Origin of the sequence: Streptomyces sp. C10-9-1 (assembly GCF_024497955.1) — a bacterium.
Taxonomy (GTDB): Bacteria; Actinomycetota; Actinomycetes; order Streptomycetales; family Streptomycetaceae; genus Streptomyces; species Streptomyces sanyensis.
On sequence record NZ_JANHKP010000005.1, the window covers coordinates 227,023 to 282,820 of the forward strand.

Annotated in this window: 51 protein-coding genes (2 of these 51 running past the window's edge); 22 read left to right on the forward strand and 29 right to left on the reverse strand. The window is 76.9% G+C overall.

All coding sequences use genetic code 11. The annotated features are described in order from the left end of the window. The 7 genes from NPS70_RS09130 to NPS70_RS09160 all read right to left on the reverse strand — a co-directional run. On the reverse strand, positions 1 to 83 hold the 5' end (the start) of the coding sequence (locus NPS70_RS09130) for an SDR family NAD(P)-dependent oxidoreductase (RefSeq protein WP_256523579.1). 655 nt of this gene lie to the left of the window's left edge; only the first 83 of its 738 coding nucleotides appear in the window; its start codon is at positions 81 to 83; the stop codon falls past the left edge of the window. A 189-nt stretch (positions 84 to 272) separates the two neighbouring features. Continuing rightward, the gene (locus NPS70_RS09135; protein WP_256523580.1) at positions 273 to 1,232 is read right to left on the reverse strand and encodes a permease; all 960 of its coding nucleotides are present in this window, start codon (positions 1,230 to 1,232) and stop codon (positions 273 to 275) included. Beyond that, positions 1,225 to 1,596, reverse strand: a complete 372-nt coding sequence (locus NPS70_RS09140) for a helix-turn-helix transcriptional regulator (protein ID WP_256523581.1) — start codon at positions 1,594 to 1,596, stop codon at positions 1,225 to 1,227. Before NPS70_RS09140 ends, NPS70_RS09135 begins: the two co-directional genes overlap by 8 nt. A gap of 207 nt (positions 1,597 to 1,803) precedes the next feature. After that, complete coding sequence (locus NPS70_RS09145) at positions 1,804 to 4,083, reverse strand: MMPL family transporter (RefSeq protein ID WP_256523582.1); 2,280 nt, start codon at positions 4,081 to 4,083, stop codon at positions 1,804 to 1,806. 135 nt (positions 4,084 to 4,218) lie between these two features. Then, a complete protein-coding gene (locus tag NPS70_RS09150) occupies positions 4,219 to 4,401 on the reverse strand; it encodes a hypothetical protein (protein ID WP_256523583.1) in 183 nt (60 codons plus the stop codon). A gap of 179 nt (positions 4,402 to 4,580) precedes the next feature. After that, positions 4,581 to 5,216, reverse strand: a complete 636-nt coding sequence (locus tag NPS70_RS09155; protein ID WP_256523584.1) for a TetR/AcrR family transcriptional regulator — start codon at positions 5,214 to 5,216, stop codon at positions 4,581 to 4,583. Next, positions 5,213 to 5,599 (reverse strand): VOC family protein, encoded by a 387-nt coding sequence (locus NPS70_RS09160; protein WP_256523585.1) that lies wholly within the window; start codon positions 5,597 to 5,599, stop codon positions 5,213 to 5,215. The genes NPS70_RS09155 and NPS70_RS09160 overlap by 4 nt, the downstream gene beginning before the upstream one ends. Before the next feature lie 182 nt (positions 5,600 to 5,781). Between NPS70_RS09160 and NPS70_RS09165 the strand changes: the two genes are divergently transcribed. Then, positions 5,782 to 7,404: an FAD-dependent monooxygenase gene (locus NPS70_RS09165; RefSeq protein ID WP_256523586.1), complete on the forward strand. Its 1,623-nt coding sequence runs from the start codon at positions 5,782 to 5,784 to the stop codon at positions 7,402 to 7,404. A gap of 69 nt (positions 7,405 to 7,473) precedes the next feature. Here the strand turns inward: NPS70_RS09165 and NPS70_RS09170 are convergent, their stop codons facing one another. Then, on the reverse strand, positions 7,474 to 8,622 hold the full coding sequence (locus NPS70_RS09170; RefSeq protein ID WP_256523587.1) for a S1 family peptidase: 1,149 nt from the start codon (positions 8,620 to 8,622) through the stop codon (positions 7,474 to 7,476). Positions 8,623 to 8,877: 255 nt separating this feature from the next. Between NPS70_RS09170 and NPS70_RS09175 the strand changes: the two genes are divergently transcribed. Further along, positions 8,878 to 10,566 (forward strand): serine/threonine-protein kinase, encoded by a 1,689-nt coding sequence (locus NPS70_RS09175; protein ID WP_256523588.1) that lies wholly within the window; start codon positions 8,878 to 8,880, stop codon positions 10,564 to 10,566. Beyond that, on the forward strand, positions 10,563 to 11,759 hold the full coding sequence (locus NPS70_RS09180) for a hypothetical protein (RefSeq protein ID WP_256523589.1): 1,197 nt from the start codon (positions 10,563 to 10,565) through the stop codon (positions 11,757 to 11,759). The genes NPS70_RS09175 and NPS70_RS09180 overlap by 4 nt, the downstream gene beginning before the upstream one ends. Before the next feature lie 58 nt (positions 11,760 to 11,817). On the opposite strand, the gene NPS70_RS09185 is transcribed toward NPS70_RS09180, so the two are convergent. The 3 genes from NPS70_RS09185 to NPS70_RS09195 all read right to left on the reverse strand — a co-directional run bounded on the left by NPS70_RS09185 (position 11,818) and on the right by NPS70_RS09195 (position 14,880). Next, positions 11,818 to 12,810, reverse strand: a complete 993-nt coding sequence (locus NPS70_RS09185) for a lytic polysaccharide monooxygenase (protein ID WP_256523590.1) — start codon at positions 12,808 to 12,810, stop codon at positions 11,818 to 11,820. A gap of 107 nt (positions 12,811 to 12,917) precedes the next feature. After that, complete coding sequence (locus NPS70_RS09190) at positions 12,918 to 13,874, reverse strand: endonuclease/exonuclease/phosphatase family protein (protein WP_256523591.1); 957 nt, start codon at positions 13,872 to 13,874, stop codon at positions 12,918 to 12,920. A gap of 274 nt (positions 13,875 to 14,148) precedes the next feature. Further along, the gene (locus NPS70_RS09195) at positions 14,149 to 14,880 is read right to left on the reverse strand and encodes a class I SAM-dependent methyltransferase (RefSeq protein ID WP_256523592.1); all 732 of its coding nucleotides are present in this window, start codon (positions 14,878 to 14,880) and stop codon (positions 14,149 to 14,151) included. 453 nt (positions 14,881 to 15,333) lie between these two features. Here NPS70_RS09195 and NPS70_RS09200 point away from each other — a divergent pair, with 453 nt between their 5' ends. The 4 genes from NPS70_RS09200 to NPS70_RS09215 all read left to right on the forward strand — a co-directional run bounded on the left by NPS70_RS09200 (position 15,334) and on the right by NPS70_RS09215 (position 19,797). After that, positions 15,334 to 15,981, forward strand: a complete 648-nt coding sequence (locus NPS70_RS09200; protein ID WP_256523593.1) for a DUF4360 domain-containing protein — start codon at positions 15,334 to 15,336, stop codon at positions 15,979 to 15,981. A 140-nt stretch (positions 15,982 to 16,121) separates the two neighbouring features. Further along, positions 16,122 to 16,550, forward strand: coding sequence for a hypothetical protein (locus tag NPS70_RS09205; RefSeq protein ID WP_256523594.1), 429 nt, complete (start codon positions 16,122 to 16,124; stop codon positions 16,548 to 16,550). A 129-nt stretch (positions 16,551 to 16,679) separates the two neighbouring features. Then, positions 16,680 to 18,992: a protein translocase subunit SecD gene (gene secD / locus NPS70_RS09210; RefSeq protein ID WP_256523595.1), complete on the forward strand. Its 2,313-nt coding sequence runs from the start codon at positions 16,680 to 16,682 to the stop codon at positions 18,990 to 18,992. A 259-nt stretch (positions 18,993 to 19,251) separates the two neighbouring features. Further along, positions 19,252 to 19,797, forward strand: a complete 546-nt coding sequence (locus NPS70_RS09215; protein WP_256523596.1) for an SRPBCC family protein — start codon at positions 19,252 to 19,254, stop codon at positions 19,795 to 19,797. 289 nt (positions 19,798 to 20,086) lie between these two features. On the opposite strand, the gene NPS70_RS09220 is transcribed toward NPS70_RS09215, so the two are convergent. From NPS70_RS09220 to NPS70_RS09260, 9 genes are all read right to left on the reverse strand, one after another. Continuing rightward, positions 20,087 to 21,001 (reverse strand): LysR family transcriptional regulator, encoded by a 915-nt coding sequence (locus NPS70_RS09220; protein ID WP_256523597.1) that lies wholly within the window; start codon positions 20,999 to 21,001, stop codon positions 20,087 to 20,089. Between the two features lie 12 nt (positions 21,002 to 21,013). Further along, on the reverse strand, positions 21,014 to 22,213 hold the full coding sequence (locus NPS70_RS09225) for a glycine C-acetyltransferase (protein WP_256523598.1): 1,200 nt from the start codon (positions 22,211 to 22,213) through the stop codon (positions 21,014 to 21,016). A gap of 55 nt (positions 22,214 to 22,268) precedes the next feature. Next, positions 22,269 to 23,297, reverse strand: a complete 1,029-nt coding sequence (gene tdh, locus NPS70_RS09230; RefSeq protein WP_256523599.1) for an L-threonine 3-dehydrogenase — start codon at positions 23,295 to 23,297, stop codon at positions 22,269 to 22,271. Positions 23,298 to 23,502: 205 nt separating this feature from the next. Beyond that, positions 23,503 to 23,916, reverse strand: a complete 414-nt coding sequence (locus tag NPS70_RS09235; protein WP_256523600.1) for a roadblock/LC7 domain-containing protein — start codon at positions 23,914 to 23,916, stop codon at positions 23,503 to 23,505. Between the two features lie 157 nt (positions 23,917 to 24,073). Then, entirely contained in the window at positions 24,074 to 24,676 is a 603-nt protein-coding gene (locus NPS70_RS09240) for an ATP/GTP-binding protein (RefSeq protein ID WP_256523601.1), read from the reverse strand. Between the two features lie 117 nt (positions 24,677 to 24,793). Further along, on the reverse strand, positions 24,794 to 25,195 hold the full coding sequence (locus NPS70_RS09245; RefSeq protein WP_256523602.1) for a DUF742 domain-containing protein: 402 nt from the start codon (positions 25,193 to 25,195) through the stop codon (positions 24,794 to 24,796). Beyond that, positions 25,192 to 25,614: a roadblock/LC7 domain-containing protein gene (locus tag NPS70_RS09250; RefSeq protein ID WP_256523603.1), complete on the reverse strand. Its 423-nt coding sequence runs from the start codon at positions 25,612 to 25,614 to the stop codon at positions 25,192 to 25,194. The genes NPS70_RS09245 and NPS70_RS09250 overlap by 4 nt, the downstream gene beginning before the upstream one ends. Further along, positions 25,611 to 28,451 carry a nitrate- and nitrite sensing domain-containing protein gene (locus NPS70_RS09255; protein WP_256523604.1) on the reverse strand — a complete coding sequence of 947 codons (2,841 nt, stop codon included), beginning with the start codon at positions 28,449 to 28,451 and terminating at the stop codon, positions 25,611 to 25,613. Before NPS70_RS09255 ends, NPS70_RS09250 begins: the two co-directional genes overlap by 4 nt. Before the next feature lie 61 nt (positions 28,452 to 28,512). Continuing rightward, complete coding sequence (locus tag NPS70_RS09260) at positions 28,513 to 29,352, reverse strand: MHYT domain-containing protein (RefSeq protein ID WP_256523605.1); 840 nt, start codon at positions 29,350 to 29,352, stop codon at positions 28,513 to 28,515. A 293-nt stretch (positions 29,353 to 29,645) separates the two neighbouring features. Between NPS70_RS09260 and NPS70_RS09265 the strand changes: the two genes are divergently transcribed. Further along, entirely contained in the window at positions 29,646 to 30,500 is an 855-nt protein-coding gene (locus NPS70_RS09265) for a hypothetical protein (protein ID WP_256523714.1), read from the forward strand. Positions 30,501 to 31,484: 984 nt separating this feature from the next. Here NPS70_RS09265 and NPS70_RS09270 read toward each other — a convergent pair. The 3 genes from NPS70_RS09270 to NPS70_RS09280 form a co-directional block, all read right to left on the reverse strand. Beyond that, positions 31,485 to 31,667: a hypothetical protein gene (locus NPS70_RS09270; protein ID WP_256523606.1), complete on the reverse strand. Its 183-nt coding sequence runs from the start codon at positions 31,665 to 31,667 to the stop codon at positions 31,485 to 31,487. Between the two features lie 234 nt (positions 31,668 to 31,901). After that, complete coding sequence (locus NPS70_RS09275) at positions 31,902 to 32,093, reverse strand: DUF6381 family protein (protein WP_256523607.1); 192 nt, start codon at positions 32,091 to 32,093, stop codon at positions 31,902 to 31,904. A 276-nt stretch (positions 32,094 to 32,369) separates the two neighbouring features. After that, positions 32,370 to 32,822 (reverse strand): hypothetical protein, encoded by a 453-nt coding sequence (locus NPS70_RS09280; RefSeq protein ID WP_256523608.1) that lies wholly within the window; start codon positions 32,820 to 32,822, stop codon positions 32,370 to 32,372. Between the two features lie 392 nt (positions 32,823 to 33,214). On the opposite strand from NPS70_RS09280, the gene NPS70_RS09285 reads away from it, so the two are divergent. From NPS70_RS09285 to NPS70_RS09295, 3 genes are all read left to right on the forward strand, one after another. Then, complete coding sequence (locus NPS70_RS09285; RefSeq protein ID WP_256523609.1) at positions 33,215 to 34,234, forward strand: hydroxyacid dehydrogenase; 1,020 nt, start codon at positions 33,215 to 33,217, stop codon at positions 34,232 to 34,234. Positions 34,235 to 34,361: 127 nt separating this feature from the next. Beyond that, positions 34,362 to 34,925 (forward strand): PadR family transcriptional regulator, encoded by a 564-nt coding sequence (locus NPS70_RS09290; protein ID WP_256523610.1) that lies wholly within the window; start codon positions 34,362 to 34,364, stop codon positions 34,923 to 34,925. Between the two features lie 70 nt (positions 34,926 to 34,995). Further along, complete coding sequence (locus NPS70_RS09295; protein ID WP_256523611.1) at positions 34,996 to 36,714, forward strand: acyl-CoA dehydrogenase family protein; 1,719 nt, start codon at positions 34,996 to 34,998, stop codon at positions 36,712 to 36,714. Between the two features lie 55 nt (positions 36,715 to 36,769). Here the strand turns inward: NPS70_RS09295 and NPS70_RS09300 are convergent, their stop codons facing one another. Together NPS70_RS09300 and NPS70_RS09305 are read right to left on the reverse strand one after the other, a co-directional pair. Then, entirely contained in the window at positions 36,770 to 38,329 is a 1,560-nt protein-coding gene (locus NPS70_RS09300) for a glycerol-3-phosphate dehydrogenase/oxidase (RefSeq protein WP_256523612.1), read from the reverse strand. Then, complete coding sequence (locus NPS70_RS09305) at positions 38,326 to 38,925, reverse strand: TetR/AcrR family transcriptional regulator (protein ID WP_256523613.1); 600 nt, start codon at positions 38,923 to 38,925, stop codon at positions 38,326 to 38,328. Before NPS70_RS09305 ends, NPS70_RS09300 begins: the two co-directional genes overlap by 4 nt. A 133-nt stretch (positions 38,926 to 39,058) precedes the next feature. Between NPS70_RS09305 and NPS70_RS09310 the strand changes: the two genes are divergently transcribed. Genes NPS70_RS09310 through NPS70_RS09320 form a run of 3 tightly spaced genes read left to right on the forward strand, consistent with a single transcriptional unit; the run spans position 39,059 to position 41,922 of the window. Beyond that, entirely contained in the window at positions 39,059 to 40,651 is a 1,593-nt protein-coding gene (locus NPS70_RS09310; protein ID WP_256523614.1) for an FAD-binding oxidoreductase, read from the forward strand. A gap of 27 nt (positions 40,652 to 40,678) precedes the next feature. Next, positions 40,679 to 41,560: a diacylglycerol kinase family protein gene (locus tag NPS70_RS09315; RefSeq protein ID WP_256523615.1), complete on the forward strand. Its 882-nt coding sequence runs from the start codon at positions 40,679 to 40,681 to the stop codon at positions 41,558 to 41,560. 53 nt (positions 41,561 to 41,613) lie between these two features. After that, positions 41,614 to 41,922: a hypothetical protein gene (locus NPS70_RS09320; protein WP_256523616.1), complete on the forward strand. Its 309-nt coding sequence runs from the start codon at positions 41,614 to 41,616 to the stop codon at positions 41,920 to 41,922. 103 nt (positions 41,923 to 42,025) lie between these two features. On the opposite strand, the gene NPS70_RS09325 is transcribed toward NPS70_RS09320, so the two are convergent. After that, positions 42,026 to 42,676, reverse strand: a complete 651-nt coding sequence (locus NPS70_RS09325) for a hypothetical protein (protein ID WP_256523617.1) — start codon at positions 42,674 to 42,676, stop codon at positions 42,026 to 42,028. A gap of 198 nt (positions 42,677 to 42,874) precedes the next feature. Here NPS70_RS09325 and NPS70_RS09330 point away from each other — a divergent pair, with 198 nt between their 5' ends. From NPS70_RS09330 to NPS70_RS09355, 6 genes are all read left to right on the forward strand, one after another. Then, a complete protein-coding gene (locus tag NPS70_RS09330) occupies positions 42,875 to 44,233 on the forward strand; it encodes a helix-turn-helix transcriptional regulator (RefSeq protein WP_256523618.1) in 1,359 nt (452 codons plus the stop codon). Between the two features lie 125 nt (positions 44,234 to 44,358). Further along, the gene (locus NPS70_RS09335; protein WP_256523619.1) at positions 44,359 to 45,420 is read left to right on the forward strand and encodes an NAD(P)/FAD-dependent oxidoreductase; all 1,062 of its coding nucleotides are present in this window, start codon (positions 44,359 to 44,361) and stop codon (positions 45,418 to 45,420) included. Between the two features lie 139 nt (positions 45,421 to 45,559). Beyond that, the gene (locus tag NPS70_RS09340; protein WP_256523620.1) at positions 45,560 to 46,210 is read left to right on the forward strand and encodes a bifunctional 2-polyprenyl-6-hydroxyphenol methylase/3-demethylubiquinol 3-O-methyltransferase UbiG; all 651 of its coding nucleotides are present in this window, start codon (positions 45,560 to 45,562) and stop codon (positions 46,208 to 46,210) included. A 261-nt stretch (positions 46,211 to 46,471) separates the two neighbouring features. Continuing rightward, positions 46,472 to 47,017 carry a DUF5709 domain-containing protein gene (locus NPS70_RS09345; protein WP_256523621.1) on the forward strand — a complete coding sequence of 182 codons (546 nt, stop codon included), beginning with the start codon at positions 46,472 to 46,474 and terminating at the stop codon, positions 47,015 to 47,017. Between the two features lie 179 nt (positions 47,018 to 47,196). Continuing rightward, positions 47,197 to 49,914 carry a SpoIIE family protein phosphatase/ATP-binding protein gene (locus NPS70_RS09350; RefSeq protein WP_256523622.1) on the forward strand — a complete coding sequence of 906 codons (2,718 nt, stop codon included), beginning with the start codon at positions 47,197 to 47,199 and terminating at the stop codon, positions 49,912 to 49,914. Positions 49,915 to 50,284: 370 nt separating this feature from the next. Next, positions 50,285 to 50,932, forward strand: coding sequence for a hypothetical protein (locus NPS70_RS09355; protein ID WP_256523623.1), 648 nt, complete (start codon positions 50,285 to 50,287; stop codon positions 50,930 to 50,932). Between the two features lie 97 nt (positions 50,933 to 51,029). Here NPS70_RS09355 and NPS70_RS09360 read toward each other — a convergent pair whose 3' ends face one another. From NPS70_RS09360 to NPS70_RS09370, 3 genes are all read right to left on the reverse strand, one after another. Beyond that, positions 51,030 to 52,121: a methyltransferase domain-containing protein gene (locus NPS70_RS09360; protein WP_256523624.1), complete on the reverse strand. Its 1,092-nt coding sequence runs from the start codon at positions 52,119 to 52,121 to the stop codon at positions 51,030 to 51,032. A 93-nt stretch (positions 52,122 to 52,214) separates the two neighbouring features. Beyond that, on the reverse strand, positions 52,215 to 52,748 hold the full coding sequence (locus NPS70_RS09365; RefSeq protein ID WP_256523625.1) for a GNAT family N-acetyltransferase: 534 nt from the start codon (positions 52,746 to 52,748) through the stop codon (positions 52,215 to 52,217). 56 nt (positions 52,749 to 52,804) lie between these two features. Then, positions 52,805 to 53,530, reverse strand: coding sequence for a siderophore-interacting protein (locus tag NPS70_RS09370; RefSeq protein ID WP_256523626.1), 726 nt, complete (start codon positions 53,528 to 53,530; stop codon positions 52,805 to 52,807). A gap of 104 nt (positions 53,531 to 53,634) precedes the next feature. Here NPS70_RS09370 and NPS70_RS09375 point away from each other — a divergent pair, with 104 nt between their 5' ends. Further along, the gene (locus NPS70_RS09375; protein WP_256523627.1) at positions 53,635 to 55,710 is read left to right on the forward strand and encodes a penicillin acylase family protein; all 2,076 of its coding nucleotides are present in this window, start codon (positions 53,635 to 53,637) and stop codon (positions 55,708 to 55,710) included. After that, positions 55,703 to 55,798, forward strand: partial view of a GNAT family N-acetyltransferase gene (locus tag NPS70_RS09380; protein ID WP_256523628.1) — the 5' portion only. It continues 498 nt past the right edge of the window; 96 of the gene's 594 nt are visible here — the first part of the coding sequence; the start codon lies at positions 55,703 to 55,705; the stop codon falls past the right edge of the window. The genes NPS70_RS09375 and NPS70_RS09380 overlap by 8 nt, the downstream gene beginning before the upstream one ends.

Below are 55,798 nucleotides of genomic sequence, written 5' to 3' on the forward strand. Positions count from 1 at the left end.
GCCGCCAGACGCGCGCAGACCGCGGCTCCGATCCCCCGGCTGCCCCCGGTCACCACGGTCAGCCGCCGCTCACGTCCCGCCATCGCGTCCTCCTCGTTCGCACTCCGTGCTCCGGTGCCGTGCGCTCCGGACGGCCGGTCCCGGGGCGTGGTGGCCGCCCGCGGCCGGGGAGCGCAGGACACGCGGCGGGTGTCCGTCTGCCGGACCCGCCGCGCCGTGAGGGATCGTACGGCCCGCTCCCCCGCGGTGCGGCCCGGCTGCGGGGCCGGCCGTCACCGCACCGCGAGGGGCACGAGGTAGCCGACGGCCATGGCGACGCCGACGACGGCGAGGGTGTACGCGGCCAGCAGCCGGGGTGGCAGCAGTCTGCCGAGCAGGCCCAGTTCGGGCACGTTGACTCCCGCCGCGGAGATCACCAGGGCGAACACGGCTCCCAGGGCCATGCCGCCCGAGTGGAGGGCGGAGGCGATCGGGAGGAACGCCTCCGTGGAGACGTAGAAGGGGACGCCCAGCAGAGCGGCGACCGGCACCGCGAGGGGGTTGCCCGAGCCCGACCAGCGGGCGACGAGGTCCTGCGGCACGAAACCGACGATCGCGGCGGCGATGATCACGGCGAGCACCATCGGCACCGCAAGCCCCCGTGCCAGGTCCAGCGCGTAGCGCAGAGCCGACCGGGCTTCGGCGCGCCGGCCCCGCCAGGGGGACTCGTCGCCGAAGGGATCCGGCGCGCCGCAGTCAGGGGCGCCGCCGGGCCCCCGGATGCCGGCCGGCGGTGCCACGTGCCCGGCCGGTGCCCGGGCAGGCGTCAGGTGGCGCTCCAGGTGGGCGGCGTCCGCGGCGAGGGCGGCCGACAGCACGGCGGCGAAGGCGACCACCGCGTAGGCGAGCGTGGCCTGCCATCCGAACAGCGCGAGCAGCACCCCCACGACGATCGGGTCGAGCAGGGGGGAGGCCAGCAGGAAGCCGGCGATCGTGGCCGTCCGGATGCGGGCGTCGATCATCCCGGCCACCACGGGGATCGCCGAGTACGAGCAGAACGGCGTGAGGAAGCCGAGCAGGATGCCCTTCAGCGCGCCGCGCAGCCGGCCGCCCCCGAGCCAGTCGCGCAGCCGGGCGACCCCGATCCGCCGGGCGGCGAAGGCCAGCAGTACCGCGACGGCCACCACGAGGACCGCCAGTTCGGCCAGCAGCACCGCGCACTGCAGGGCCGCCTCGGCCATCCGCTCACCCACCGCCGGTCCCCGCCTGCCACGGCGCCAGCGTGTGGCTCCTGCTGTCGACCCTCACCGGGGCCTGCCCCATGACCACCTCGGCGGCGGAGGGGAACCCGGCCAGGCAGTCGGGGTTCACCCGCACACGACTGGAGGTCCCCACACGCTCGACGAACACGAACTCCAGCTCGGCGAGCCGCCGGACGTGCCCGGAGACGGTCGGCTGGCCCACCCCGACCCCGGCGGCGAGGGCGCCGACGGTCATGGGCTGCCGGGCGGTGGCCAGCAGGTGGAGCAGTTGCAGACGGGTCGGGTCGGCCAGGCACCCGAACCAGCTTGCGTACGCCTCGGCGTCGGCGCGGTCCAGCATCACGGCCCCTTTCATCGCTCATCGGCGATGATACATGAAAGGGGTACGCGCGGACCTCCGCCGGGCGCGAGGGACGCGCGGGACCGTGTGCGGCCGCCCGGCGGGACCCGGCGGCCCGGCCGCGCGGGAGGACGGTCCGTTCGCGCTCCGCCGCGGCGGCGCCGGCGGCAGGTCCGCGGCCCCGGGAGCCCGCCCGGCCGGCGCGGCGGCACCCGGGTCCGGTCAGGGGCGCGACCCGGGACGCGCGGCCCCGGCGGCCTCGCCCTCGGGATCGACGTGGGGCAGGATCCGGTCCAGCCAGCGCGGCGTCCACCATGCGGACTTGCCGAGCAGGGTCATGGCGGCCGGCACCAGCAGCAGCCGGACCACGGTGGCGTCGATGAGCACACTCGCCGCCAGCCCGAGACCCAGCATCTTGACCACGATGTTGTCGCTGATGAGGAAGGCCGCGAAGACGCTGACCATGATCAGAGCCGCACAGGTGATCACCCGGGCCGTGATCTCCAGCGCGTGGGCCACGCTGGCCTTCGCCTCGCCCGTGCGCAGCCAGGCCTCGTGGACCCGGGAGAGCAGGAAGATCTCGTAGTCCATGCTGAGCCCGAAGACGATGGCGAACATCATCATCGGCACGTAGCTCTCGATGGGCACCTTGCCCGACACCCCCAGCGCGGGGCCGCCCCAGCCCCATTGGAAGACGGCCACCAGGACGCCGTAGGAGGCGGCGATGGAGAGCACGTTCAGCACGGCGGCCTTCACGGCGACCAGCACTCCGCGGAAGACGGTCAGGATGACGAGGAAGGCCAGCCCGACGACGACGGCGATGATCAGGGGCAGCCGGCTGGAGACGATGTCGAGGAAGTCGACCTGCGCGGCCGTGGTGCCGGTGACGTAGGTGCTGGCCGCCGTGCCCTCGACGGCGCCCGGCAGGACGTCGTCGGAGAGGTGGTTGGTCAGCTGCGTGGTGCGCTCGTCCTGGGGCGCGGCGACGGAGTAGGCGGTCGCGATCAGCACGTCCTGGTCGGAGGTGGGCCGGGGCGTGGTGATGGTGAGGGCGTTCGGCACGTCCTTCAGGGCGTCCTGGAGCTTGGTGGCCAGCTCCGAGCGGTCCGAGGCGGGCACGTCGGTCTGGTCGACGACGAGGGTCAGCGGGCCGTTGGAGCCGGGCCCGAAGGCGGCGGACATGAGGTCGTAGGCCCGCCGGTCGGTGAAGGACTTGGGGTCGGCGCCGTCGCCGATGTGGCCGAGCTGGATGGAGAACAGCGGGATCGCCAGCACCGCGAGCACGGCGATCCCGCCCCCGAGGTACCACCAGGGGCGGCGCTCCACGCGCTGGGCGTAGCGGTGCCAGGTGCCGGTCGCCTGCTCGCCGGGGCCCGCGTCGGTCTCCGCGACCGGCTTGCGCACGTGGTACCGGTCGAGGGCGCGGCCCATCAGTCCCAGCAGGGCGGGGACGAGGGTGAGCGCGCCGAGGACGGCGGTCACCACGGTCACGGCCGCGGCCAGGCCGAGTTTGCCGATGAAGGCGAGGCCGGAGACCCACAGGCCGGACAGGGCGATCACGACGGTGGTGCCGGAGACGAGGACGGCGCGCCCGCTGGTGGCCGCGGCCGTGCCGGCGGCGGCCACCGGGTCCATGCCGTGCATCAGGTTCTGGCGGTGCCGGGTGATCAGGAACAGGGCGTAGTCGATGCCGACGCCGAGCCCGATCATGGTGGCGAGGGTGGGCGACACGGTGGCGAAGGTGGTCGCCGCGGCGAGCAGGCCCAGCAGGCCCAGCCCGCACACCACCGCGACGAGCGCGGAGAGGAGCGGGAGGACGGCGGCGATCACGCTGCCGAAGCCGATGAGCAGCACCAGGATCGCCACGCCGAAGCCGATGGCCTCGCTGAGGCGGTCGTCGGGCTGGGGGCGGGCCAGTTCGCCGAGGGTGCCGCCGTACTCGACCGTCACTCCCGCCGAGCGCATCGGCTGGACGGCCTCGTCCACTCCGTCGAGGTAGGAGCTGCCGAGGGTGGAGGGCTGAGTGTCGAAGCGGATCGTGATGTAGGCGGTCCTGCCGTCCGTGGAGAGCGGGCCGACGTCGGGCGTGCCCGCGGGCTGCGAGGGCGGCTGGGAGCCGGGCGGGGGCAGCGGGTCCTGGACGGCCAGCACGTGGGGCAGCTTCTCCAGGTCGCCGACGGACTGGGTGATCGGGGAGGCGCTGTCGGTCAGCGGCTTGTCCGGGTCGTTGAGGACGATCTGGGCGCTGTAGCCGCCGGCGGCGGGCTCGTGGGCGCGCAGCACGTCGAGCCCTTCCTGCGACTGCGTGCCGGGCAGGGCGAAGTTGTCCGAGTAGCTGCCGCCGAACGCCCGGTCCAGGCCCTGGGCGGCGGCGAGGGCCGCGACCCACAGCACGAGGACGACGACCGCGCGGCGGGCGCACCACTCGCCGGTGCGGCGCAGCAGCCCCGTCGGGTGCGCGCGGTCCGGCGGGGCGGGAGGGGGTGGTGCCTGCGACGGCATACGGCTGCTCCCGTAGGGGTGGGGGCCGGTGGGACGGGACGGCGTCACGGCCGGGGACCGACCGGGCGGGCGGTGCTCCCGCCGACGGGGCGGGGGCGCGCCCTCGGCTGCGCCCCCGCCCTGGACGGGCCCGGATCAGCTCCGGCGGTCCCGGTCCTCGTCCAGCATCTCCTGGCGCGGCTCGCGCTCCGGGCGGCCGCGCTCCTGCCGGTCGGGCTCGCGGGACTCACGGCCGCGCTCCCTGCCCTCGCCCATGCGCTTCTGGGCCTCGGCCTTGAGCTGTTCGGCCTTGTCCTGGAACTGGTCCTTGATACCCATCGGTCTCTCCTTCGAGCTGGTCGATGTGGGCGGACTCAGCCTTGCACGGCAGGACACCGCACGCATATCAGAGCAATACGGACAGTCACTCGGGCCGCCGCGCTCCAACCCGGCCCGGCCCGCGGCCAGTCGGCGCCCCGCGGCACCCACCCCTCTGCGGCACGGCGGCCGGGACGGGCTCAGTGGAGGTGGCGCAGACCCGGGGGCGTCTCGCCGATGCGCACCAGCCGCTCGTAGTCCACGGCGGCGCCGCGCAGGACGAGGTCGACCAGCGCCTGCGCGGACCGCGACTCCTCCGGCCCGCCGCCCAGCAGGGCCCGCCGGTAGACGGTGGAGGCGAGCAGGTCGACCAGTGTGCGGGGGTCGGTGTCCGGCCGCAGGTCGCCCCGGTCGACCGCACGCCGCACCACCGCCTCCGCCGCCCGCCGGCCGGGGGCCACCACCGACTCGACCAGCCGTCGGTGCAGTTCGGCGTCGCGGGCGCAGTCGGCGAGCAGCGGGGCGAGGACGCCGGGCGGGAGGCGGTGGTGGAGGGACTCGGCGAGCTGCCGGACGCTCCGGGCGAGGTCGCACCGCGTGCACCCGGTGTCGGGCACCGGGGGGACGGCCGGGACGGAGGCCAGGGCCTCCACCACGAGGCTCCGGCGGTTCGGCCAGCGGCGGCGCACGGTCGGCCTGGTGGTCCCGGCCCGCGCGGCCACCGCCTCCAGGGTGAAGCCCGGGTAGCCGCGCTCCCGCAGCACGGCGAGGGTCGCGGACAGGACCGCCGCGTCGATCGCCGGATCGCGCGGGCGCCCGGCCGCCGCCGGGCTCATGCCGCCGCGTCCTGCGGGTAGTAGCGCAGTTCGACGGTGTTGCCGTCGGGGTCGCGCACGTAGACGGAACGGGCGTCCCCGCGGGCGCCGAAGCGGGTGACCGGCCCCTCCAGCACCGTGAACCGGCCCGAGTCCAGCACCTCCTGCCAGTCCAGGGGGTCGACCACGAGGCAGATGTGGTCGACGTTGGACCCGCCGCGGGGCCGCCGCACCAGGTCGATGATCGCCGTCGGGCTGATCCGGACCGAGGGGAACGGCGCGGAGCCCTCCCGCCACTCCTCCACCCGCTCCGGCTCCAGTCCGAGCGGACCGCAGTAGAAGGCCAGCGACCTCTCCACGTCCTCGACGTTCAGCACCAGATGGTCGAAGTCCCTGACCCTCACGGCGGCCTCCCCTGCCTCACAGCATTACATTCCGTACCGGTTCGTAATTTTATGCGAGGCCGCCGTACGCGGGCAACGGCGCCCGGGACCGCGCCGGACTCGCCCGCCCGCGGCGGCGGAGCGACCATGGGACGTACACGGGGGGCGCCGGGGCGGGAAGCGGAGGCCGAGACGGGAGGCTCATGGCGCACGTCGACGTCCTGGTGGCCGGCGCCGGCCCGGTCGGGCTGACCGCGGCCCTGGAGCTCAGGCGGCAGGGGGTCACCTGCCGGGTGGTCGACCGGCTCCCCGCCCGCCTCCCCTACGCCAGGGCCGTCGGCGTCCAGCCCCGGACGCTGGAGCTCTGGGACCGCGCCGGTGTGGCGCGGGACGCGCTGGACGCTGCGGTTCCGCTGCGCGGCCAGATCTCCTGTGTGGACGGCGCCGACCCCGTCCGCATGGAGCTGGCGCTGCCGCCCGAGGTCCCCTACGGGTTCGCCGCGCTGCCGCAGAACGAGACGGAGCGGATCCTGGACGAGCACCTGCGGCGCCTCGGCACCCGGGTCGAACGGGGCACGGAGCTGGTGTCGTTCAGCCAGGACGAGGGAGGGGTGTGGAGCAGGCTCGTCCTGCCCTCGGGCGACGGCGAGGAGGTCAGGTCCCGCTTCCTCGTCGGCTGCGACGGCGCCCACAGCGCGGTCCGCAAGGGCCTCGGGCTCACCTTCGAGGGCGGGGCGCTCCCCGAGGAGTACATGCTCGCCGACGTCGAGGTCGACTGGGACATGCCCCCGGGGTACGGCGTGCGGGTCCTCGCCCACGGTGCCGGCGGCGCCGAGGACGTGCTCGTCGGCATCCCGCTGCCCGGCCGCTCCCGGTACCGCCTGTCGATGGCGGCGGCACCCGAGCTGCGCACCCGGCCGGGCCGGGAGGCGGGTGCCGTCCTCCACGGCCTGGGCGGCGGCGCGGCACCCGGCCTGCACCATGTGCAGGCCGTGCTGGACCGGCTCGCGCCCGGTCCGGCGACCGCCACACGGCTGCGCTGGTCGTCGGTCTTCCGCATCAGCCACCGGATCGTGGACCGCTACGGCCGCGGCCGGGTCTTCGTGGCCGGGGACGCGGCCCACATCCATCCGCCCACCGGGGCGCAGGGGATGAACACCGGCATCCAGGACGCGGTGAACCTCGCCTGGAAGCTGGCCCTCGCGGTCTCGGGCACCGCGCACCCGGGGCTGCTGGACAGCTACGACGCCGAGCGCCGGCCGGTCGGCGCCGAAGTCGTGGGCCGCACCGTGCGGCATGCCGCGGGGGGCGGCGTGCAGAGCGACCCGGAGGACCCGGCGCGGTTGCTGCTGCGGGAGGCGCAGCTGCTGGTCGGCTACCGCGGCAGCCCCGTTGCGGGAGCACCGGGGGAGAGCGCCGGGCCCCGTTCCGGCGATCGTGCGCCCGACTGCGGGGGCCTGGCCGGTGCGATCGCCTCCTTCCCGGTGCGGCTGTTCGACCTGCTGCGCGACACGGCGGGCCATGTGCTCGTGCTGTACGCGCCGACCACGGCCGCCCTCGCGGACTTCGCCGATGCGGTCGCCGCGGTGCGGCGCGCGACCCGGGACGGGGCGGGAGTCCGCGCGGTCACCGACGGGCCTCTGCCCCCGGGCGGAACGGCCGCCTTCCCGGTGTGGGCGGACGCGGCCGGAGAGTTCCGGCGGGTCTACGCGGTCCGGGCGCCGACGGGCTTCCTGATCCGCCCGGACGGCTATCTGGGGCTGCGCTTCGGCCCTGACGGGACGGCGCGGTGCGAGGAGTACCTCGCCCGGATCCTGCGGCCCTGACGCGCCGCCGCTCCCGGGGGAGGCCCGCCCGGGGGCGGGCCTCCGTTCGGCGGCGCGGTCCGGCAGCGGTCAGGCGGTGTGGAGGCGCAGCCCGTAGCGGGCCAGGATCTCTCCCACCGGCTGGTGCCAGGTCTCCCCGCCGGTGCGGCAGTTGCCCCAGCCGCCGGAGGTCACGCCCTGCGCCTGGTCGCCGCTGATGAAGGAGCCGCCGGAGTCGCCCGGCTCGGCGCAGACGCTCGTCTTGGTCATCTGGTGCACGGCGCCCTGGCTGTAGTTGACGGTCTCGTTCTTGGCGAGGACGCGGCCGCAGTGCCAGCGGGTGGTGGAGCCGGAGCGGCAGACGGAGGCGCCGACGGGCGCCTCGGCGGACCCGCGGACCAGCTGGTCGGGGACCGTGCCCCAGCCCAGCACGACCGGGACCGTCCACCAGCCGCTGCCGACGCTCACCCGGGCGTAGTCGTTCCCGGGGAAGGACGAGCCCTGGAAGGTGCCGATGTGGGAGCCGTCCCAGCCGCGCACCGCCGCACCGGGGCTGCCGCAGTGGCCCGCGGTGACGAAGCCTCCGTGCACCGAGAAACCGATGGAGCAGCGGACGTTGCCGGTGTAGTAGGGATCGCCGCCCACGGTGCCGGCGGCGAAGGGCCGAGGCGCCGCGGCCACCTTCTCCACGTGCACCGGACCGGCCTCGCGCGCCCGTTCCAGGAAGGAGAGGACATCGTTGTCGGACTGCCGGGACGCGACCACGTTCACCACGATCCGGCCGGCCCGCGGATCGACGTGCCAGCTGCTCACGCCGCCCGGGGCCGGGAGGGCGTCGATCTCGGCCTTGGCCGCGTCGAGACTGCGGGCGGTGCGGGCGGTGATCCTCGCGTCCGCACCGGCGGCGCGGACGGCTTCGACGCGCGAGGCGTCCGTGACGGCCACCGTCAGGCGGCCGGTGCGCTCGTCGAACCACGAGCCGCCGTAGGAGGCGCCGGCGGCGCGGCGGGCGGCGGGCTCGGCGGCCGCGGCGGCCCGCTCCGCCGCCAGGCGGTCCCGCGCACCGCCCGGGGCGAGCCGGAGATCGCGCTCCATGGCGTCGAGGAGACCCGTGGAGAACGCGCCGGGGGCGGGGGACGGCTCCGGCGGGGAGGCGGAGGCGGGGCCGGCGACGGCGGCCCAGGAGGCGAGTACGAGCAGCGCGGACAGGCCCGCGCGCAGGGCTGTTGTGCGTCTCACGGTGTCGGCCTTTCGGTTGTTCCAGCAGGGTGGGGGCGGAACAGACACGTACTGAGAGCGCTCTCAGAAAGCACCCAGGGGCGGAGCGTAGCCGACCGTGCACAACAGGTCCATGCCAACCGATAGGATTCGGACGCACCGTCCCGGGCGTGGCGGGAACCGGCCGGACGGTGGTCGGTGTCCCTCTCGGGGAAGGTGCACCGACACGGTGCGAGGCCGCACGGTGCGGCGGGAGTCCTGTGCGGGGGTGACGCGATGAACGAGTGGGCAGTGCCGGGGTACACGCACTCCCGGGACCTGGGCGCCGGGGCGGGCGGGCGTGTGGTGCTCGCGGTCCACGAGGCGACCGGCGTCCCGGTCGCGGTGAAGTACCTCGGGGAGCGGTTGCGGCAGGACTCCGGGTTCGTCCGCGAGTTCCGGGCCGAGGCCCGGCTGCTGGGCGCACTGGACTCGCCCCATGTCGCCCGGCTCTACGAGTACGTGGAGGCGCCCGCGGGTGCCGCCATCGTGATGGAGCTCGTCGACGGCATCGCCCTGCGCGCCCTGCTGGCGCAGGAGGGGGCGACCGGCCCCGAGGCCGCGCTCGCCGTGCTCAAGGGGTCCCTGCTGGGGCTCGCCGCGGCCCACGGGCAGGGCGTGGTGCACCGCGACTACAAGCCGGAGAACGTCCTGGTCGCCGCCGACGGCACCTCCAAGCTCGTGGACTTCGGCATCGCCGCGCGCAGCGGCACCACGCCCGGTGTGGCCGGGACGCCCTCGTACATGGCACCCGAGCAGTGGCAGGGCGGCACGGCCTCCCCCGCGACCGACGTCTACGCGGCCACCGCGGTGTTCTTCGAGTGCCTGACCGGCCGCAAGCCCTACCGCGGAGAGAACTTCGCCGAGCTGGCGCTCCAGCACATCGAGGGCCCGGTCCCGCTCCAGGAGGTCCCGGAACCCGTCCGGCCGCTCCTCGGGCGCGGCCTGGCGAAGTCCCCGCAGGAGCGGCCCGCGCACGCCGCGGCCTTCGTCGCGGAGCTGGAGGAGGCGGCGACGGCGGCCTACGGGCCGGACTGGGAGGAGCGCGGCCAGCGGCGGCTCGCCGCGCTCACCGCGCTGCTGCCGCTGCTGCTCCCCTCGGCGGGCGGCCCGGCGGGCGTGGTCGACGCGGCGACCACGGCGCTCGCCCCGGCGAGCCCGGTGCCGGGCGCCGGCGGCTGGCTGACCCCCGGCCTGCGACGGGCGCTCGCAGGGGTGGCGGCGGCGGTCGCCGCGGCCGTGGTGGCGGCCCTCGCGGTCTCCCCCCAGGCGGCCGCGGACCGCCCCCGGGCCGTGGCCGAGGTCCTGGCGACCACCAGCGCGGCGCCCCCGGCGCCCGAGGCGGCGCCCTCCGCTCCCCCGGCGCCCGCGTCCTCCGCACCCGAGGTCACGCCGAGTCCCTCGCCGAGCGTGGGCGGCAGCGTCTCGCCGCTGCCCTCGCTGGTGGCCCCCTCGCCTTCCCCGGCATGGCCCACCCCGCCCCCGTCCCCGGCCCCGAGCGGCCCCGGGACGTGGACTCCGACGGCGTCGCCGACGACAGCCGCCCCGCCCGAGCCGTCGCCGGAGCCCCCGGCGTCCACCCGTCCGGCTCCCGACGACGTGCGGGTGGTGTCGGTGTCCGTGACCTCGCTGCGCCAGACGGGACCGAACACGGCTGCCGCGGTCGTGGAGGTGGTGACCGAGGGGACGGGCCCGGTGACGATCGGCGTGGCCTGGTCCACCTCCTTCGAGAAGGGCGCTCCGGGCGCGCCCGACGGGACGCAGTCCCTCACGCGCAGCGGGGCCTCGCGCTACACGCTGGAGGTGGCGCACACTTTCCTGGGCAAGGGGTGCTACTGGGGCGTCACGGCCTCGACGGACCCCGCGGCCGGGCAGGGCGGCGGTCTCCAGCAGATCATGACGCGGCGGGGGTGCCCGGTCGGATGAGCACGCCCCGGGCCCCGCGCGGCGGGGAGGACGACACCGTGCACCTCGGCGACGGCGGAAGGGCCGCCGACGGGCCCGGCCGCGGTCCTCGGGAGCACGACCGCGGCCGGGCCGACGGGCGGACGGGCGGCGCCGAGCGGACGGTGCGGCTCGGCAAGGGAGCCGGCGCCCCGCACGGCGGCGCTGCCCCCGGCCCCGAGGACGAGACCCTCCGGCAAGGCGATCCGGCGGCGGCCGAGGGGGCCGCGGCGCCGGAGGACGCGTGCGGCGGGACCGTGCGCGCGCCGGGCACCGGCGAGGACACCGTCCGGCTCGACGGCGCGGGCCCACCGCCGCCCGCCGGGTCCGGGACCGTGCGGCTCCGGCACCCGGCCGGGACGGCACCGGGCGAGGCGGGCACCGTACGCCTGGCCCGCGGGGCCGCTCCCCCGGCCGGCGCGGGGAGCACACCCCCCGGCGGTGCGGCCGGGGCGGACGCCCCGGCGCACGGCGCGCCCCCCGGGGCCGAACCCGAGGGCTACAGCGCCACCGCGCTCGGCAGCCACTGGTTCGAGGGGCCGTCGGCCGACGGGACCGACACCACCCGGCGCGATCCGCATCCGCCGGGCCCTCTGCCGGAGTCGGGCGCGACGGTCCCGCTGCCCGGCGCCCCCGCACCGGGTGGGGCCGAGCCCGACCGTGTGGACGGGGAGGTGCTGCGCTTCGGGCCGGGCGTGACCGCGGTGATGGACGGGCGGGGCCCCGCGGCGGCCGCCGCGGTCTGGCAGGGCAGCGCCCCCGGTCCGGCGCCCGCCCCGGGCCGGGGACGGGCTCTTCGGCGGTACGCCCTCGCCGGGGGCGTCCTCCTCGCGGTGCTCGCCTTCCTCGCCTGGCAGCGCCTGCCCACCGTCGCCGTCCGCTCGGTGTCCGTGCAGGCACCGGCGGCCGGGCCCGGTTGCGGGGGGACCGCGGACGTGGTGGCCGTGGTGCGCACCAACGGCCGCCCGGGGACCCTCACCTACCGCTGGGTCCGCAGCGACGGGTCGTCCTCCGGGCGGCTCGAGGAGCGGGTGGAGCGGGGCCGCGACGAGGTGCGGCTGCACCTGCTGTGGACGTTCCGGGGCCGGGGCACCCTGCCCGCCCGCGCCGAGCTGAGGATCGAGTCGCCGGGGCTGCACACCGCCGCGGCCGGGTTCGTCTACCGGTGCCCCTGAGCGCCGGCGCGCTCCGTGCGGCGCCCGGAGGGTCCGCGCGGCCCCGGTCGGCGGGCCCTCAGACGGCGCGGCGGCGCAGCAGGACGGCCCCGCAGAGCGAGGCGAGGGCGAGGACTCCGGCCACGCCTCCGGCGAGGATGCCGACGGCCTTGTCGTCGCGGAGTCGCTCCAGGGCCGTCGGCGCGGTGCGCGGCGGTGCGGGCAGCGCCCCGGCCTGCGGGGGCCCGGCCGGTGCCCCGGCGCCTGCTCCGGCGGAGGGCTCCGCGCCGCCGGGTTCGCCGGTGGCGCCGTCCGGGGCGGCGGGCGAGGGCGGCTCGTGGGCCGGGGGCTGCGCCTCGGGTGGGTCCTGTACGTCCTCGCCCTCGCCCCCGCCGGAGGGCACCGGGAGCGTGGAGGGCGCTCCGCTTCCCGGCGTGAGCACCACGTCCGAGCAGGAGTAGTAGGTGTCGGGGGTGTCCGTGTTGCGCCAGACGGTGTACAGGACATGGCGCCCCGTCAGGTTCTCGGGGAGCCGGAAGCGGATGCGGTAGCGGCCGTCGCGCAGGGGCGGGTCGGTGACCGTGGCGAGCGGGCGGGTCGAGAGCGCGCCCCAGGTGAGCGGGGCCGCGGGATCCCGTCCCTGGCGTGTGGCGTACACCGTGAAGGTCCCCCGGTGGGCGATGGTGGCGCGGTAGGTCATCGTGACCGCGGCCCCCTGCCGCAGGAGTGTGGCGGGCCAGTCGGCCCGCGCGAGGTCCAGCCCGCGGTAGCGTCCGAGGCCGGCGCTGCACAGGCGCCCGTCCGGGATCAGGCTCCGGTCGCGGCCCGCCACGCCCGCCACCCGCAGGTCGTCCCACGGCCCGAGGCTGCCCCCGGCGCTCGCGGCGGCGGCCGCACGGCACGCGTCGGTGGCGCGGAGCTCGGCGCTCCCGGCGCCGCAGGCCGCGGCCCTGCTGACCGGGTCGGTCGGGGCACCGTGGGCGGCGGCGGGAGCCGCGGCCGGGGCGAGCAGCAGGAAGGGCACGGCGAGCGCGGCGGACACGGCGAGCGCGGGTGCGCGGTGCTGGTTCACGGCGGCCTCCTGGGGCGGGGATCGCCGCTCAGTACGGACGGCGGCGCCCCGGTGTTCAGCCGGCACCGGCTCCGGGACCGCCCGTCCCGGGACGGGCGGACGCCCCGTCAGAGGCGGATCCGGGCGACGACGGGCAGATGGTCGCTGCCGGTGGCGGGCAGCGAGTCGATCCGCACGACGGCGGCGCCCCGGGCGAGGACGTGGTCGATACGTGCCACGGGCAGCGACGCGGGCCAGCTGAAGGCGAAGCCGGGCCCGTGCGCGCCCAGCCTGGAGGTGACCGGGGCCAGCCCCCGGTCGTCGACGGTGCCGTTGAGGTCGCCGAGGAGGAGAGCGCGCTCCGCACCGTCCCCGGCCAGCACCTCGCCCAGCAGGGCCGCGGCCTCGTCGCGGGGCTCCGACCCGAGCCCCTCGGGCACGCCGAGGCGCATCGACGGAAGGTGGGCCACATAGACGGCGAGGTCGCCGGAGGGGGTGCTCAGGGTCGCCCGCAGGCCGCGGTTCCACGCCGGGTCGAACCCCCGCGGCCTGATGTCCACACGGCGTGCGTCCCGAAGCGGATGGACCGACCACAGCCCGACGCTGCCCACCACCGCGTGGTGGGGGTAGCGGGGTGCCAGCACCTCGCGGTAGGCGGGCAGGGCCTCGGGGGTCAGCTCCTGCAGGGCGATGAGCTCGGGTGCGGCGCGCAGCAGGGCCCGGGCCGTCCCGGCGGGGTCGGCGTTCTCGTCGCTGACGTTGTGCTGGACCGCGGTCAGGTCGTGACCGCCCGGGTCGGCGGGCACGAGCATCGGGCCGAAGAGCACGAGCCAGGCCGCGAGGGGCAGCGCGGACGCGGCCAGTGCCGCCGGCGCGCGCCGCAGCAGGGCGGCGACCGCCAGCAGGAGGGCGGGCACGCCCAGCCAGGGAAGGAAGGTCTCCAGCAGGCTGCCGGCCCGGGGACCGGCGTTGGGGACCGCACCGGGAAGGACGAGGAGCACGGCGGTGAGCACGGCGCAGCAGGCGATCACCGCGCCGCGCCGCCCGCGGCGGGAGCCGGTCCGCTGGACCCGGGCCCGGAGCACGCGAAGGCCCCGTCGCGGGCCGGGGGCTGCCGGCTCCGGGGGGCCGGCGGCGGTCACGGGCGCACCGCCCGCCCGGGGCGCCCCGGCACCCCCCGCACCGGCGCTCCCGGCCGCCCCGTCGCGCATGCGCTCCGCCCCCCTCGTCCGCGCCCCTCACCCCGTCGGGGTCCTCTCCGGCGATCCTGCCAGACGCTCCGGGGCGCCCCGGCTCACGGGGTGGCCGCTGCGGACCGGGGACCCGGCGCCGGAGCCCGCAGCCGCGTGAGCGGACCGCTCAAGGGCGCCGGGCGAGGAGCAGACGGGCTCTCGGGGCGCCGCCCGGGAGGGTTCCCAGGGCGGTGAGCGGCACCGACTCGACCGAGAACCCGCACCGCCGGAGGTCCGCCAGGACGCCCGAGAACGGGAAGGTCCGGTAGTACATCACGAACGGCGGACGCCGGAGGGTGTTGCGGACGCGCATCGCCGCGTCGAAGCCGAGCAGGCTCCAGTAGCCCCGCGACCCGGGGCGCGGAGGGGCGGTGACGGGGAAGGCGAAGCAGCCCCCGGGCCGCAGTGCCGCGTGCACCGAGGAGAACAGCGCGGGACGCTCGGCGGGCAGGAAGTGGCCGAAGGCGCCGAAGCTCACCGCGAGGTCGTAGCCCCCGCGGAACGGCAGGGCCCGGGCGTCGGCCTGCACCCAGTCGACGGCGGGGCCGCCGCCCGGTGCGCGGGCGGCCGCCTGCCGCGCGCGGGCCAGCATTCCGGCGCTGAAGTCGACGCCGGTCACCCGCTCCCGGCACAGCGGCGACAGCACCGCGAGACCGGCCCCCGTACCGCAGCACACGTCGAGACCGGCGCGGAAGGGCCCCCGCGGGCCCAGCTCCGCGGTGACGGCGCCCAGGATCCTGTCGGGCGTGCGGAAGGGGGTGGCGTCGAAGGAGGGCGCGAGGAGGTCGTACCCGCGCCGGGTCGAGGAGAGGGCCTGCACGGCGAGTTCCCGCACCGTGGGTCCCTGGGGAGAGAACATCACCGCAAGCCTAGGGGCACGCGGTCCCCGGTGGACCGGTATGCGCCGAACCCGCGCGGGGGCCGCCCCCGCGGGCGGCAGCGTCCGGACGGGCCCGGGGCGTGCCGGGCCGGGCCGCGGGGCGGCGCACCCTCGCTTCCCGGCCATTCACCGGCCCCCGCGCGGGCCGCCAATGGCCGGGGCCGCGCTGGTCCGCGGGGCCCGCGGCTTCCTAGCATTCGACGCACTCCCGGTGCTCGCCGCCGGGAGCGCCCCGTGCACGGCGTCCGCCGAGTCCCACGAATGTCATGTGCATGACTATTCAACCATCGGCGGGCCGCCTCAACCACACCGCACGCTCGATCCGGCGCAAGCAGGACGGCCGCTCCCCCACGGGAGCGGCCGCACCCCCCGCCCGGTCCGGCACCCACGACGGCGCCGGACCGGGTCACCCCAGCAACGGATGGGAGACGCATGAGAGCCCCGATCCTGGTGGGCGGAGCGGTCGCCGCTCTGTTCGCCTCGGCGCTGCCCGCGGAGGCCGGTCCCACGATCCCCGACCCGCCGTCCGACAAGATCGTCATCGACATCGCCACCGTCAACGGCTCGGGCTGCCCGCTCGGCACGGCGGCCGTCGCGGTATCGGAGGACAACACGGCCTTCACCGTGACCTACAGCGACTACCTGGCCCAGGTCGGCGGCGGCGCCCCGCCCACAGCGGCCAGGAAGAACTGCCAGCTCAGCCTGCTCGTGCACGTACCGGGCGGATTCACCTACGCGATCGCGAGCGCCGACTACCGCGGCTACGCCTCGCTCCAGCCGGGCGCCCGCAGCACCGAGAAGGCCTCGTACTACTTCCAGGGCTCGCCGAACACCGAGTCGCGCTCGCACCTCTTCAACGGCCCGTACGAGGACAACTGGCAGGCCACGGACGAGACCGACTGGGCCCAGCTGGTCTGGGCCCCGTGCGGCGTACAGCGGAACTTCAACATCAACACCGAGATCCGCGTGAGCGCCGGCACGTCCGACCCGGCGACCACCAGCTACATGACCATGGACTCGACCGACGGCGACATCAGCACCGTCTACCACCTGGCCTGGAAGGAGTGCCCCGGCACCTGACGCCGCACGCGCCGCCCCGGCCGGGCTCCCCCTCCCGGCCGGGGCCTCTTCCCGCCCCCGGGCGGCACGGCCGCCGACGTGGCCTACGCTGTGGGCGGCAGGGGTGGTCCGGGCTCGCACCGGCACGCGGAGGGGGACCGATGGACAGGCGCAGACCGCCGACGGCTCCCGCCCTGCTCACCACCCTGCTCCTGGGACTCGCCTCCGCGGTCACGGCCGTCTGCGGGCCCGTCCACGCGGCCTGGGCCGCCGCCGCGCGCCCCGCCTCCGCCGCCTCCCCGGCACCGGCGCCGGCCGCGTGGCCCGCCCGCGGCAGCACCGCCCGGACCGAGGAAGTCCACGCCCCCGCGCACACCGCACCGGACGCGGCCGTCCGGCACGGCGCCGGCTCCGAGCAGCCCGTACGCCATCCGGCGGCGCCACCGGCCCTGGCCCCCGGCGGCGCGCTCTCCCTGCCGCCCGCGGACGGCACCGACCGGGCCCGGCCCGCACAGGACCGCGCGCCGCCGAGGGACGCCCTCGGCGCCCGCCACAGCCGGGCACCCCCCTCCACGCGGCACCACCGCTGACGTTCCCCGCGCCCGGCCGCACCCATCGTGCGGACTCCGGGCGCACCTTCCTCGCGTCCGCCCGTCCCGGGCCGCGGCGCCGTGCCCACGCGGCCGCGCACCGACCCGGGACCGCCCGTGGAGTCACCCATGACCTCTCGCCGTGCCACGTTCTGGCGAGCGCTGCTCGCGCTCGCCGTCGTCGGCCTCTCGCTCTACGCAGCCCTCACCACCCCGCCGCGCCTCGGCCTCGACCTGCGGGGCGGCACCCGCATCGTCCTCGAGGCCCGCGACGCACCCACCGTGCGCGCCGACGCCGAAGCCACCGACCGCGCCCTGGAGGTGCTGCGGCGCCGGGTCGACGGCCTCGGTGTCGCCGAACCCTCCCTGGCCCGCTCCGGCGAGCGGCGCATCGTCGTCGAACTGCCGGGCGTGCAAGACCCCCGCGAGGCCGCCGAGGTGATCGGCCGGACCGCCCAGCTGACCTTCCACCCCGTCATCTCGGCCGCCGAGGCGGCGGCCGGACCCGCGGAGGACGGCTCGCGCACCCTCGCCGACCCCGACGCGCCGGGCGCCTTCCTGCGCCTCGGACCGCCCGCGCTCACCGGCGACGGCGTCGAGGACGCCGAGGCGGTGCTCGACACCCAGACGGGCCGCGGCTGGACCGTCGACCTCGCCTTCCGCGACGCGGCCGGCAAGAGCTGGGCCGAACTGACCGGCGAGGCCGCGTGCGCCGCGCCCGGGGATCCCGCGCGGCGGGTGGCGATCGTGCTCGACGAGCAGATCGTGTCGGCCCCCGGCATGGAGGCCGGTGTGCCGTGCGGGGCCGGGATCGCCGGGGGCGCCACGCAGATCACGGGCGGCTTCTCCGCGGAGGAGGCACGCGACCTCGCCGCTCTGGTCAAGGGCGGCGCCCTGCCGGTCCCGGTGACGGTGATCGAGCAGAGCACCGTCGGCCCCACGCTCGGCGCCGAGGCGATCCGGGCCAGCGCCCTGGCCGCGCTGATCGGGCTCGCCTGCACGGGGCTGTTCATCATCGCCGTCTACCGGCTGCTCGGGCTGCTGGCGACCGTCGCCCTCGGGCTGTACGGCCTCATCTCCTACGCCGCCGTGGTCACGCTCGGCGCCACCCTGACGCTGCCCGGGCTCGCGGGCTTCGTGCTCGCCATCGGCATCGCCGTGGACGCCAACGTCCTGGTCTTCGAACGCGCCCGGGAGGAGTACACCGCGCCGGGCGCCCGCCGTGCCCCCCGCGACCTGCGGCGCCCGCTGCTCACCGGCTTCTCCCGGGCCTGGAGCGCCGTCGCCGACTCCAACGTGACCACGCTGCTGGCCGCCGCGCTGCTGTTCGTCTTCGCCACCGGACCGGTCAAGGGCTTCGGGGTGACGCTGGTGATCGGCGTGCTGGCCTCCATGCTGTCGGCCATGGTCATCACCCGGCTGCTCGCCGAGTGGGCCGTGCGCCGCAAGGCGGTGGCGCGGCGCCCCGCGCTGACCGGGATGGCGGGCACCGGGCGGCTCCGCGCACGGCTCACCGCGCGGCCGCCGCGGCTGATGCGGCACCGCAGGCGCTGGCTGGCGGTCTGCGGCGGGCTGCTGGTCCTGGCCGCGGCGGGCATCGGGATCCGGGGCCTGGACTTCGGCGTCGAGTTCACCGGCGGGCGCATCGTGCAGTACGCGGCCGAGCGGCCGATCGACGCGGACACCGCCCGCGCGGCCGTCGTCGACGCCGGCTACCCCCAGGCCGTGGTGCAGACCACGGACGACGACGAGGTCTCGGTCCGCACCAAGCAGACCGGCGACGAGGACCAGCAGCGCATCAAGGAGGCCCTCCAGGAATCCGGCGGCACGCTGACCGTGGAGCGGGACGACCTGATCGGACCCAGTCTCGGCAGCGAACTGCGCACCTACGCGCTGATCGCGCTGGGTATCGCGGTGGCCGCCCAGATGCTCTACCTGAGCATCCGGTTCCGGTGGACCTTCGCCGCGGCGGCGGTGGTCGCCATGGCCCAGGACGTGCTGCTGGTGGTGGGCCTGTTCGCGTGGCTGGGCAAGCCCGTCGACAGCGTCTTCCTGGCGGCCCTGCTGACCGTCGTCGGCTACTCCGTCAACGACACCGTGGTGGTACTGGACCGCCTGCGCGAGCTGCGGCGCACCGGGACACGGCTCGGGTGGCCGGAGCTCGCGGACCGGGCGGTCGCGCAGACCCTCCCCCGCACCGTGAACACGGGCATGGGCGCCCTGTTCGTGCTGCTCGCCCTCGCGTTCCTGGGCGGCGACTCGCTGGCCGACTTCTCGGTGGCGCTGATCGCGGGCGTGCTGGTCGGCATGGCGTCCACCGTGTTCACCGCGATGCCCGTGGTCGTGGGACTGCAGTCCCGCTTCCCCGGGGGCCGGGGCACGGCGTCCGCGGGCGGGACCGCCGCGGCCCGCCCGCGGCCGAACGACGGCGCGGTGGTCTGAGCCACGCCGACGGACGTTCCCCCCGGCGTCCCGCCCCGCCCGCTCCGACCCGGGCGGGAGCGGACGGGACGTCGGGCGGGCCGCCTCCCTGCGGGGTGCACGGCGACGGCCGCGCACCCCGCCGCGGCGTCGGACCGGCCTCCCCGCCGCGTGCGGTCCCGCGCGCCGGGCCTTCCCGGCTACCGGCGGGTACCCCGGGGTGACCTGACCCGGCGCCGGACGGGTAGCGTCGGCCCTCCCCGACGATCGGAGCCCGCCCATGCCCCGGATCCTCAGCGTCTCGGACAGCGTCGTGGTCGACGCCCCTCCGGCCGCGGTCTACGCCCAGGTCAGCGACCCCACGCTGATGGGGCGCTGGAGTCCCGAGAACCGCGGTGCCGTGCTGCGCGGCGCCGGACCGGTGGCGGTCGGCACCGTCTTCGAGGGCCGGAACCGGCGCGGCCCCCTGTCCTGGACCACCCGGTGCACGGTGACGGCCGCGGACCCCGGGCGGCGGTTCGCCTTCCGCGTGCACGCCATCGGGGCCAGGCGGCCGCGGCTGCCGGGCCGCATCGCGACCTGGGAGTACCGCTTCGAGCCGGTGGACGGCGGCGGGACCCGCGTGACGGAGACCTGGAGGGACGACCGGCGGGCCTGGCCGGACGCGCTGGCCCTGGTCTTCGACAGGGCGGTCACCCGGGGACGGACCTTCGCGGAGTTCCAGCGCCGCAACATCCGCATCACGCTCGACAACCTCAAGCGCGCGCTGGAGGCACCGGACGCGGCGTCCGGCGCGCCGGACGGCACCGGAGCCGGGCGGCCCTGACCACCGCCCGGAGCGCCGCGCACGCCGGGCCGCCCACCCGCCGCGCGGTGCGGGGACCGGCGGGCCCGGCCGGGGACGCAAGGCCAACGGGACCGCCCGGCGGACGGGACGTCCCCGGAAGGCCGCGCGCCGTCCGCCGGGTGCGGTGCGGGGCGCCGGGTGCGGGCCTCCGCACGGTCGGAGGGCAGTCCCGGCACCGGGCGTCCCCCGGGCCGGCCCGGTACGGCGTGCGCGGGTGCCCGTGAGGGGACCGCGGACCCGGCGCCAGGCCGGGCGCGCGCCGCGGGCGTCAGGACGTGGACAGCCCGCCGGCCGCCCCGGCGAGGGCGTCCAGCACGGGCCGGATCAGCGGGTGCTCCTCGGCGCCCCGGCGGGCCGCGGCGAACACCCGCCGGGTCGCGGCCGGTCCCGAGACCGGCCTGACCACCGTGTCCCGCAGGTCCATGCCCCGCAGCGCGGAGCGCGGGACGAGGGCGACCCCCGCGCCCGCCCCGGCGAGCGCCACCACCGCGCGGAAGTCGTCCGACAGGTGCACCAGCCGGGGCTGGAAGCCGGCCAGCTCGCAGGCGAGCAGCACCATGTCGTGGCAGGGGTTCCCGGGATAGGGGCCGATCCAGTCGGTGTCGGCGAAGGCGGCGAGGGCCACCTGCGGGCCCTCGGCGAGCGGGTGGCCGGCGGGCAGGACCGCGTCGAAGGTCTCCGCGTACAGCGGCACCCGGGCCAGGCGGGGATCGTCGGCCCCGGGCGCGCCCCGGTACTCGACCGCGACCGCGATGTCCGCCTCGCCGTCCAGCACGAGCGGGAGGCTCTCGTCGCCCTCCGCGTCCCGGACGCGGAGGGCGAGGCCGGGCCGCCCGCGGGCCAGTGCGGCGGCGGCCGGGGCCACCACCTCGGTGATGCCGGTGGCGAAGGCGGCCACGGTGACCGTCCCCTCGCTGCCCCGGGCGTACGCGGCCAGATCGGCCTCGGCCCGTTCCAGCTGGGCGAGGACGGCGTGGGCGTGGGCCAGCAGGATCTCCCCGGCGGCGGTCAGCGCCACCCCCTTGCCACCGCGGATCAGCAGGGTGTGACCGGTCTCCTGTTCCAGTGCGTTGAGCTGCTGGGAGACGGCCGAGGGGGTCAGATAGAGCGCTGCGGCCGCGGCGGTCACCGTCCGGTGGTCCGCCACGGCCCGCAGGATGCGCAGCCGGCGGGGGTCGATCACCCGGCCATTGTCTCAGCCCTCCAGCGCGGCCCGGGCGTCGGCGAACGCGGCCACCGCCCGCTCCACGTCCTCGGTGGAGTGCGCGGCGGACAGCTGCACGCGGATGCGGGCCTGCCCCATCGGGACCACCGGGTAGGAGAAGCCGATCACGTACACGCCGCGCTCCAGCAGGAGTTCGGCCATCCGGCCCGCCTTCGCCGCGTCGCCGATCATGACCGGGGCGATCGGGTGGTCGCCGGGCAGCAGCTCGAAGCCCTCCTCGGTCATCCGGGACCGGAACAGCGCGGTGTTGGCGGCGAGCTTCCCGCGCAGGTCCCCGGCGGACTCCAGGAGGTCGAGCACGGTCAGGGAGGCCGCGGCGATGACCGGGGCGAGGGAGTTGGAGAACAGGTAGGGGCGGGACCGCTGGCGCAGCAGCTCGACGATCTCCGCCCGGGCGGCGACATAGCCGCCGGAGGCGCCGCCGAGCGCCTTGCCGAGGGTGCCGGTGACGATGTCGACGCGGTCCGTCACACCGTGCAGCTCGGGGGTGCCGCGCCCGCCGTGGCCGACGAAGCCCACGGCATGGGAGTCGTCGACCATGACCATGGCGTCGTAGCGGTCGGCGAGGTCGCAGATCTCGCGCAGGGGCGCGACGTAGCCGTCCATCGAGAACACGCCGTCGGTGACGATCAGGCGGCGGCGGGAGCCGCCGGCGACGGAGTCCTTCAGCTGCTGCTCCAGGTCGGCCATGTCGCGGTTGGCGTAGCGGTGGCGGCGGGCCTTGGACAGCCGGATGCCGTCGATGATGGAGGCGTGGTTGAGGGCGTCGGAGATCACGGCGTCCTCGGGACCGAGCAGGGTCTCGAACACACCGCCGTTGGCGTCGAAGCAGGAGGAGTACAGGATCGTGTCCTCCTGCCCCAGGAACGCGGACAGCCGCTGCTCCAGCTCCTTGTGGATCTCCTGGGTACCGCAGATGAAGCGGACCGAGGCCATGCCGTAGCCCCAGCGGTCGAGGGCGTCCTTGGCCGCCGCGACCACCGCCGGGTGGTCGGCCAGGCCGAGGTAGTTGTTGGCGCAGAAGTTGAGCACGTCGCCGGGGGCACCGCCCTCGGTCACCCCGACCGAGGCGCTCTGCGGGGTGCCGATGACACGCTCCGGCTTGTAGAGCCCGGCGTCGCGGATCTCGTCGAGGGTGGCGCGGAGTTCGTCGCGGACGGACGCGTACATGAGGTTCTCCTAGAGGCGGTTTCTCGGGGGGAGAGCGGGGCGGTGCCGGTCGGGCTCAGGCGGTCCAGTCCAGGATGATCTTCCCGCTGCGGGCGTTGGCGGCCTCGTCGAAGGCGGCGTCGAAGTCGCGGTGGGAGTAGCTGCCCGTGATCACCGGGCCGAGGTCGAGGCCGCCCTCCAGGAGCACCGTCATGGCGTACCAGGTCTCGAACATCTCGCGGCCGTAGATGCCCTTGACGGTGATCATCGAGGTGACGATCTTCGACCAGTCGACGGCGAACTCCTCCGCGGGCAGGCCGAGCATGGCGATGCGGCCGCCGTGCGTCATGTTGTCGACCATGTCGCGGACCGCCTCGGGGCGGCCGGACATCTCCAGGCCGATGTCGAAGCCCTCCTTCAGCCCGAGCCGGCGCTGGGCCTCGGCGATGCCGGACTCGGCGACGTTCACGGCGAGGGTGGCGCCGACCTTGCGGGCCAGCGCCAGGCGGGGCTCGCTGACGTCCGTGATCACGACGTTGCGCGCGCCGGCGTGCCGGGCGACGGCCGCGGCCATGATGCCGATGGGGCCGGCGCCGGTGATCAGGACGTCCTCGCCGACGAGCGGGAAGGACAGCGCGGTGTGCACCGCGTTGCCGAAGGGGTCGAAGATCGCGGCGATGTCGAGGGGGACCTCGGTGCGGTGTACCCAGACGTTGGAGGCGGGGAGGGCGACGTACTCGGCGAAGGCGCCGTCGCGGCCGACCCCGAGGCCGACGGTGCTGCGGCACAGGTGGCGGCGGCCGGCCAGGCAGTTGCGGCACTTGCCGCACACCAGGTGGCCCTCGCCGCTGACGATGTCGCCGACCGCGATGCCGTCGACGTCCGCGCCGACGGCGGCCACCTCGCCGACGAACTCGTGGCCGAGGACCCGGGGGGTGTCGACGGCCTGGCGGGCCCAGCCGTCCCAGGAGCGGATGTGCAGGTCGGTGCCGCAGATACCGGTGCGCAGCACCCTGATCAGCACGTCGCCGGGGCCGGTCTCGGGCTCCGGCACATCCATGAGCCACAGCCCGGGTTCGGCGTGCTGCTTGACGAGTGCCTTCATGGATGCGGCTCCAGGCGTGCGACGGGACTGACCGGTATCCGAAAATACGGCTCCGGTCAGTGGACGGGCTCCAATCTGCCCAGCCCGGAGCGTCGCGTCCATCGAGGATTTCTTAAGCGCACCCGTAGATCGACTTCACGTCCCGGCCGGGGCGGCGGGCCCGCGTCCCGCGGGGCGGGGTGCCGGCCGGGAACCGGACGCGGGCTCAGCCCTCGGTGCCGGGCGCGGACTGGCGCGCCGCCACGCCCAGGTGCTCGCCGACCCGGTTGACCATCAGCGTCATCTCGTAGGCGATCTGGCCCACGTCGGCCTCGGCACTGCTCAGGACGCACAGGCAGCTGCCCTCACCGGCGGCCGTGACGAAGAGCATCGCCTCGTCGAACTCGACCATGGTCTGGCGCGGTCGCCCCGCACGGAAGTGGCGGCCCGAGCCGCGGGCGAGCGAGTGCAGTCCGGAGGAGACGGCCGCCAGGTGCTCGGCGTCCTCGCGGGGCAGCCCGGTGCTCGCACCCGTGACCAGGCCGTCGCTGGAGAGCACGAGCGCGTGGCTGATGTGGTCGACCCGCTGCGTGAGGTCGTCCAGCAGCCAGTCGAGTCCCTTTCCCCTGTCCGGCGCCATAGCCGTCCCTCCCCCTCGGTCCGTTCCCCGTGGCCCGTTCCCCGTGGCCCCGCGTTCGCCGGCCAGCCTTTCGCACGCGGCGCCCGGGGGCAAGGTCCGGCGGCCGGGCCGCGGCCGGGCCCGGCCATGATCCGCCGGGCGCCGCGTCCGGCGCCCGTCATCCGACGGAGTCCAGCATCCGCGCGGCGTGCATCCGGCCCGCGTACTCCACGAGCCGGACCAGCACCTCCTTGCCCGAGTCGCGGTCGCGCGCGTCGCACAGGACGACGGGCGTCCCGCGGTCGAGGTCGAGGGCGCGGGAGACCTCGTGCGCCCCGAAGGAGCGGGCCCCGGGGAAGCAGTTGACGGCGACGACGAAGGGGATGCGCCGGTGCTCGAAGTAGTCGACGGCCGCGAAGCAGTCCGCGAGCCGCCGGGTGTCGGCGAGGACGACGGCGCCGAGTGCACCGTGCGCGAGCTCGTCCCACAGGAACCAGAAGCGGTCCTGCCCGGGGGTGCCGAAGAGGTACAGCGAGAGCCCGGAGCGGATGGTGATGCGGCCGAAGTCCATGGCCACGGTGGTGGTCGTCTTGCGGGAGACGCCCCCGGTGTCGTCGATGCCGGCACCGGCCTCGGTCAGCTGCTCCTCCGTGCGCAGGGGCCGGATCTCGCTCACCGCCCCGACGAGCGTGGTCTTGCCGGCGCCGAACCCCCCGGCGACGAGGATCTTCAGCGCGAGGGCGCTGTCGGGGTCGGTGCGCGGTGTGCTGTCGACGGCCATGGCTCGCCTCTTCCAGGGATACGGGGACGAAAGGGGGTGCTGCGGGTGGGGAGGCGCGCTCCGGGCGGGGCGGGGAGGGCGCCGGGGAAGGCGGGGCTGCCGCGGGGAGCGGCCGTCTCACAGGGCACGCAGGCCGTCGATGACCTCACGCAGGATCCTCTCGTCCGGAAGGCGTGCCGGGGGCACCGGTCGGCTGACCTGCACATGGCCCGCTTGGAGCAGGTCGCCGACGAGGACGCGCACGACGCCGACGGGCAGGTCGGCGTCCGCGGCGAGTTCGGCGACGGACTGCACGCCCGCGGCGCACAGGGACAGCAGCGCCCGGTGCTCGGGGCCGAGCAGGGAGTCCTCACCGGGGCCGGGGCCGGTGTCGACCGCGGCGACCAGGGCGATGAGGTCGAGGGGGACGCCGGCCGCACCCGGCCGGGTGCGGCCGCCGGTCATGGCGTAGGGGCGCACCAGCGGGCCCGCCTCGGCGTCGTACCAGCGGGCGGCGGCGCGCTCGCGGGGTGCGCTCACGGGGAACTCACCCGGGCCGGAGCCCCCAGGTGCTCCCCCACGCGGTTGACGAGCCGGGCCATCTCGTAGGCGATCAGGCCGATGTCCGCGCCGACGGTGGTGAGCAGGGCGAGGCAGGAGCCCTCGCCCGCGGCGGCGACGAACAGGAAGCCGTCGTCCATCTCGACCATGGTCTGGCGCACCTGCCCGGTGTGGAAGTGCCGGCCGGTGCCCTTGGCCAGGCTCTGGAATCCGGAGGAGACCGCGGCGAGGTGCTCGGCGTCCTCGCGGCCCAGTCCCTCGGACGCGCCCACCGGCAGACCGTCGTCGGACAGCACGACCGCGTGACGCACCTCGCCCACGCGGGTGACGAGGTCGTCCAGCAACCAGTCCAGGTCGCCGAAGCGGTGGCGGGCGGCGGCCTGCGGGGCCTGGGTCATGAGCGGTCTCCTTCGCTGCCTGGTGCGGCTTCGCCGCCGGGGTCGCCGGGGCGCGGGGTGGCGCCCCCGGCCCCCTGGGGGTGCTGCCGCCGGTGCGGGAGCGGGGTCGCGGGCGGGCGGGGGCGCGGGGGGTCCGCCGGGAGTGCGGAGCCCCCGGCCGGCGCGCCGGGGGCGGCGCCGCCGCCCCGGGCCCAGCCCTCGCGGTAGGCGGCCATCCGCTCGCGCGCGGCGTCCGGGGTCCGCCGGACGGTCGCGGCCGGGGCGCCGGGGGCGGCCGGGGCGGTGCGGAGCTGCGGTGCCAGGTGGGCCTGACGGACCCGGCGCGGCAGGCCGCCGTCCGCCTCGGGGGCGGGGCGCGGCGGGGCGGCGCTCGCCGGGGCGGGGGCCGCCGCCCGGGGCGGGGCATGGCGCGGGCGCAGGGCGTGCACACCGGGCGGGGCGGGCTCCGCGGGGCCGGTGCCGAGCGGCCGGCCGGCACCGCGCGCCCCGGGCGGGGTGCGCGGGACCGCGGTGGGCGCGGGGCGCACGCCGGGCGCGCGGGGCGCGGTCGCACGGGAGTGCGCGGGGTCCGCCGGCCCGTCGGCGGCCGGTCCGGGTGCCCCGCCGCTCGCCGGCGCCCCCCGGGGCGCACCCGCACCGGCCGCGGGGCCCGTCCGGGGCCCGCCCGCCCGGGGCCCGGACGGGGCCTCCGGGTCCGGGGCGGCCGGGGGGCGCTGCGGTCGCGGTGCGGCGGTGCGCGGCTCCGCGTTGCGGCCGGAGGGCGGCGGAGCGGGGTCCTGGAGCAGGGCGTGCGGCAGCAGCACCACCGCGGTGGTGCCGCCGTAGGCGGAGGTGCCCAGGCGGACGGTGACACCGTGCCGCGCGGCCAGGCGGCCGACCACGAAGAGCCCCAGCCGGTCGCTGTCGAGGAGGTCGAGCCCCTCGGGCCGGGCCAGCCGGCGGTTGGCCTCGTCGAGGGCCTCGCGGCCCATGCCCAGGCCCCGGTCCTCGACCTCGACGGCGTAGCCGTTGCCGACGATCTCGCCGCTGACCCGGACCCTGGTGTGCGGAGGGGAGAACTGGGTGGCGTTCTCGACGAGTTCGGCGAGCAGATGGGTGGTGTCGGCGACCGCCGCACCGGGCAGCGACGCCTCGGTCAGCCCCCGGATCTCCACGCGTGCGTAGTCCTCGATCTCGGCGACCGCGGCGCGCACCACGCTGGTGAGGGAGACGGGGCGGCTCCAGGCCCGCCCGGGAGCCGCCCCGGAGAGGATGATCAGGCTCTCGGCGTGCCGTCGCATACGGGTGGTCAGATGGTCCAGCCGGAACAGGTCCTCCAGCTCGCCGGGGTCCTCGGCGCGCCGCTCCATGCCGTCGAGCAGGGCGAGTTGCCGGTGCACCAGAGCCTGGCTGCGCCGTGCGAGGTTGACGAAGACCCCGGAGACCCCGCCCGCCAGTTCGGCGCGTTCGGCGGCGGCCTCCAGCGCGGCGCGGTGGACCGTGGTGAGGGCGTGGCCCACCTCGGCGATCTCGTCTGCGGCAGGCGGCCCTCCGGGGGCCTCCTCCGGGAGGTCGACCGGGTCACCCGCCCGCAGGCGGCGCATGGCCTCGGGAAGTTCGCGCCGGGCGATCTCCAGTGCGCCGTTGCGCAGCAGGGCGAGTTCCAGCACCAGCCCGCGGCCGATGCGCACCGACACCGCGAGTGCCGCCCCGGCCGCGACCAGGCCCAGGACGACGGCGGCGCCCGAGGTGCCGGTCAGGGCCGCGGCGAAGGGGTCCTCGCGCTGCGCGACGTCCTCGCGCGCCCGGTCCTGGACGGCGCCCAGCCGGTCGCCGACCGCGGTGCGGAGCTGTGCCCAGGACTCGGCGGAGACGGCCGCCGCGGCCTTGCGGCCGGGTGCGGCCGCGGCGACCCGCTCCTCGGCCGTGCGCAGGCCCCGGAAGGCGGGGTGCGCGGAGAGCGCGCGCCACTCCCGCCGGGCCGGGCCGTCGAGTCCGGTGGAGGCCGCCTCGCCGAGGGCGGTGCGGGCCGCCGCCGCGCCGGTGAACAGGCGCTGGTGTGCGGCGTCCAGCTCCCCGGTGAGCCGGGCGGAGGAGAGCAGGGCGTCCTCCCGGGCCAGCATCTCGGCGGAGCGCTCCGCCTCGGTGAGGGCCCGGGCCCGGGAGGCGTCCGCGCCGGCCCGGAAGGAGGCGGTCGCGCCGCCGACCGCCAGAGCGGATTCCACCGCGGACGTGTAGGTGCGGTAGGCGGCCTCCCGGTCCGCTTCGCCCGAGGCGGCGGCACGGCGGACGGCGGGCAGTTCCCCGGCGGCCCGGACGAAGGCGGCGAGGCGGGCGCCGACCTCGCGGGGCAGGCCGTCGGGGGCGCCTCCGCCGGGCGGGACCAGGCGGTCCACGGCCGCGTCGGTGCGTGCCGCCTCCGTGCGCAGGGCCGCGGCCCGCTCACCGGAGGGGGAGGCCGACTGCCGCAGCGCGGCGTGCCGTTCGGCCTGGAGAGCGGTCACGGCGGCGGCCGCGGGGCCGGTGACGCGGGTGTCGAGGCGCTGGAGCAGTCGTGCCCGGGCGAGGTCCTGGGCCGCGGTCACGGTCGCCAGGCCCCAGAGGGTGAGCAGGGCGACGACCGGCACCATCAGCAGGCAGACGACCTTGGCGCGCACGCTCCGGGCCCGGGGCAGGAGGCGGCGCCCCCCGGCGGGCCCGGCGGCGCTCCCCGCGCCCGGTCGCGGCCGGGCGGAGGAGGGGGCGTGCCCGGTGTGCTCCACGGCCGGGGGGCCTGCGTGGGCGCGCCGCCGCCGGGCGGTGGGCCCGGGCCCCGGGCGGGCGCTCTCGTCGCCCGGGCTGGTGCGGGGTGTGGGCATGGCCTCCTCGTTCCGGGTGCGGGGTCGGGGTTCGGCTGGCGTGGCTGGTCGGGGGGACGGGTCAGCCCTGCCCGGGGCTCCCGGCCGACGGCCTGGGTGCGCGCGGCGCGGGCTCCCCGCCTGCGGGGGCGGCGGCGCGGCGGCCGGTGCCCCGGGGCGGCGGCGCGTGCTCCGCCCGCTGCGCCGCCGTGGGCGAGAGCGCGACGAAGGCGCAGGTGACGAAGAGGTAGGAGCCGAGCCCGACGGCGAGGGGGAGGATGAACTGCAGGGCGGAGGCGCCGCCGAGCGGGGCGGTGGACGGATCGACCTCCACGCTGACGGCGAGCATGCCGGTGTAGTGCATGCTGCTGACCGCGGCACCCATGACCAGGGAGGCGCCGGCCACGGCGGCGGGTGAGCTGATGTGCACCGCCGCCCAGAGCGCGGCGGTGGCGGCGGCCACGGCGACCGCGACCGAGAGCGCGACGAGCAGCGGGTCGTAGTGCACGCTGCCGTGCAGGCGCAGGGCCGCCATGCCGAGGTAGTGCATCCCGGCGACACCCAGCCCGGTGGCCAGGCCGCCGGCCAGCAGGGGAGGCGTCCGGCCGCCGCCGCGGCAGACGCAGAAGAGGCCGGCGCCGACCACGAGCAGGGCGACCAGCAGGCTCAGGAGGGTCAGCGGGACGTCGTAGCGGATCTGCGTGCCCTGGACGTCGAAGCCGAGCATGGCGACGAAGTGCATCGTCCAGATGCCGGTGGCCAGGGCGGAGGCGGCGGTGGCCAGCCAGTTGCGCCGGGCCCGGCCGGTCGCGGCGAGGGCGCGGACGGTGCAGCGCAGCCCGAGCGCACCGCCGACGGCGGCCGCCAGGAAGGAGAGCGCGGGCGTCAGGGCGCCGAAGGCGGCGTGGTCCAGGTGTCCCATGGCCCAGGGACGCTAGGCGCACGGGGGCTCACGGAGGGGGCGCAGTTCGAAAGCTGGCGGAATATGACAATCGGATGCCCCGGGGCGACCGCACGGCGTTCGAACGGGTGCGCAGAACGCACACGACAGGGGGATCCGGCTTCCCGGCCCGCGAGTCGGCCCGGCGCCCGGACCGGCTTCCCGGACCGGTCCCGCCCGTGTCCGCCCCGGGCGGGCCGGGGCCCGAAGCTCTCGACGTGCGGGTTACCCAGTGGTTAGGGTGCGCCGACGACGGATCGGACCGGGAGGTGGCCGTGGCCGGGGCGGACGAGGTCGTGGACGATGACGCGCTGTATGTGCTGACCGCCGTGCTGCTCACACCCGCGCAGTTCCCGGGCGTGCTCGGCGACGACTACCCCGAGGCGTGCGCCGCCCTCGGTCTGGAGCCCTACGCCGAGGGCTACGGGCTGGTGATGGGGCAGGACGGGAGCGGCGCGCGGTGGACGGTCGTGGTGGACGACGTCTCGCTCGTGGCCGTGGCCGTCGCCTCCTGGGACTGCGGCATGGAGTACGACCTGTCGCCCGACGAGCGCTCGGTGGTCTCGGCTCTGCCCGGCTGGCCGCTGGAGCTGGCGGTCGCGGCTCCGGGCGTGCCGGCTCCCCACGACCCGGTCCCGCAGGAGGGCGACCGGCCCCCGCTGGCCCCTCCCGACACGTCGTCCTGGGGCCCGGCGCAGCGCCGGCTGGGGGCGGACGAGGTGGCCGCGCAGTGGGCGCAGTGGCGCGAACGCACGGCGCGGGACGCCGACGGGGACGCGGGCGGAGACGAGGACGGGGACGGGGAGGCCGCCGGGGCGCGCGGGGACACCCGGGAGGCCGAGCCTCAGGACGACGGGCGGCTGGCCGAGGGCGTCCGGCGCGCCCTGCGGGAGGCCGTCGCCTACGGCGAGGACCCGCCCCCGCCCGGCCGGGTCCGCTCCGCCTTCGCACCCGGCGGCGCCCGGACGATCCGGGCGGACGGACCCGGCTGGTCGCTGGTGGCCCGGACGGACGACCTCGCCTACGTGCTGCTGGACGACGAGCCGCTGGAGGTCGTCCCCGTGGAGCGCAGCGACCGGCTCGCCTCGCTCCTGGACACGCTGGAGAAGATCGCGCTCCACCCTGCCTGAGGCCTGTCCCGCAGGACCCGGCGGGCGCGCGACGGCGGCCGCGGCACCCCGCCGCGTCGCCCGCACGCCCCCGGCAGGAAGGCGGTCCTCCGCCGTGCGGCGCACCGGATCCGGCGCCGCGCGGCAGACCCGCCCGAGGAGACCACGGGACGGCCCCGGGGAGGAGCGGTGCCGGGCTCGCCGGGCCGCTGCGAACGAACCCGGCGCCCGCTCCGGACGGTGTCGCGGACCGGTCCGCGACGCCGTCCGGCCCGTCGGCGAACCGGGCGAGGCGGACCTGGTGGTCTTCCCGGCCACCGGCGGCGTCCTGATCGACGCCGGGGAGACCGGACACCACGTCGTCACCGGCCGCAGCCATGGCCACTCCGCGGGACGCTCGTCCCGGGTCACCGACGGAGCCCGGTTGTGGCGCCAGGACGTCCCGCACTGCCCGGAAACCCACGACGGCCTGCTGCCCGGGACGTTCCTCGAACACGTCCGCGGCCTGGCCCACCGGATGCCCGCCGTCGCCGCCGCGCGGTTCGCCCCGCGCCACGACGCGACCGTGCCGCTGGCCAGCCGGGCGTCCGCCGGCCCGTGGCGACGGTCGGGAGCGACCGTGATCGAACCCCGGCCGCGGGCCCTGGCCGGCGAGGCCGAGTCCGACGCGACGGCGCGGGCCCGGACCGGCGCCGGCCGCACAGCCGCCGGGGCGAGCGGCGCAAGCCACGGAAGTCGGAGGCACCGGGGGCTCACGAGCGATCCTCGGCCGGAGTACCCGGCGGTCGTGCCCGGGGCGCACGGAAGCGGCCCGGGGCGTGACGCGAAGCAACGCCGGGCGGCAGGGCCCCGCCGCCGGGGTCTCCGCGAGCGCCCGGACCGGGTCGGGGGTGCTCCGCTCCGCGCGCGGGCGCCGGACGCCGCCGCACAGGGGCGTCTAAGGCCGTCCTCGGCCCGGGAGACGGCCCCACGGGCCTCGCCTCCCGGTCCCGGTCGAAGACCGGGTCAGCGGCCGATCTCGCGGCGCGACACGCGCCGCAGCCTCCGGCGCTGGCTCGGGTCGAGCATGAAGTAGGCGACCGCGGGGACTCCCACCACGACCAGCAGCGAGAGCCAGAAGCCGATCAGCGGCATCAGGAGCAGGCCCACGGCCACTCCCCCGATCACGACCTTGGTGCGTGTCGACATCTCGTCGCCTCCTTCTCGGCGGTGGCCGCTCCTGTGGGAAGAACGCCCCCGGCCGTCGTTCGGTTCCCGCGGCCGCGGGACGCGGTGCACGGGGCCGCAGCGGGGAGGCGGCGGGCCCCGGGACCGGTGGGGACGCCGACCGCGGGCGGGCGGTCCGCGGCCCGGGACGAGCGGTCCCGGCGCCGGGCGGCGGACCGGCCGGGGCGGGCCGGGGCCGGGTGCGTGACCCGGGCGTCACCGGTCGGGGTAGATGTCCCCGGTGGCCATCGCGGACTCCTGGTCCGACTGGGCGGAGAGCCTGCGCGCCTTGTCCTTGAGCCGCTGGCGCTCCTTCGGGTCGCTGCTGCGCTCGGCGGCCTCGTCGAGTTCCCTGGCCTTCTCGCGCATCTGGCGCACCCGGCCCCGGGACTCCTCGGGTTGGTTCATGATCGCTCCTCGGACGCGGTGGGTGCCCCCACCGCCAGCGAAGCAGGCCCGCGGCGGCAGCGCATCCCGGGCCGCCGCCGCGGCCCGCGCGGTGCCTCGGGCGGAGCGCCTCGCCGCCGGAGGCACCGCGGGGTCCGGCAGGACCACGGGGCCGACGGCGGCGGAGCACCTGCGCGCGGCTCCCGCGCCGCCGCCCGTTGGAGGCGGCACCGCGGGAGCGGGAGCGGAGCGCACGCCCGACGCCCGTGGCAGAGCGACGGACGCCGCCCCGGCGGGTCAGCGCCCGTCGTGCCGCCACGCGTGGCGCCATGCCGCGCCGAGCAGGTGCTCCTCGTCGGGGTGCTCGGGCCGCGGCGGGCCGAGTCGACGGGCGGCCTCGACACAGCGGTCGTCGCCGTGGAGGGCGAGCCCCTGGACGGCGGTGAGCCCGACCCGCCGCTCCGGGTCGTCCAGCAGGGCCCCCACCAGCGCGGGCGACCCCGACGCGACCGCGTCGCGCAGCGGCGGCAGCTCTCCGGGACCGCTCGCGCCGGGATCCGCCCCGTGCGCGAGGAGGAGCTGGGCGATGTACCCGGCCCGCGTGCGGACCGCCAGGCGGAACGCGGCGTCCAGCGTGCCGGGGCGACCGCCCTCGCGGAGCAGGCGCTCCACCCGGTCCACGTCCGCGGCCCGTACGGGGCGGAGCAGGGCGCGGTCGCCGTCCGCCCCGGCGCCCGTGCTCCTGTCCATGACCCCGCCCCCGTGCTGTGCTGCCGCCGAGTCCAGAGGCGGGAGAGGCACGGCCTCGCCGGGCGGAGGCTCGCCTCCGTACCGGCCGGTCCGGGTGGGGCGGCACCACGGCCGGGCGCCGCGGCCCGCATGGCGGTGCGCCCGCCGGGGACGGCGGGCGGGGCCGGTGCGCCGGCGTCCGGACGGGCCGGGTCGGGGAGCCCCGCCCCGCTCCCCGCCGCGGGCGGCCCGCGGCGGGGGTGCGGAGCGCCCGGCCGGGCCTGCGCGGCGGCGCACGGCCGCCCGGTGAGGGGCGGTCCTTGCCGGGCGGTGGCCCGGGCGCTTCACTGGCGCCCAGCCGCGGCCCACCAGGCCGGGAAACGGCCGCCCCTCGACGCCCCCTTGGGAGACCCATGCCCTCCACGACCAGGCGCCCCCGCGCGGCGCTCGCGATGGCCCCCGCCGCGGCCGCTGCCGTGCTCGGCGGCCGGGAACTCGCCGCCCTGGAGGAGGTCTGCGACCTCGCGCCGCCACCGGTTCTCGACGACCTGGCCACCGACCGGGCGCGCGCCGTGCTCGCCGGTACCGAGCTCCTGGTCACCGGCTGGGGGTGCCCGCCGCTCGACGAGGCGGTGCTCGCCTGCGCCCCCTCGCTGCGGGCGGTGGTGCACACGGCCGGGTCGGTGCGGGGCCACATCACCGAGGCGTGCTGGGAGCGGGGTGTGGAGGTGTCCTCGGCCGCCGCGGCCAACGCCGTGCCGGTCGCCGAGTACACGGTGGCGATGGTCCTGCTGAGCGGGAAGCGGGTGCTGGAGCAGGCACGGGAGTACCGCGCCGGGGCGGACCGGGAGGACTGGCTGCGCACACCGGGGCACGTCGGCAACTACCGCCGCACGGTGGGGATCCTGTCCGCCTCGATGACCGGGCGGCGGGTCGCCGAGCTGCTGCGGCCGCACGACCTCGCGGTGCTGCTCCACGACCCGTTCGTCTCGGCGGCCGAGGCCAGGGCGCTGGGCGCCGAGGCCGTGGGGCTGCGCGAGCTGTTCGAGCGCAGCGACACCGTCACCGTCCACACACCGCTGCTGGAGGCGACCCGGGGCCTGGTGAGCCGGGAGCTGCTGGAGGCGATGCGGCACGACGCGGTGCTGGTGAACACCGCGAGGGGGGCGGTGGTGGACCAGGAGGCGCTCGTCCGGGTGGTGTCCGAGGGCAGGATCCGGGCGGTGCTGGACGTCACCGAGCCCGATGTGCTGCCCCCCGGGCATCCGCTGTGGGCGTGCGAGGGCGCACTGATCACTCCTCATGTGGCCGGGTCCCAGGGCAACGAGTGGCGGCGCCTGGCGGCGCAGGCGGTCGCCGAGGCGGGCCGCTGGGCCTCCGGCGCCGGGTTCGCCCACCCGGTGCTGCGGGAGCGGATGCCGTTCCTGGCCTGAACCGCTCCTCGACCGCGCCCGGAGGGGAACCGGGGTGCTCCGGCCGGGCGGGGGCGCCGGGTGAGCCGCGTCTCACCCGGCGCCCCCGCCCTTGCCTATGCAACGAGTTGCATAGCACCATCGCCGCATGGCGCTCGACCACGCGATCCTCGTGTCCCTGCTGGAGCGGCCCGGGTCCGGCTATGAGCTGGCGCGCCGCTTCGAGCGGTCCATCGGCTACTTCTGGACCGCCACCCACCAGCAGATCTACCGCGTGCTGCGCCGTATGGAGGCCGAGGGCCTGCTCGACGTCCGCGAGGTCGCCCAGCGGGGCCGACCGGACAAGAAGGAGTACTCGGTGGCGGCCCCCGGCCGCGCCGCCCTCTCCCGCTGGCTGCACGAGCCCATCGAGCCCGAGAGCCTGCGGCACGAGCTCGCCGTGAAGATCCGCGGGGCGGCCTTCGACGAGCCGGCCGCCCTGGTCGGCGAGGTCGAGCGGCACCGGCGGGTGCACGCCGACCGGCTGGCGCACTACCTGGCGGGGCAGGAACGGGACTTCACCGGGCCCGGCGCTCCCCCGACCGACCCGGGCAGGGAACTCCAGCACGTCGTCCTGCGCGGCGGCATCGCCTACGAGCGGATGACCCTCGACTGGCTGGACGACGTCCTCGCCACCCTCCACCGCCTGGCCGCGGGGCTCCCGCCCGCCTGAGCGCCGGGCGCGCCCCGCACCCGCCGCGAACACCCCGATCCGACCACCCACTCCCGGAAGGCGGTCCGCCATGGCCGACCCGCTGCTGTTCAACCCCCGTACCTACGACCCCGGCCACTTCGACGCCGAGACGCGGCGGCTGCTGCGGGCGACGGTCGACTGGTTCGAGTCCCGGGGCAAGCGCCGGCTGATCGAGGACTACCGCAGCCGGGAGTGGCTGTCGGACTTCCTCGCCTTCGTGGCCGACGAGGGGCTGTTCGCCGCGTTCCTCACCCCCGCCTCGGCCGGGGGCGCGCCGGGCACCCGGTGGGACACGGCGCGCATCGCCGCGCTCAACGAGATCCTCGGGTTCTACGGCCTGGACTACTGGTACGCCTGGCAGGTGACCGTCCTGGGGCTGGGACCGGTGTGGCAGAGCGACAACGCGGACGCCCGCGAGCGCGCCGCGGGGCTGCTCTCGCAGGGCGAGGTGTTCGCCTTCGGCCTGTCCGAGCGGGCCCACGGGGCCGACATCTACTCCACGGACATGCTGCTGGAGCCGGACGGCCGGGGCGGCTTCCTCGCCACCGGCGCCAAGTACTACATCGGCAACGGCAACGCCGCGGGCCTCGTCTCCGTCTTCGGCCGCCGCACGGACGTGGAGGGCCCCGAGGGCTACGTCTTCTTCGCCGCCGACAGCCGCCACCCCGCCTACCACCTGGTGCAGAACGTCGTCGACTCGTCCAAGTACGTCAGCGAGTTCCGGCTCGACGCCTACCCGGTGGCGGCCGCGGACGTGCTGCACACCGGCCGCGCCGCCTTCGACGCCGCCCTCAACACGGTGAACGTCGGCAAGTTCAACCTGTGCACGGCCTCGGTCGGGATCTGCGAGCACGCGATGTACGAGGCGGTCACCCACGCGCACAACCGGATCCTGTACGGCCGCCCGGTCACCGCCTTCCCGCACGTGCGCCGGGAGCTGGCCGACGCCTACGTGCGGCTGGTCGGCATGAAGCTGTTCAGCGACCGGGCCGTGGACTACTTCCGCTCGGCGGGGCCCGAGGACCGGCGCTACCTGCTGTTCAACCCGATGACGAAGATGAAGGTGACCACCGAGGGCGAGAAGGTCATCGACCTGATGTGGGACGTCATCGCGGCGAAGGGCTTCGAGAAGGACACCTACTTCGCCGAGGCGGCCGTGGAGATCCGGGGCCTGCCCAAGCTGGAGGGGACGGTGCACGTCAACCTGGCGCTGATCCTCAAGTTCATGCGCAACCACCTGCTCCACCCGGTGGAGTACCCGCCCGTGCCGACCCGGCTGGACGCCGCGGACGACGCGTTCCTCTTCCGCCAGGGCCCGGCCCGGGGGCTCGGCTCGGTGCGCTTCCACGACTGGCGCCCGGCCTTCGACGCGTACGCGAAGGTGCCGAACGTCGCCCGGTTCCGGGAGCAGGCCGACGCGCTCTGCGCGTTCGCGGCCGACTGCGCCCCGGACGAGGAGCAGAGCCGCGACCTCGACCTCCTGCTGGCCGTGGGCCAGTTGTTCGCGCTGGTCGTCCACGGCCAGCTGATCCTGGAGCAGGCCCGGCTGACCGGCCTGGACGAGGACGTGCTGGACGAGTTGTTCGGTGTCCTGGTCCGCGACTTCTCCGCGCACGCGGTCGAGTTGCACGGCAAGGACTCGGCGACCGGGGCGCAGCAGCGCTGGGCGCTGTCGGCCGTCCGGCGGCCGGTGGTCGACGCGGAGCGCTCGGCGCGGGTCTGGGAGCGGGTCGAGGCGCTCGCCGGGGCCTACGAGATGGCGCCGTAGCCGCACGGGGCCGACCGCGGGGGGTGTACGGGGGCACCGCGCACCCCCCGCGGGCTCAGACGGCGGCCAGCGCCTGCCGGGCGGCCTCCTCCGCAAGGTCGCGGTCGCCGGCGACCAGCCCGATGCGGGTGCGCCGGTCCAGGACGTCCCCGACGTCGAGCGCCCCCTCGTGGCGCACCGCCCAGAGCAGCTCCGCACCCGTCACGGGGTGCCCGGGCACCACGGGCGCGGCCAGGGAGGGATCGGCGGCGCCCAGCGCGTGGACGGCGGCGGCCTCGGCGCCGTAGCGCGCCACCAGCCGGTGCGGGAGGCCGAGGGCGGCGAGCCGCGGCCGGGGGGCCGCGCCGACCAGCGGGATCGCCGCGGTGCGGCAGGGGCCCGCCGCGAGGGAACCGGCCGCCACCGCGGCGTCCACGGCGTCCTGGGCCATGCGCCGGTAGGTGGTGAGCTTGCCGCCCACCACGGTGACCACGGCCGCGGGCGAGGTGACCACGGCATGGCGGCGCGAGATGTCGGCCGTCCGGTCCGCGCCGCCGGTGTCCAGCAGCGGGCGCAGTCCGGCGAAGGCGCCGACCACGTCGGCGCGTCCGAGGGAGACGTCGAGCGCCGAGCCGAGCACGTCGAGCAGGAAGCCGATGTCGGTCTCCGGGACCTCCGGCACGTCGGGGACGTCGCCGTCGACGGGTTCGTCGGTGAGGCCGACGTAGACCCGGCCGTCGCCCTGGGGCAGGACCAGCACGAAGCGGTTGGTCTCGCCGGGGACGGGGATGTGCAGGCCGCAGCCGAGGTCGCCGAGGGCCTCGGCGCGCAGCACCAGATGGGTGCCGCGGGAGGGGCGCAGGCGGACGTCGTCGACGAGTCCGCCCGCCCAGACGCCGGCGGCGTTGACGACGGTCCGGGCGCGGATGCGCAGCTCGGCGCCGGTCACCTCGTCGCGGACCAGCGCTCCGTCCCCGGTGAGGGAGAGCACCCGGGCGCGGGTGAGGATCCGCGCGCCGTGCGCGGCGGCGGTCCGGGCGACCGCGGTGACCAGGCGGGCGTCGTCGGTCAGTCGGCCGTCCCAGGACAGCAGCCCGCCGCGCAGCCCGTCCGGGCGCAGGGCGGGGGCGAGGTGGCGGGTCTCCACCGCGGACAGGGCCCGGGGGGCGGGCAGGGTGGCGCGCGCGGTGCGGGCGGCGGCGCGCAGGGCGTCGCCGGCCCGGAATCCGGCCCGTGCCAGCGCGGCCTGACCGCGGGTGACCAGCGGGGTCAGCGGCAGGACGAAGGGCTGTGCGTGGACCAGGTGGGGGGCGGTGCGCTCCATGAGGATCCCGCGTTCGACGGCGGACTCGTAGGCGACGTCGACCTGGCCGCCGGCGAGGTAGCGCAGTCCGCCGTGGATCAGCTTCGAGCTCCAGCGCGAGGTGCCGAAGGCCAGGTCGTGGGCGTCGACGGCGGCGACGGTCAGTCCCCGGGAGGCGGCGTCCAGGGCCGCACCGGCACCGGTGGCGCCCAGGCCGACGACCAGGACGTCCACCGCCGTGCCGTCTGCCAGGACGTCGAGGTCGCGGGTGCGGCGGGCGGCGTTGAGGGAGGAGGCCGCGTTCCGCGGCGAGGTGGTGGCGGGCGTGGTCATGGGGCGAGGGTCCTCTCCAGAAGGGTGCGGAGCTCGTCGAGGAAGGCCGTGTCGTCGAGTGCCGGGTCGTCCGGGTCGGTCATGGTGCGCAGGGACATCGCGAAGGACTGCACGACCAGCAGCAGGGTCCGGGCCAGCAGGGTCGTGTCGGCCGGGCGCACGGAGCCGTCGGCCTGCCCCTCCGCGAGGCCGCCCGCGATCAGCCCCAGCAGGGCTTCCTGGCTGGCGCCGCGCCGGTCGAGCAGGTAGGGCAGCAGCAGTTCGGGGTCCACGTCGAGGATCTTGTGGAACAGGGGGTGGGCGCGGAAGGCGGCGACCCCGGCGACCAGGCCGTCGACGATTCGGGAGCGGGTCGGGACGCCGGGGGACGCCCCGGGCATGGCGCCGACGGCGACGCCGATCCACTCGCGGGTCATCAGGTCCCCGACGAGGGTGCGCACATCGGGCCAGCGGCGGTAGAGCGTCATCCGGGACACCCCGGCGCGGCGGGCGACGTCGGTCAGGGTCGTGCGCCGCACTCCGACGGCGAGCACGCAGTCGCGGGCGGCGTCGAGCACGGTGTCCGCGTCCGAGTGGTTGTGACGAATGGGCGTCATCTGTCACAGTGTAATGCCCCTGCGGCCCGGGCGGCAGTGCACCGCTCCCCGCGCCCCGGCGGCGCTGCCCGTCGGCGCACCCGCCGAGCGGCCAGCCGACGCACCGAACCGACGCGAGGAACAGGACGACGACGTGGACATGTTGTGGAGCGGCTGGGGCGACCCGGCCAAGGCGGCCCCGCTGCCCGGCACGGTGACCGGCCTGCTGCGCGATCTGCTCGGCGTCGAGCCGCGCGGAGACGGGCCCGCCGCCCTGGACGAGGTCGTGGCCCCGCCGTCCCCGCTGGAGGGGGCGCCCCTCGCGGCGCTCGCCGCGGCCGCGGGCGGCGCCGTCCACGTGCAGACCGACGCGGAGAGCAGGATCCGCCACACCCGGGGCAAGTCCACCCCGGACCTGCTGCGCATCCGGGCGGGCGAGGTCGACGACATCCCCGCCGCGGTGGTGCTGCCGGGCAGCCACGAGGAGGTGGTGGCCGTCCTGCGCGCCTGCGCCGGGCACGGCCTGGCCGCCGTCCCGTTCGGCGGCGGCACCTCCGTCGTCGGCGGACTGGCGCCAAGGGGCGGGCGTCCGTTCGTCGCCCTGGACCTGCGCCGCCTCGACCGGCTGGTGGCGGTGGACGAGGTCTCCCGGACCGCGACCCTCCAGCCCGGTCTGCGCGGCCCCCGGTGCGAGGCCCTGCTGAACGAGCGGGGCTGGACCCTCGGCCACTTCCCGCAGTCCTTCGAGTGGGCGTCGGTGGGCGGCTTCGCCGCGGCCCGCTCCAGCGGGCAGGCCTCGTCCGGGTACGGGCGCTTCGACGAGATGGTCCTCGCGCTCACCGCGGCCACCCCCGAAGGCACCCTGGAGACCGGACGCGCCCCGCGGTCGGCCGCGGGGCCCGACCTGCGCCAGCTGCTGCTCGGCTCGGAGGGGGCCTTCGGGGTGATCACCTCGGTCACGGTCCGGATCCGCCCCCTGCCGCAGCGCCGGGTGTACGAGGGCTGGCGCTTCCCCTCCTTCGAGGCGGGCTCGGCGGCACTGCGCCGCCTCGCCCAGGACGGTCCGCGGCCGACCGTTCTGCGGCTCTCCGACGAGACCGAGACCTTCATCGGACTGGCGCAGCCCGACGAGATCGGCGGCGGGGCCCAGCCGGCCGCCGGCTGCCTGGCCGTCACCGGCTACGAGGGCACCGAGGCGGACACGAAGGAGCGGCGGGAGGCGGCCGCGGCGGTGCTGCGCGAGGCGGGAGGCGAGTGGCTCGGCGCGGAGCCGGGCGAGCGCTGGGCCCACGGGCGCTACAACGCCCCCTACCTGCGCGACGCCCTGCTCGACGCGGGTGCCTTCGCCGAGACCCTGGAGACGGCGGCCTTCTGGTCCGCGCTGCCCGGGCTGTACGCGGCCGTGCGCGGGGCGCTCACCGCGACGCTCACCGAGGCCGGCACCCCGCCGCTGGTGATGTGCCACATCTCGCACGTCTACGAGAACGGCGCCTCGCTCTACTTCACGGTCGTCTCGGCCCAGGGCGAGGACGCCGTGGCCCACTGGGACCGCGCCAAGCGGGCGGCCAACGACGCGATCCTCGCCGCGGGCGGCACCATCAGCCACCACCACGGGGTGGGCACCGACCACCGCGACTGGTACGCACGGGAGGTCGGGCCCCTGGGGATCCGCATACTCCAGGCCGTGAAGTCCCAGACCGATCCGGCCGGGGTGCTGAACCCCGGAGTCCTCCTCCCCGTCCGCTGACCCTTCCCGCCGCCCGGAGGCGCATCCATGCGACAGTTCACCGCCGTCGTCAACCCCGCCGCAGGGGGCTCCAGCGGAACGGCGGCGCTGCTCCCGCTGGCCCGCCTCCTGCGCGAGGCGGGCGCGGAGCTCGACACCCGCTACAGCCGCAGCCTGGACCACGCCCGTGAACTCGCCCGCGAGGCCGGGGCGCAGGGGCGGGTGGTCCTCGCCGTCGGCGGGGACGGCATGGCCGGCTGCGTGGGCGGGGCGCTCAGCGGGACGGAGGCGCGGTTCGGCCTGGTCCCCGCGGGGCGCGGCAACGACTTCGCGCGGGCCCTGGGGCTGCCCACCGACGCCGCGGGACTGGCCGAGGTGCTGCTGCACGGCGCGCCCCGGGCGGTGGACACCATCGAGGTGTCCTCCGCGGCCCACGGCGGGACGGCGGTCCTCGGCAGCGTGTACGCGGGGGTCGACGCCGTCGCCAACCGGCACGCCAACACCTCCCGCCTGCTGCGGGGCGCGGCCTCGTACTACGCGGGCGGCCTGCGGGCGGTCGCCGCGTGGCGCCCGGCCGGGTACCGGATCACGGTCGACGGCGCGGAGCACGCCTACCGCGGCTACACGGTGGTCGCCGCCAACTCGGGCTTCTACGGCTTCGGTCGGCTCGTGGCCCCCGGCGCCAGCGTCGACGACGGACTGCTGGACGTGGTCGTCATCCGCCACGGCCCCAAGCGCCTGTTCTTCACGATCATGGACGAGTTGCGGACCGGGGCGCACCTGCACCGGCCGCAGGTCGAGGTGCTGCGCGGCAGGGAGGTCCGCATCGAGGCCGACCGCCCCCTGCCGTACGGGGCCGACGGCGAGGTCGACGGTGCACTGCCCGTCACGGCACGGGTACGGCCCGGAGCGCTGAACGTGCTCTGCTGACGAACTCGCCCCCGCCGGTAGCGATCAAGCCGGAACGGTGTGACGTTGGAGGCATGAGCTGGGCATCCTGGACCACCCCCGGTGTGTACTCCGGGCACGGCGGCGTCCTGACCCACGAGGCGGGCGTCGTGGCGGGCGACCTCACGCTGCACACCACCTGGGTCGACGGCGAGGCGTCGGTCACGGTGCAGTACACGGGCGCCGCGGACTGGTTCACGGTGGCGGGCAGTCCCACTCCCTGCCCCTCCGAGCAGGCGAGCCGGGACCTGCACGACGCCGTGCTGGCGGCGGTGCGCGGACCGACCACCGCGACCGTGCCTCCCCTGCCGCAGGCCTCCGCCGAGGCCGGCGACCGCCCCTGATCCCCCCACGGGAGACGGGCGCCCGCCGCCCCTGAGGGGCGGCGGGCGCCCCGGCCTGCCCGGCTCCCGTCCGGCCGGCGGGGTCCCCGCCGCGGGCCGCGGCTCAGCGCAGGCGCGCCAGGGCCGTCCTCGTCGTCGTGCGGAAGCCGTCGAGCGGGGCCCCGTCGAGGTCGCCCAGCTGCCCCCACTCCACGACCGTCACGATCCGGCCGTCGCGGCCGACCGAGAAGAGCGCGATGTCGGTGGCACCGGCCTCCGGGTAGGCCGTGTCGATGCTGTAGACGTGCGCACCGTCCCCGGCGTCCACGGTGCCGTGGTACCGCGTCTCGCCCACGAGCCCCGGGTCCTGGGCCTTCGACCGCTCCAGGCACGTCGCGACCGCGCGGCGCAGGGTGCGGGCCAGCCGGACGGCCTGGGCCTCGCCGGCGGCGACGGTGGTCGTCTGCCGCGCCCCGGTGTCGAGTTCGGTGCGGAAGTCGCGGTGGGAGGTGCCGCGCGCCGGAACGGCGCCGGCGAGGCACGCCGAGCCCTCCGGCGGAAGGCCCCGGGTGACCGGGCCGGCCGTCCACGGGGTGAGGGCGGTCGGCAGGTGAGCGGCCGTCAGGAAGCCCGGGGCGTGGGCCGGGCGGGCGGTGCCGGCGGGCGCGGGGGAGGCCGCCGCCGGGACGAGCGAGGCGGCGGCCGCCGCCCCGGCGAGGGCGAGGGCGAGGGCCGCCGTGCGGGCGGTGCGGGTGGTGGTGCGGATACGGTTCATGGCTGTCTTCCCCGTGGGTCGAGACGGATTCGAAGTGCCCGGTGCGGCCGGGCGGCGACCACACTGGCGAGCGCGGGGGCGCGGCGGCAAGCACCGGGCCGCAGCTGACACGATGGAACCGTTCCACCCCCTCTGACGTGGGGTTTCACCACAGGGGTGGAACGCGCACCGGAACACGGCGAACGAGGGAGGACCCGCATGGCGGGCGGCGGTACGGACACCCCGGGGGCCGCGGCCCGGGAACTGGCGGTGCGTCTGGAGGCGCTGCGCACCGCGTCGGGGCGCAGCTACGGGGCCCTGGCCCGCCGGGCGGGGATCGGGGCGGCGACACTGCACCGCTACTGCGCCGGCCGCACGGTCCCGCAGGAGTTCGCCCCGGTGGAGCGGATCGCCCGGCTCTGCGGCTGCGGGCGCGAGGAGGCGGCCGAGCTGTACCGGCTGTGGGTGCTCGCGGACGCGGACCGCCGGGCGGCGGTCCGGGCCGGCGGCGCGCCGGCGGGCGCGGGGCCCTCCCCCGCGCAGCCGCCTCCGGAGGCGCGGGAGCGGGCGGGCGGCCCGCCGCCCGGCGGCGAGCCGACTGAGGCCCCGGCAGCGGGCCGTTCCGGACAGCAGGCCGCGGGGGCGGCGGAACCGGTGCCTCTGCGGGAGCCGGTGGACGGCGCCGCGGCAACCGGTCCGGTCGCGGCCGCACCGGCCGACGGCGCCCCCGGCCCCGCCGGGCGTCCGCGACGGGGCGGGCCCGGCCGAGCGGGGCCGCGCCGGAAGGCCCCGCGCCCGCGGACCGCCGTGCTGGTGCTGTCGTGCGCGGTGGCCGCGGCGCTGGCCCTCGCGATCGGCCTGCGCCCGTCCGCGGGCGGGGCACCCGGGCCGGGTGTCCCGGACCGGGCCGCCGCGGGGGCCGGACCGGACCCCGCGGGGTCCGCCGGTCCGCCGCCCCTGACCTGGACCGTCGACGACGACCTCTGGGAGTCGGGCTGCGGGCACACCTACCTCCTCGACCGCGCCCCGGCCGAGGTGCCGGCGCCGCCCGTGCAGGCGGACGCGGGCGCCTGGGCCGCGAGGCTCGGCGCGGTGGACGGCGGCAGCACCCGGGTGGGTGTCACGGTGCAGGGCACCGGCCCGGCGACGGTGGTGCTGGAGGCGGTGCAGGTACGCGTCGTCGAGCGTCGGGAGCCCCGGGGCCTGAGGGCCTACCGCATGGACTCCGGCTGCGGCGGGGCGCTCACGCCCCGGCTGTTCGACGTCGACCTGGACCGCCCCCGGCCGCTGGCCCGACCGCTGCCCGGCAACGACTCCGGACGGTTGCTGCCCGCCGCGGACCTGCCCTACACGGTGTCGCGGGCGGAGCCCGAGACGCTGCTCTTCGAGGGGCGTAGCGTCGGCTGTGACTGCGACTGGTACCTGGAGGTGCGCTGGAGCAGCGGCGGCCGCTCCGGCACGGTGCGGATCGACGACGGCGGGCGGCCCTTCCGCACGAGCACGCCCGCCGGAGGCACCGCATACGCGTACGACTACGCGCTCGGGTCCTGGCGGCCCGCCCCCACCGCGGACTCCTGAGGCCCTCGCCCCGACGGCGGGGCGGCCCGCCGGGCACCCGGCGAGCAGTTTGCGGAAGCGGCAATTTCCTTTGCCGGAATCCGTCCGGTGACCGCAGGATCGCCGTGAACGGACGGAGGTAGGACATGACCACACGGACGGAAGCGGCCGGGGCCCCCGCCGCAGGGCCGGTCGAGCGCGTGGAGGTGCTCGTCGTCGGCGGCGGGGCCGCGGGGCTCTCAGGGGCCCTGGTCCTCGCACGGGCCCGCCGGTCGGTGCTCGTGGTGGACGCGGGGGAACCCCGCAACGCACCCGCCGGGCACGTGCGGGGGTTCCTCACCCGCGACGGCGTTTCGCCCGGCGAGCTGCTGGCGGCGGCACGGGCGGAGGTGGCGGGCTACGGGGTGCGGCTGCGCACCGCGGAGGCGCTCGGCGCCGAGCGGCGGCCCGGCGGGGGCTTCCGCGTCGCGCTGGCGGACGGCACCGCCGTGGAGGCGGAGCGGCTGCTCGTCGCAACCGGCCTCACCGACGAACTGCCCCCGGTGCCCGGCCTCGCCGCGCGCTGGGGCCGCGACGTGCTGCACTGCCCCTACTGCCACGGCTGGGAGGTCCGCGGGGCGCGGCTGGGCGTGCTGTCCGGCGGCCCCCACGCGGTGCAGCAGGCCCTCCTGTGGCGGCAGTGGTCCGCCGCGGTGACGCTCTTCCTGCACGAGGGCCCCGAGCCGGGCGAGGAGGAGTACGAGCAGCTGGCCGCCCGCTCGATCGCCGTCGTGGACGGTGCGGTGACCGGACTGGTGACCGGCGAGGACGGCCTGACGGGCGTGCGCCTGGCGAGCGGCCGCGTGATCCCCTGCGGCGCCCTGGCGGTGAGCCCCCGGATGTCGGCCCGCACGGGCTTCCTGCGGGGCCTGGGCCTGCGCGGCACCGACCTGGCGGTGAACGGCCAGGTCGTCGGCAGCCGGATCGCCGCGGACGCCTCGGGTGCCACCGGGGTACCCGGCGTCTGGGTGGCCGGCAACGCCGCCGAGCCGACGGCGCAGGTCCTCGCCGCCGCGGCGGCGGGCGCCAGGGCCGCCATGGCGGTCAACGCCGACCTCGTCGCCGAGGACACCCGGCGGGCCGTGGCGGCCCGCCGCACGCCCTTCTCCCCCGAGGCCGAGAGCGCCGTGTGCGAGGCGGTCCTCGGGGAGCGGCGGCACGGTCTGTGAGCACGGGGCGCGGACCGGCGCCCCGCCGCGTGCTCCCGGGCCCCGCGCCCGGCACGCACTCCGGTCCGTCACACCCGACGCCGTCCCGGCCCTCCCCCGGCGGGCCCGGCGGCACCGAATCCGGCAAGGAGCACGGTCCATGACGTACGGCCGCACCGTCGATCCCGACGAGACCGCCGAGGAGCACTGGGACAACCGCTACCGCGAGAGCGAGCGGATGTGGAGCGGGGAGCCGAACGCGGCCCTGGTGGCGGAGGCGGCCGGCATGACGCCCGGCCGCGCCCTGGACATCGGCTGCGGCGAGGGCGCGGACGCGATCTGGCTCGCCCGCCGCGGCTGGCGGGTGACCGCCGTGGACGTCTCCGGCGTCGCCCTGGAGCGGGCGGCCCGGCACGCCCGCGAGGCGGGCGCCGGGACCCGCGTCGACTGGCAGCGCCACGACCTCGCCGTGTCCTTCCCGAGCGGCGAGTGGGACCTGGTCTCGGCGCACTACCTCCACGCGCCGGGCGAGCTGCCGCGCGACGCCGTCCTGCGCCGGGCTGCCGCGGCCGTCGCACCGGACGGCGTGCTCCTGGTCGTGGGACACGCCGACGCGGGCGCCCGGGAGGAGGCCCACCACCACGGGACGCCCTTTCCCACACCGGAGGCGGTACTGGAGCAGTTGCGCCTGGAACCGGGAGGCTGGGCGGTGGAGCGCGCGGCCGAGTTCGAGCGCGCCCGGACCGGCCGGGAGGGGCGGCCCGGGCTGCGCAGGGACAACATCCTGCGGGTCCGGCGGCTCCCCGGCTGACGCCCGCCCCTCGCCTGCCCGTGCCGGGGACGCAGGGGTGGGCCCGTGCCCCGGACACGGGGAGGCGGGCCCGCCCCGTCCGGTCGCCTTCGGCCGCCGCCCGACCGATGATGAGCATGTGGCACCGCGTACCGTCCCGTCCCCCCGGGCACGCGGATCGTACGGAGCGTGCCGACGGCTCCCCGGCACCCGCCCGGGCCCGCTCCCCGGCGGGAGGGTCCGCTGCGGCAGGTCGATCCGATCGCGGGAAGGACAAGGGCCATGGCCGACGAGACCGCACGGGACGACCAGGGGCGGGGCGACGACGTGTACCAGCCCGGGAACTCCGACGTGCAGAACCGTCCGAGCGGTGACCTCGACCTGGAGAACGTCCTCGGCGAGCGCAGCCTGGACGACATGATGGCAGAGGGCTACTCCCCGCTCGACCGCCCGCTGGTGGTGGGGCGCCACGGGACCACCGGCGCGGAGCTGCGCCTGGGCGAGACCCTCGACCAGCGCCTCGCGCAGGAGCTGCCGGACGCCGCGGCCCCGGACGGCGACGGGATCGGCGACCTGGCGGACGGGGACGGGGAGTTGCTGGACGGCAACTCGGGACGCGACCGCGCGGGGCGGCTGGCGGCCGTGGACGACATCGCGCCGCGCCGCCGCAACGACACCGTCGCCCGCGACGTCGGCATCGACGGCGGAGCGGCCTCGGCGGAGGAGGCCGCCATGCACGTCGTCGACGACACCGACGAGGCGGCGGCCGAGGCGGAGGAGGCGGTCGCACCGCGGGCCGCCGCCGAGGGCGCGACCGGCCGCGCCTGAGCGCCCGGCGCCCCGGGGTGCTCTGCACGCCCCGCCGAGGGCGCGGCGGGAAGCAGTTGCGCGAATCGGCGGTGCACACGGGCTGCCCTTGGCATGCTGGGTGATCCGCGTGCCCGGGCCCGCCGACCGGTGGGGCCGTGCCGTTCGCCCACCGTGTGCGGGAGGTGTACAAAGAGCCTATGGCCGGACGCTACGGCCGCCCGCGCTCGGTTCTGCGCATGCGAACTGTCGCCGGCCAGGTCTTCCTCCTGCAGGTGGCGATCGTGGTGCTCCTGGTCGCCACGGCCATCACGGCCCTGGTGCTGCAGTCGCAGGCCGACAGCGAGAGGGAGGCGCTGAACCGCTCGGTGTCCGTCGCCGAGACCTTCGCCAACTCCCCCGGGATGAAGGCCGCGCTGCGCAGCCCCGATCCCACGGCCCTGCTCCAGCCGAAGGCCGAGGCCGCCCGGGAGCGTTCGGACGTGGACTTCATCGTCGTCTTCGCCACGGACGGCACGCGCTACACCCACCCGCTGCCCGACCGGATCGGCAGGAAGTTCGTCGGCGACTTCGACGCGGCGCTGGCCGGGGAGGTGGTCACGGAGAAGCTCACCGGCACGATCGGCCCCCTGGTCCAGGCCGTGGTGCCGGTGCCCGGTGCCGACGGCTCGGTCATCGCCCTGGTGTCGGCGGGCGTGACGCTGGACAAGGTCAGCGGGGTCGCCGAGGAGCAGTTCCCGCTGCTGTTCGGCGTCGCGGGCGGCGTGCTGCTGCTCGCCACGGGCGGGACGGCGCTGGTCACCCGCCGGCTGCGGCGCCAGACGCACGGCCTGGGCCCCGAGGAGATGACCCGGATGTACGAGCACCACGACGCGGTGCTCCACGCGGTCCGCGAGGGGGTGCTCATCGTCGGCGGGGACGGCAGGATCCTGCTCGCCAACGACGAGGCGCGCCGGCTGCTGGACCTGCCCGCGGACGTGGACGGGCGGCCGGTGCGCGAACTCGGCCTGGGCCCCGGGACGGCGGCGCTGCTGGCCTCGGGCCGGGACGCCAGCGACGTGGTGGTGCCCGTGGGCGAGCGGCTGCTCGCCGTCAACCAGCGCACCACCGACCAGGCGGGCGGACCGCCCGGCACGGTGGCCACGCTGCGGGACACCACCGAGCTGCGGGCCCTCAGCGGGCGGGCCGACAGCGCCCGGGGGCGCCTGGCGCTGCTCTACGACGCGGGCACCGAGATCGGCACCACCCTGGACGTGGTGCGCACCTGCGAGGAGCTGGCGGCCTTCGGCGCCTCCCGGCTGGCCGACTACGCCTCGGTGGACCTCGTCGAGGCGGTGCTGCGGGGCGAGGAGCCCACCGCGACGGGCGCGGACGTCGACATGCGCCGGGTGGCCTTCGGCGGTGACGAGGGCACCGCGCTGTACCCGGTGGGCCACTCCATCCGGTTCGTCCCCACGACCCGGATGGGGGCCGGGCTCGCCCAGGGCGAGGCGGTGCTGGAGGCGGACCTGACCTCCCTCTCCGGCTGGCAGCGCCAGGACGAGGACCGCGCCCGGCAGCTGGTGGAGGCCGGGATGCACTCGATGATCGCGGTGCCGCTGCGGGCCCGCGGCGTGGTCCTCGGGGTCGCGATGTTCTGGCGGGCGGGCTCCGCCGAGCCCTTCGAGGCCGAGGACCTGTCGCTGGCGGAGGAGCTGGTCGCGAGGGCGGCCGTGAGCGTGGACAACGCCCGCCGCTACTCGCGGGAGCACACGATGGCGGTGACCCTCCAGCAGAGCCTGCTGCCCCGGGTGCTGCCCGAGCAGAGCGCGGTGGACGTCGCCTACCGCTACCGGCCCGCCCAGGCCGGGCTCGGCGGGCTCGGCGGGGTGGGCGGCGACTGGTTCGACATCATCCCGCTGCCGGAGGCCCGGGTGGCCCTGGTCGTCGGGGACGTGGTGGGGCACGGGCTGCACGCCGCGGCGACCATGGGGCGGCTGCGGACAGCGGTGCACAACTTCTCCAGCCTCGACCTGCCGCCGGACGAGCTGCTGTGGCACCTCGACGAGCTCGTCGCGCGCATCGACCAGGACGAGGCCGACGAGGCGGGCGAGGCGGGGGTCACGGGCGCCACCTGCGTCTACGCCATCTACGACCCGGTCGCGGGGCGGTGCAGCATCGCCCGCGCCGGGCACCTCCAGCCCGCGGTGGTGACGCCCGACGGCACCGCCCGGTTCGCGGACGTGCCCGGCGGCCCGCCGCTCGGGCTCGGCGGCATGCCCTTCGAGACCCTGGAGCTGGAGCTGGAGGAGGGCAGCCGGCTGGTGCTGTACACCGACGGGCTGGTCGAGGACCGCGAGCGGGAGATCGACGAGGGGCTGGAGCTGCTGCGCCGCACCCTGGAGCGGTACGCGGGCGGCACGCCGGAGGAGACCTGCGCGGAGGTGCTGGGCGCGATGGTCCCCCAGCGGCCCCGCGACGACGTCGCGCTGCTCGTCGGCCGGACCCGGATCCTCGCTGCGGACCGCACGGCGTGGTGGGACGTGCCCGCGGACCCGGCGGCCGTGCGGGGGATCCGGGCCGCCGTGACCGAGCGGCTCGGCGTCTGGGGCCTGGGGGAGCTGGTGTTCTCCACGGAGCTGATCCTGAGCGAGCTGGTGACGAACGCGATCCGCTACGGCGAGGGCCCGATCGGCGTGCGCCTGATCCGCGACCGCTCGCTGATCTGCGAGGTGACCGACCGCAGCAGCACCTCCCCGCATCTGCGGCAGGCGGCGGGCACCGACGAGGGCGGGCGCGGGCTGTTCCTGGTGGCGCAGTTCGCCGAGCGGTGGGGCACCCGGTACACGGGGGGCGGCAAGGTGATCTGGGCGGAGCTGCCGTACGGCTCCGGCGAGGAGCCCGAGATCGACCTCGGCCTCGACCTGGACGGGCTGTGACCTGATCCCGGGCGGACGGCGCCCCGCCCGCGCCGCGGACGGCTCCCGACCGGGGCGGCGTGCTCACCGGTGGACAAGAACCGCGGCCGGGTTGCTGCGCGGCCGACAAGAAGGCCGGGCCGCCGCCGCGGTCGCCCGAGTCCGCCGGACCGGCCCTTGCCCGGGGGGTTACCCGTCCGTAACGTCATCGTCGCCGCGCAGGCCCACGGGCCCCGCGGCCCCCGGCGGTGCCCCGCCGCCGGGGGCCGCGGGGCCGGCCCACGCGGCCGGGGCGCTCCGGCCCGCCGGGCCGCGCCCGCACCCGCTCCCCCGCACCGCGCCACCAGCCGCCCGTGCGCGTCCTCGCGCACGCCCGCCACCTGGAGCCACGATGAAGCGTTCCCCGAGCACCCCGCCCGCCCGCAAGCGCCGCGGACCACTGCGCGCCGCCGTCGCCCTCGCCGCCGGCCTCGGCCTGTTCGCGGCCGGGACCGGCCCGGCCGCCGCCGTGCCCGTCAGGCTGGACTACCCGCTCTCGGGCACCACCGTCCTCAAGGGCACCGGCTCCGAGCTGGCCCTGGGCCCCGGTGCGCTGAAGGTGACGGCGGACCTGAGGGCGGGCACCCTCACCGCGGACACCCACCTGCCGCCCGCCCCGGGGCGGTTCGAGCTGATCGGGATCGTCCCGGTGAGTGTGACCACGGAGTTCGTCGAGACCGAGCCCACGAGGGGCACCATCGACCTGCGGACGGGGGAACTCAGGACGCGGACCCTGCTGACCCTGCGCCTGAAGGACCTCAAGGTGGCGGGCATCCCCACCCCCGTGGGGAGCAACTGCCGCACCCGGGTCCCGGCGGAGCTGGCCCTGACCTCCGAGCCGGGGTTCAACGCGCTCAGGGGCGGGGTGCTCTCGGGCACGTACACGATCCCCCGCTTCGAGCACTGCCTGCTGGCGACCCCGCTGATCAACCTGGTGATCCCCGGTGAGGGCAACACGGTGCGGCTGACGCTGGGGCAGCCGGCCCCGCCGTCCTCCTGAGCCCTCGCGGGAGGAGGGCCGTACGGGGTGGGGCGCCCCCCCGGGCGGCACCGCCGCGGGCGGGCCCCGCGGGGCCCCGGCCCGCCCCGGGCGGCGCCTACGCCGCCGCGCGAGGGCCGGTGACGTAGTAGACGTTGAGCGGGTCGCCCTCGACGGAGCGGATGTCCACCGGGCCGAATCCCGCCTCGTCGAGCATCCTCAGCGCCGTCTGGCGGCCCCACATGGTGCCCAGGCCCGCACCTCCCGTGCCCAGGGAGGTGGTCATGCAGTAGAACACCGAGAAGCCGAAGAGCGCGGGGCCGAAGGGGTGGCCGATGTTCTCCTCCAGGTTGCTGGAGGCGTCCATGTCGCCCATCAGGAAGGTGCCGCCCTCGCGGAGCGACCGGGCCACCAGTGCCAGCGTGGGGGCGGGTTCGGCCAGGTCGTGGATCACGTCGAAGGCGGTGACCAGGTCGTAGCTTCCGGTGAACCCGGCGGAGTCGGCCACGGTGTAGCCGACGTTGCGCACACCGCGGCGCTCCGCCTCGGCGCGTGCGCGCGCCACTCCCTCCTCGGACCGGTCGATGCCGTGGAAGGTGCTCTCGGGGAACGCCTCGGCCAGGACCAGCGGCGCCCGGCCGTGTCCGGTGCCGACGTCGAGCGCGGAGACCCCGGCGCGCAGGCGCTCGGTGAGACCCGGCACCAGCGGGACGATCGTGTCCACCAGGGCCTCGTCGTAGACGCGTGCCGTCTCCGCGGCCTGGAGCGCCTGGAAGCGCGGGTAGCGCGAGTAGGGGACGCCCCCGCCCTCGCGGAAGCAGCGGACCACGTCCTGCTCGACCTCGCCGAGGAGGGCGATGTAGGGCATCAGCGCGGCGAGGTTGTCGGTGCCCGCCGCCTCCACCAGGGAGGCCGCGTGCTCGGGCGGCAGCGTGTAGTGCCCGCTGTCCGCGTCGTACTCGACGAAGCCGCCGACCACCATGCCGCCCAGCCACTCGCGCACATAGCGCTCGTCGAGTCCGGCGGCCCCGGCGATGTCCTCGCTGGAGGCCGGCGGCAGCGCCGCCATGGTGTCGAACAGGCGCGTCTGGTGGCCGACGCTGACAAGGAGGGCGAGCAGCCCCTTGTTCAGCACCTCCACCACCTCGCCCGCGAACTCCTCCTGCCGGGCCGGGTCCACGGGGGCCTGCTGCTCTCGGGTACTCGTCATGGCCGCTCCTTTCCACCGGGCGGGACAGCGCGCCGGCGGGACCGGCCCGCTTGCTGCCACCCTACGCCCGCGGGCGCCGCCGGGCCCGGCGCGTCAGGAGGCCCCACCCCCGTCGGCGGGCGCCGGGGAGAGGTCGAAGCGGAGTTCGGGGCGGTCCCAGGGCACCGAGGACGGGACGGCCCGCACGGTCCCGGTCCGCCGGGCCCCGACGCTGGTGTAGAAGCCTTCGGCCGGGGGGTGGGAGACCACGCGCACATGGTCCAGCCCCGCCGCTCTGGCGCGCTCGGCCATGTGGCCGGCGAGCAGCCTGCCGACGCCGAGGCCCTGGGCCGCGTCCGAGACGAACATCAGGTCGAGTTCCGGCGGGGAGAGGACGAGGGCGTAGAAGCCCAGCACCCGGCCGGCCGCGTCCTGCGCGAGGAAGACCTCGTGGGTCTCGACGTACTGCCGGCCCACGGTGTAGCCGGCCACCATGGCCGCGTAGCGGCCCCGGTAGGCGCGGGAGCTCCGCACGAGGGAGGTGAGCCGCCGGGTGTCCGCGGCCGTGGCCCGCCGGACACCGCAGCCCGGTGCGCCGCCCGTCTCGGGGCGGGCGGGCGGAGCGGCGGGGACCGGGACGGCGTTCATCGTACGAGTATGACCGGCATGCGCCGGCGCGCCGGCGCCGCCCCCGGGCATGCCGGTCAGGCGGCCCGCCAGTAGCCGAGCGCGCTGACCCGGTCCTTGGGGAAGGCCAGTTCCTTGCGGACGTAGGAGTTCAGCGCGCGGGTGGTGGAGGTGTCGCAGGCGATCCACACGTAGGAGTGGGCGGTCGTCCGGGCCAGCCCGGGCAGCGCCGCGCGCACCTGCTCGACGAGGTGGGCACCGGCCTCCCGCCGCGGGACGCGCCGCACCTCGTGGCGCTGCGGGTCGGTGCGCAGCGGCAGGTCGGCGTCCGAGTCGTGGGCGGTCTCGAACCACACGGTGGCCGGGGTGCCGGGGTGCGCTTCCAGCAGGGAGTTGATGGCGGGCAGGGAGGCCGCGTCGCCGACGACGAACAGGTGCGAGGGCGCGGGGTCGGGCGCGGCGAAGCCGGTGCCCTGGAGGGTCGCCTCGACGCTGTCGCCGGGGACCGCCTTGCGCGCCCAGTCGCTGGCGCATCCGTCGTGCAGCGCGAACTCCAGACTGAAGGTGCCCTGCTGCGGATCGGGGTCGACCAGGGTGTAGGCGCGCTGGTGCGGCCTGCCCGCGTTGTCGAACCAGACGCGGACCCACATGGTGGGGTGGACTCCGCTCCGCGCCAGCATCCCGCCGTCGGTGAAGTGGACGCGCCGGAAGTGGTCGGTGACGTCCTCGGCGCCGGTGACCGTGAACGTGAAGTCCTTGCCGCGCATCAGTTTGAGGACGACGCCCTCCCAGCCGTGACCCACTGCCGCTCCCCTCCCTCCGACCGGAACGCTCGTGGCCGGAATTGTGTCTCGTAGCCCTCTGGATTAAGTTAGGCCAGCCTAACCTAAAACTTTCGGGGAGAAGAGTGAACAGAGCGATCTTCCGGGATTCCTGGGGCGTTCCGCACCTGCGGGCCGGGGATCCGCGGCAACTCGCCCACGCGCAGGGGCACAACGCCGCCGTCGACCGCGCGTGGCAGCTGGAGGTCGAGCGCCACCGGGCGCGCGGGTCCTCCGCCTCCTTCCTCGGGGCCGAGGCCGTGGCCTGGGACCGCTTCGCGCGGACCGCCCGTATCGAGGACACCGCCCGGCGCTGCCACGCCGCCCTGGACGGCGACACCGCGCAGTGGGTGGGGGCCTACGTCGACGGCGTCAACGAGGGCCTCGCCGAGGCTGCCCGGCGGGACGGGTCCTTCGCCCGGACGCGCCTCGCCCCCGGGCTCTGGGAGCCCTGGACCCCGATCGCCGTCTGGCTGTCCACGCACATCCTCTTCGCGGGCTTCCCCGCCAAGTTCTGGCGCGAGGCAGTGGCCCGGCGGCTGGGCGAGGACGCCGTCGGGCTCTTCGCCACCGAGGGCCCCGGCACCTCCGGCAGCAACGGCTGGCTGGTGGCCGGCGGGCGGACCGCCTCGGGGGCGCCCCTCATCGCGGGCGACCCCCACCGCTTCATCGAGGCCCCCGGGGTGTACCAGCAGATCCGCCTCAGCTGCCCGGAGTTCGACGTGATCGGCCTCGCGGTGCCCGGAGTCCCGGGGATCGCGCACTTCGGCCACACCGGCCGGGTGGCCTGGGCCATCACCAACGCGATGGCCGACTACCAGGACCTGTACCGGGAGCGGCTGCGGCGCCGGGGCGGCCTGGTCGAGGCCCTCGGCCCCGACGGGTGGCGCCCCGCCTCCGTGCACACCGAGACCGTCGAGGTCGCCGGTGGTGACCCGGTGGAGGTCGAGGTCGTCGAGACGGACCGCGGGCCGCTGGTGGCCGGCGGGGCGGACTCCGGGGAGGGCGTCAGCCTGAGGTGCCCCGCCCGGGTGGCCTCGGACGTCGGCTTCGCGGCGCTGCCCCGGCTGCTCCGGGCACGGAGCGTCGAGGACGTCGACCGCGCGGTCGACGACTGGGTCGAGCCCGTCAACGTGCTGCTCGCCGCGGACACCTCCGGCGGCCTGCTGCACCGCGTGGCGGGACGGGTCCCGCGCCGCGACCCCCGCAACCGGCTGCGCATCGTCCCCGCCTGGGAGCCCCGGTACTCCTGGGAGGGCACCTGGGAGCCGATGCCGCGGGCCGGGGTCGGCGAGGTGGCCGTGATGGCCAACGAGCGGGGCCTGGCCGGGCCGCTCGGCGTCGAGTTCGCCCCCCGCCACCGGGCGGAGCGCATCCGCACCCTGCTCGGCGCCTCGTCCGCGTGGACCGCCGGGGACATGGCGGCCGTGCACACCGACACCCGTGTCGGCTCGGCCGCGGCCCTGCTGGACGTCCTCGCCGGGCTCGGGGGGCTCGGCCCGGCGGCCGAGGGCCTGCGCGACCGGCTCCTCGCCTGGGACCGGCGGATGGACGCCGAGAGCGCGGACGCCGCGCTCTACGCGGCGGTGCGCTCCGCCGTGGTGCGGCGGCTGGCCGCCGCTCCGGTCCTCGACGGCCTCGGGGCCACCGACGGGGTGCCCGAGGTGTTCCACCCCTGGCTGGCCCTGCTGCCCCGGGTGGCCTTCGCGCTGGAGCGGCTGCTCGCCCCGGGGGCGCCGGCAGGGCTCGACGGGCCCGCGGCGGTGCGCGGGGCACTGGAGGAGGTGGCGGCGCGAGAGGGCGCCGAAGGGGTCTGGGGGGACACCCACCGGCTCGCCCCGTGGGCGGCCCTGCCCGAGGAGCCCGAAGGGGGCTGGCCCTCCGTGGCGGGCGACTTCGACTGCGTGCTGTCCACCTCCAGCCTGCCCGGGATCACGGACCTCAGTGCCCGCGGCCCGGCCGCCCGCTACGTGTGGGACCTCGGCCGCCGCGAAGACAGCCTGTGGGTCGTACCGCTCGGCGCCTCCGGCGTGCCCGGCGACCCGCACCGGCGCGACCAGCTGCCCCTGTGGCTGACCGGCGGTCTCATCCCCGCCGGGAAGGACCCCGCCCCCGACCAGACGTCTGAGGACGACGGCCCCGAGGAGAAGAACGATGACTGAGAACATGGCCACAGCCGACGCCGCACGTGCGGCCGCCTACGAGCGGGCCGTCCCCGGATTCGGCACCGTCAGCGTCGTCCCCCTGGAC

Bases quoted from the DNA above. Each gene is read 5' to 3' on its own strand.
- NPS70_RS09320 (WP_256523616.1), top strand. From the start codon at position 41,614: ATGAGCTGGGCATCCTGGACCACCCCCGGTGTGTACTCCGGGCACGGC.
- NPS70_RS09290 (WP_256523610.1), top strand. From the start codon at position 34,362: ATGGCGCTCGACCACGCGATCCTCGTGTCCCTGCTGGAGCGGCCCGGG.
- NPS70_RS09155 (WP_256523584.1), bottom strand. From the start codon at position 5,216: ATGAGCCCGGCGGCGGCCGGGCGCCCGCGCGATCCGGCGATCGACGCG.
- NPS70_RS09180 (WP_256523589.1), top strand. From the start codon at position 10,563: ATGAGCACGCCCCGGGCCCCGCGCGGCGGGGAGGACGACACCGTGCAC.
- NPS70_RS09140 (WP_256523581.1), bottom strand. From the start codon at position 1,596: ATGAAAGGGGCCGTGATGCTGGACCGCGCCGACGCCGAGGCGTACGCA.
- NPS70_RS09240 (WP_256523601.1), bottom strand. From the start codon at position 24,676: ATGGCCGTCGACAGCACACCGCGCACCGACCCCGACAGCGCCCTCGCG.
- NPS70_RS09275 (WP_256523607.1), bottom strand. From the start codon at position 32,093: ATGAACCAACCCGAGGAGTCCCGGGGCCGGGTGCGCCAGATGCGCGAG.
- NPS70_RS09280 (WP_256523608.1), bottom strand. From the start codon at position 32,822: ATGGACAGGAGCACGGGCGCCGGGGCGGACGGCGACCGCGCCCTGCTC.
- NPS70_RS09215 (WP_256523596.1), top strand. From the start codon at position 19,252: ATGCCCCGGATCCTCAGCGTCTCGGACAGCGTCGTGGTCGACGCCCCT.
- NPS70_RS09195 (WP_256523592.1), bottom strand. From the start codon at position 14,880: ATGTTCTCTCCCCAGGGACCCACGGTGCGGGAACTCGCCGTGCAGGCC.
- NPS70_RS09365 (WP_256523625.1), bottom strand. From the start codon at position 52,748: ATGAACGCCGTCCCGGTCCCCGCCGCTCCGCCCGCCCGCCCCGAGACG.
- tdh (WP_256523599.1), bottom strand. From the start codon at position 23,297: ATGAAGGCACTCGTCAAGCAGCACGCCGAACCCGGGCTGTGGCTCATG.
- NPS70_RS09250 (WP_256523603.1), bottom strand. From the start codon at position 25,614: ATGACCCAGGCCCCGCAGGCCGCCGCCCGCCACCGCTTCGGCGACCTG.
- NPS70_RS09270 (WP_256523606.1), bottom strand. From the start codon at position 31,667: ATGTCGACACGCACCAAGGTCGTGATCGGGGGAGTGGCCGTGGGCCTG.
- NPS70_RS09300 (WP_256523612.1), bottom strand. From the start codon at position 38,329: ATGACCACGCCCGCCACCACCTCGCCGCGGAACGCGGCCTCCTCCCTC.
- NPS70_RS09340 (WP_256523620.1), top strand. From the start codon at position 45,560: ATGACGTACGGCCGCACCGTCGATCCCGACGAGACCGCCGAGGAGCAC.
- NPS70_RS09235 (WP_256523600.1), bottom strand. From the start codon at position 23,916: ATGGCGCCGGACAGGGGAAAGGGACTCGACTGGCTGCTGGACGACCTC.
- NPS70_RS09255 (WP_256523604.1), bottom strand. From the start codon at position 28,451: ATGCCCACACCCCGCACCAGCCCGGGCGACGAGAGCGCCCGCCCGGGG.
- NPS70_RS09165 (WP_256523586.1), top strand. From the start codon at position 5,782: ATGGCGCACGTCGACGTCCTGGTGGCCGGCGCCGGCCCGGTCGGGCTG.
- NPS70_RS09350 (WP_256523622.1), top strand. From the start codon at position 47,197: ATGGCCGGACGCTACGGCCGCCCGCGCTCGGTTCTGCGCATGCGAACT.
- NPS70_RS09205 (WP_256523594.1), top strand. From the start codon at position 16,122: ATGGACAGGCGCAGACCGCCGACGGCTCCCGCCCTGCTCACCACCCTG.
- NPS70_RS09360 (WP_256523624.1), bottom strand. From the start codon at position 52,121: ATGACGAGTACCCGAGAGCAGCAGGCCCCCGTGGACCCGGCCCGGCAG.
- NPS70_RS09260 (WP_256523605.1), bottom strand. From the start codon at position 29,352: ATGGGACACCTGGACCACGCCGCCTTCGGCGCCCTGACGCCCGCGCTC.
- NPS70_RS09335 (WP_256523619.1), top strand. From the start codon at position 44,359: ATGACCACACGGACGGAAGCGGCCGGGGCCCCCGCCGCAGGGCCGGTC.
- NPS70_RS09285 (WP_256523609.1), top strand. From the start codon at position 33,215: ATGCCCTCCACGACCAGGCGCCCCCGCGCGGCGCTCGCGATGGCCCCC.
- secD (WP_256523595.1), top strand. From the start codon at position 16,680: ATGACCTCTCGCCGTGCCACGTTCTGGCGAGCGCTGCTCGCGCTCGCC.
- NPS70_RS09315 (WP_256523615.1), top strand. From the start codon at position 40,679: ATGCGACAGTTCACCGCCGTCGTCAACCCCGCCGCAGGGGGCTCCAGC.
- NPS70_RS09330 (WP_256523618.1), top strand. From the start codon at position 42,875: ATGGCGGGCGGCGGTACGGACACCCCGGGGGCCGCGGCCCGGGAACTG.
- NPS70_RS09305 (WP_256523613.1), bottom strand. From the start codon at position 38,925: ATGACGCCCATTCGTCACAACCACTCGGACGCGGACACCGTGCTCGAC.
- NPS70_RS09150 (WP_256523583.1), bottom strand. From the start codon at position 4,401: ATGGGTATCAAGGACCAGTTCCAGGACAAGGCCGAACAGCTCAAGGCC.
- NPS70_RS09145 (WP_256523582.1), bottom strand. From the start codon at position 4,083: ATGCCGTCGCAGGCACCACCCCCTCCCGCCCCGCCGGACCGCGCGCAC.
- NPS70_RS09355 (WP_256523623.1), top strand. From the start codon at position 50,285: ATGAAGCGTTCCCCGAGCACCCCGCCCGCCCGCAAGCGCCGCGGACCA.
- NPS70_RS09200 (WP_256523593.1), top strand. From the start codon at position 15,334: ATGAGAGCCCCGATCCTGGTGGGCGGAGCGGTCGCCGCTCTGTTCGCC.
- NPS70_RS09295 (WP_256523611.1), top strand. From the start codon at position 34,996: ATGGCCGACCCGCTGCTGTTCAACCCCCGTACCTACGACCCCGGCCAC.
- NPS70_RS09225 (WP_256523598.1), bottom strand. From the start codon at position 22,213: ATGTACGCGTCCGTCCGCGACGAACTCCGCGCCACCCTCGACGAGATC.
- NPS70_RS09345 (WP_256523621.1), top strand. From the start codon at position 46,472: ATGGCCGACGAGACCGCACGGGACGACCAGGGGCGGGGCGACGACGTG.
- NPS70_RS09175 (WP_256523588.1), top strand. From the start codon at position 8,878: ATGAACGAGTGGGCAGTGCCGGGGTACACGCACTCCCGGGACCTGGGC.
- NPS70_RS09325 (WP_256523617.1), bottom strand. From the start codon at position 42,676: ATGAACCGTATCCGCACCACCACCCGCACCGCCCGCACGGCGGCCCTC.